Source organism: Rhizobium azibense, assembly GCF_004342325.1.
Classification (GTDB): Bacteria; Pseudomonadota; Alphaproteobacteria; order Rhizobiales; family Rhizobiaceae; genus Rhizobium; species Rhizobium etli_B.
In genome coordinates this window covers 1-41,266 of record NZ_SMBJ01000021.1, presented here as the reverse complement: position 1 = coordinate 41,266, position 41,266 = coordinate 1, and the positions used below count along the sequence as shown (strand labels likewise).

Sequence of the window (41,266 nt, the reverse complement as noted above, 5' to 3'; positions counted from 1 at the left end):
GCCGCTCTTTCCAGCATGCGCGAGCACGTTCCTCATGAAGTGAACCCGGCACCTTTGCCAAGTGGCATTGAGAACCTTGGAAACGGCAGCCTTGAGACCTTCGTGCGCATCAGAGACAACCAACTTCACCCCGCGTAGACCGCGGCGCGTTAGCCTGCGCAGGAATTCCGTCCAGATCGGTTCGGCCTCCGAGGTGCCAACTTCCATACCCAGGACCTCGCGCCGACCGTCGTTATTGACGCCGACCGCGATAATGACGGCGACTGAGACGATGCGGCCGCCACGCCGGACCTTGAGATAGGTCGCATCCACCACAGGTCGTCGACAGAACGAGTCGAGATTCCCTGGATATACGCTTCCTGGATAACGGCCGTCAGAGCTTTCTCTGCCATGCGGCGCGGTTCAAGGAAGCTCGGAAAGTAGCTGCCTTTGCGCAGCTTCGGAATGCGAAGCTCGACGGTGCCAGCCCGCGTCTCCCAATCGCGGTCACGGTAGCCATTGCGTTGAGTGAGCCGCATGGGGTTCTTCACACCGAAGTCAGCACCCGTAGCCGAGCCGACCTCCAACTCCATCAGCCGCTCGGCGGCAAAGCCAATCATCTCACGCAACAAATCTGCATCGGCACTCTTCTCAACAAGCGAACGCACGTTCATCATGTCATTGGTCATCGGTGATCTTTCCGTCAGGTTGGTCTTGAACAACCCGACCCTAGCGGAAAACACTGATGGCCGCCCGCAAAGCCGATCACCCGCTACAGCGCAACGAGAAGCGCGCGGGCGCTCGGCTTTACTCCCTACCGTCACCTACGCCACGTACTGGGACACGATCGGTAAATGGCCAACGCGGTTGCTTTGTGATCAGCCGTTATCTTCGACGAACCGAATAGCGTCTTGCAAGAAGCTCCGGAAATAGTCAGGATTTTCGCACATCGGAAAGTGCCCAAGCCCCTCCATAACGACATGACGGCTGCCAGGAATGAGGGCCGCTAGCGCTGCTCCGTCTGCAGGCGTCGCAGAGTAGTCATAGGTCCCGGAGAGAAGAACGGTCGGTGTTCGCTTGGCATCAATCTTCGGACCGACGACGGCACCGTCGAACTCGTCGCTGTAGAACGAAAGATCGCCGGGATAAACTCCAGGAGCACCCTGCGAGTAGATCCAACTGGCGCGGCGTCGCTCTTCTTGCGGGCTGAGCGGGCTCATGATTCCGCGGACATAGGCTGAGTTATGAAGCGACCCATGAACGTTGACGTTGTGTTGAAAGGGGTTGCGACGGCCCTTTGACTTCAACGGCGGCTCGACCGCAATTACACCCATTAGACGTTCCGGTCGCTCCGCCGCCAGCACCATGCACATCGCCGCGCCCATAGATCCTCCAACGACGATAGCTCTGTCTCCGACGAGCTGGTCGAGTATCGCCGTGCACCAGGTCAGGTAGAGATCCGTTGTGAGTTGATAGGGCGAGCCGTCCCAAGTTAAAGGAGGCATCGAACGTCCGTGAAACGGCAGATCAACTGAGATCAATCGGTTCGTACGCGCAAACCCAGTGTCGGAGAGTTGCGGTAGAAACTGACGGCCGTCTGCGCCAGCCGTATGGAGGAAAAGGATAGGAGTTCCTGCACCGGCTTCCTCGTAAAAGATATCGTGTTCTACGCCGCCGACCTCTACCCGCTTATAGCGTCCGGTGACCTGTTCAATATTTCGATCGATCTTCGGCGCAACTAGGGGCGGAGACGCTACGACGATTTCGAACAGTCGCTCCAGAGCGGGACGCGCTTGAGCGATTGCTACGGGCGAACCAGATAACGTGAACTCAGGGTTAGCGAGTTGAAAGGCGGTGAACGAATGGTAGGTTGCCGGCGGCGGCACCTGCATAACCTTTTCCCAAGCTCCTTCTGGGGCACTCAGTATGACGTCAGCATTTTCGTCCGCGCCGTCCAGTGCGACTATCCCGCCTCCCACAGCAAGTGATGACTTTTCTGGTCCAACTTGCAACGAGATCCGTGTTGTAAGACCTGGGGTCAGTCGCGGTAGCTCCGGATCTTCGATCGCCAGGGTTACGCGTTTAATCAGCTCGGCATGGGCGCCCATACGTCCTCCCTAACAAAATGATGTTGTTGGGAAGCCGCACTTCCTGTGTCTCACCTCCCATAAGAGAGGTAAGCAGATTTTCAGACAATCTGTCAACCTTAGCCGTCGCCTGAACTTCGTTTTGTGGAACTACTCGGAGGTTTCGACGGGGTTCTTGCTCAAGTAGTCCAACGCCACCTTAGCCGCGATTTCGATATGGCGCTTGCAAAGCGCGGCTGCCCTGTCGCCATCACGCAACGCAATAGCGGCCGCAATCTCTCTTATTTCGAAAACGCTGTTCTGCAGCCGCCCTGGCTGGGTCATCGATGTCATCCGCAACAATGTGACCCGGTTGTGCAACGACGTGAGCATTTGCTTCACAAACACGTTCTTGCTGCCGGTCATCAAACAATCGTAAAAAGCGGTCTTGGCTTCGATGATCCGCGTTCCGGAACCGCTCTTGGCTGCGGCTTCGAACGCTTCCACGGTCTCGAGGAGAGCAACGATCTCTTCATTCGAACCGTTCTCGGCGAACTCCTGGCCGGCAAAGCTTTCAAGCAGCGCGCGTACACTATAAAGCTGCCTAGCCTCCTCGTAGCTGATAGTGCTGACAACCGGCCCCCGATGCGGATAGCTAGTAATAAGCCCTTCAGCTTCTAACTGGCGTAGCGCCTCGCGAACTGAAGTTCGGCCAACCCCGATAAGTTCGCACAACTCGCGCTCCACCAGCCGCTGCCCGGGCTTGAAACGGCCACTTGAAATAGCCTGCCGGAGCTTATCCTCAACAAGGATTCGAAGAGAGGCGTTTTGACGTCTAATCTGGAGGTCGATCGTTCCCATTCACAACAAACCTTCGATGAAATTTCTAGTGACGCACAGAATCAATATACTGCCGGAGCGTTTCGTAGGACAACCCGATTGTCTGCAAACAGCAAAAAATTTCAATCGGTTTATTGTGGGTCACAGGAGAACTCTAGCGAACTGGAGGTCTGGCGCAAGGGGAGAAAATTTCTGTAGCACCTCAGGGTCATGACCCGGAATGATGAGTCCGTTTGCTCCGGCAAGGACGCGGAGCTTGTTGTAACCCTCGATGACCTCTAGGTAATCTGCAAACAGGGGAAACGCGCCGTCATTTTCAAGATAGTGCTGGAAATGAAGCGCGTCGGAAGCGATAACCAGCAAAGCGCCGCCTGTTGCCACCGTAACAACTTGCAAACCTTTCGAGTGACCGCCAACCAGATGCACCCTGCATCCAGGAACAATTTCCCCATCCCCATCATGGAACCGTACCCGTGACTGAAAAACGAGCCGGACCGCGTCGACGACACCTTCTGTAGCAAAAGGCCGACGCATTCGCTCATGGCACATACACCGCCCCGTTCCATACGCCATCTCCCGATCCTGAATGTGAAAAGTGGCGTTAGGAAAGGCCGGGAGGTTTCCGGCGTGATCGTAGTGCAGGTGTGTCACAACGACATCAGTAATTTCGCTGGATTTGATGCCAAGGCTGCTCAGTGCTGCCACCGGATGGATCAAGAGGGTCCGCCCTCTGGCCGCGCCCTCTCCGGCTTCGAAACCAGTGTCAACAAGAATTAATCGGTCCTCGAGACGGATCAGCCACACGAAGTAGTCGATTTGTGATGGACGATCATGAATGTCATTCGTCTCTAGTATCAGGTCACTTACTGGTCTTTGCGCGGTGCCGTAATGGATGGCGAGCACTGTCCACTCGTTCAAGAGAATTCTCCCCGCCATCAGTCCATCAAGACTAGGTGTCGATTGATCTCGGCCCTGTCAAGACGGTCGAAAACCTCATTGATCTCATCAAGGGGGCCAGTGCTCGACAGCAATTTGTCCACTGGCAGCTTACCTTTGAGGTAAAGGTCGATATAGCGGGGTATGTCGCGCGATGGCACGCAGGAACCCATATAGCTGCCCTTGATCGTTCTCTCCTCTCCGACCAACGGCAAGGGCGAAACCTCGAAACGGGAATTTGCGCTGGCCAGTCCGGCCGTAGCGGTCATCCCTCCGCGCCGGGTAATCTCATATGCAAGCTCGAATGCCTTTTTGGATCCAGCCATCTCTATCGCGTAGTCTACCCCGCCGCTTGTCGCGCCTTTTACTTGGGCAACAATATTCGGCGAGGTGGCCAAAAAAGTCTTCGTCGCTCCCAGCTCCTTGGCAAGATCCAGCTTCGCTTGGATTAGGTCGATCGCCACGATATCGCTTGCACCGCTCGCAACAGCGCCAAGTATCGCCGAAAGGCCTACGCCGCCGAGCCCGATTACCGCCACACTACGGCCTGGGCGGACCCCACACGTGTTCATCACAGCTCCAACGCCGGTCATAACGGCACAGCCGAAGAGAGCAGCTGTCGCCAAATCGATATCTTTGGTCACTTTGACTACCGAGCTCGCCGACACGACAGCATATTCGGAAAACGCAGAAACGCCGCTATGGTGGTTAATTTCGTATCCTCTCAAACGGATGTGCTTGCCGCCGGATAGAAGCGTTCCTGCAGCATTGGCCTGGTAGCCCGGTTCGCAGAGGCTGGCGCGGCCTTCAGCGCAATATGAGCAATGGCCACAAACCGGCAGAAATGACATGACTACATGGTCACCAACCTCAACCTTCTCGACACTCGGTCCGATTGCTGCGACGACGCCAGATGCCTCATGGCCTAGAGCGACTGGAAGCGGACGCGGTCTGTCCCCATTGATTGCGGACAGGTCAGAGTGGCAGACACCGGCAGCCTTGATCTTGACCAACACCTCCATGGGGCCAGGCGGCGTCAGTTCCACAAGCTCAATCTTAAGAGGTTTCGAATTTGAATAGGGCTTCGGCAGACCCGACTCCCTGAGGATTACCGAACGCATCTGCATCTTTGAAATTCCTTATCGATGTGCAAGCAACTGCATTGGAGAGGGGATATAGCGGAATCCGTCTCCGTTTCGCACCACATGCCCGGCACCTGGCCATGCGAAGTGATAGGACATTACCGCAATGCGATCTGTCGCCAGCATATCAAGCACGCGCGTGCGGGATCTAGCTGACAGCTTCGGGTCCGTGTCGTATCGGAATTCCATCATCGGCCTCTCCATCAACAGGATATGATGGTGCGTAAGGTCGCCGAGAAAACAGAGGCGATCGTTTCCCGACTGCAGCATAAAACAATGATGACCGAGCGTGTGGCCGGGGGCCGAAATCGCGTGAACGCCCGGCAAGAACTCCTCGCCGTCTTTGAAAAAGAAGGTCCGATCCTTGTGGGGAAGCAGGTTTCGCCGAGCGTTATCGATTTGAAATTGAAATGAAGAATCGATCGACGACCCGTCCGTCCAGTCCGTGAAGTCTCGCTCACTGATGAAGATGTCGGCGTTCGGGAAATTTAACCTTCCATTGGCATCGCACAGACCGCCGATATGATCGATATGGGCGTGCGACAGAACCACCGCATCGATCTCCGTCGGATCTCGACCTGCCTCTCTCAGGCTGGCTAGGAGTCGACCTGTGGTGGGCCCGAAAGCTTTGGAAGACCCCATCCCGGTATCAAATAGAATTGTTCTTCCATTTATCTCAACAAGCGGCACGTTTTGCTCGAGTACAACTTTGTTCGTTGGCAGGAAATTGTCCTCTAGCATCAGGCTGACCGTGCGTGGCTCTACCCCCAAGAAGTTCAGGCGAGGATCTCCTAGCTCTAACGGCCCGTCGGACAGTACCGTGATTTTTCCATCGCCAAATTCGAACGGATAAAAATACGGAAGCTTGGCCAGGTGATGCATACTAAGAGACACTGATTTTCCTCCCATCAGGTGCTTGGCGACATTTTTGGCAGATTGTATGATAATCTGTCAAATATTTTTGAAGAAAGCCATATCGAGAGCGACTGCCTTGCTTTAGGAGCCGGTGTACCGCGTTTTCCCCGGCCTACCGAATGCCGCGCAGTAGGAGCAGAGCATTCGAGAATGCGGCTCGCGGGGCCGCACAACGCATGGTCGTTGACCCAGCGTTGCCCCCTGTTCCGCGAAAAACCGCAGACATTCAGAGATTGACGAGGCTCAAGTTGAGTTGTCTCACAGCGCGCACCGCATCACCGTCCATCAGACAGGTGACATTTTCCCTTATTCGCGCTCATCATCGCGAAGCGGCGTAACGATCTGAAACGAAGCCGGTGGCGGACGCGCGCACCCAAAGAGCGATCAATTCCATCTTCGGCAGGGCCTTGCTGTAAAAGAAGCCTTGCGCCGAACCGCATCCGTTCGCTGCGAGAAATGCTGCCTGCTCGGCGGTCTCAACACCTTCCGCCACCACGTCCTGCCCAAGACATTGTGCAATGGACAGAATCGCTTTGACCAATTCTTCGTTCCTTTTGTCCGAGCTATTTATGAATGACCGATCGATCTTCAGCGTGTCGATCGGGAAGCGGGCTAGATAGTTGAGCGCCGAGTAACCGGTGCCAAAATCATCGATAGCAATCGAAAATCCCATTTGACGCAGCTTAAGAAGCGTCTGCAGGGTCTCGCCCTTCCGATCGAGAAGCAGACTCTCCGTGATTTCGATTTCGATCCATTCCGCGCGGCAACCGGTTTCACCGAGGATTGCAGCGATCTCGTTTACCAACCGTGAGCATTGGAATTGCTTACCCGAAAGGTTGACTGCAATCTTGTGCAGGTGGTGGCAATCGGCGTTCAGCTCCTTCGCCGTCTTGCACGCTTCACGCAGCACCCATCGCCCGAGTTCAACGATCAGCCCGGTATCCTCAGCGACCGGAATGAATCGAACCGGCGGAATCATGCCCATCTCGGGATGAGGCCATCTCAACAACGCTTCCGATCCTATCATTACGCCGCTGTCCAGAAGCACCTTGGGCTGGTAGTGCAGCTCCAATTCTTCGCGCTCGATAGCGCGGCGCAATTCAGATTCCAACTGCATCCGCTCCTCCACGCCCACAGTCAAATCCTTCGAATAAAAGCGAAAACTGTTTCTCCCCGAGCGTTTGGCAAGATACATCGCAGAGTCGGCGTATTTCACCAGATCGTTGACATCTGTGCTGTCGTCGGGCGAGATCGCGATGCCTACACTGCATGACACGTAGACTTCCTTGCCATCCAATAGGAAAGATTCCTTGAATCTCTCGAGGATCGAGCACGCAACCCAATCGAGATCGTCGGTTGTCTGGATTTCCGGCAACAGAATCGCGAACTCGTCGCCGCCGAGACGCGCAACCGTGTCGAGATCGCGGACAGATTTCTTAAGCCGGGTAGCGACCTGGCAGAGTAGTTGATCACCCACAGGGTGACCCATCGTATCGTTCACGACTTTGAAATGGTCGATGTCAATCAGCATTACCCCTGTCCGCCGACGTTGAGACGACGCGTCACTGACGACCTTTTGCAATCGCTCGTTAAACAGCAAGCGGTTCGGCAAAGAAGTCACCGGATCGTAAAAGGCCATTTGCCTGATTTTTTCCCGCGAGGCGTTCAGTTCCGTGACATCGCGAGAGACCCCGAGGACTCCTGTAACCTCTCCCCCGGCGCCGAGGACCGCAAGTTTACGTGTTTCGAGAAGAATGGACTGACCGTTCTCCGGGGAAACCACCCAATTCTCGTCGATAAGTATGCCACCGGCTTCGATCGTGGCCTCATCAGATTTTCCGGAAATGTGAGCTCTCTCAGCCCCGAACAATTCAAGGTCCGTTTTTCCAACGACCTCCGCCTCCGATTTCCCGGTCAGCCGCTCAAATGCATGATTGCACAACAGGTGTACGCCATCGACATTCTTTACCCAAACCATGTCAGGAATGGTTTGCAGCACACTTAGCAATTGCGTCCGCACGGAGTTGATGGCGTCTTCCGCCTGCCTTCGTTCCGTGACATCACGCGAAAATGCCAGGAGCGTGGTGGCGGCGTCAGGATCGGCGCTTGGTCGTCTAGCCACCGACAACTCGAACCATCGGGTCTCGCCGTTTGGCAAGGATACGCTAATGCATCGACCGTAGGCAACTCCTTCACTGCTTGCAGTTCGAAGCGCCTCCATTGCAATAGCCGCTTGATCAGGCGCAAGAACTTGGTCGACCGTCCTACCCAGTAGCATTTCCCGCTGCTGGGCTAGTAGTTCGGGATTTCTGGTCCAGACCTGAAGATATCGCCCATCCTCGTCGACCTCAAACAGAACGTCTGGAATAGCGGTGACGATCCCTTGGGCTAGTTCGAGAGCGTTTTTGAGTTCCTGCTCCGCCAACTTGTGTTCGGTTATGTCGATGATAACGCCAATCAGACCCGCGGGCTCGTCGTCGTGACCTCTGAAAACTGCCTTGTTGCAGACAACATCCAGGATGGCGCCGTTTGCGAGAGCGATCTTACGCTCGGAGACTTGGGCTCCACCCCTTTCAAGAAGGCCTTTCTCTTCAATAGAATAAATTTCCGCCAGTTGCGTTGAACTGAGATCAAAATCTGTATTCCCGATGATCTCGTCGCGCGAGCGACCGAGGAGATCTTCGAAAACCTTGTTGCAACCGACATAGCGACCGTGCAGATCTTTGAAGAAAATTGGGAGGGGCAACACGCCGATCAATGCTTCAAGCAGCGCTCCTCGGTCGGCTGAGGTATCATGATGCAGCGCTTCGTCTCTCCGGCGATTGCGCCTTTTCTGAAAAAAGGAGCGTTGCCAAAGCGGTTGTAAAGTCGAATTCATCGTGAAGCTCCTTACCGAGGGCCAAGACAGATGCATCATCCATCCGATCAGGAATTCCGGGAACGCCACCCAAATCATTCGAGCAACAAATTGATGCAGATATGTCAGTAAGGCGTCGAACCGCGCGTCGGCCTGAGCCGGATAGTGCGGTCGGAAATGAACTTTGCTTTCACATTCGAAGCAACAACCTTCGCGGCAGCACGTAGATCGAAAGGCGCAATGAGTATGTTGTCCCGTTTGGCGAGAGGAGGGCCGGAGGAAGAATGCTACCGCGGAGCAAATATGTTCGTTGGAACCGGATCGCTTGTCTCATGTCTCCTGAGGCGACCCGGGCATTTCCCAATTTGAACTGTCATTCCTTAGCGCAGCCTACCTTGCACGAGAGCCGATCATGAAGGCACCGCATTCCACACAGACCCCGCATGCGATCTTCAATCGGCCGGCTTCCAGGAGAGCGGATCCGCTGGGTTATCGAAATATTTAGCAGCAGCGCTGGCAGACCACCAAGCTGTATTCTTCGGCTCGATCCAATCCTCAGAGTTAGGATCGCAATCAGCTGGCAAAACCGCCATTACATCCTCTATGGTACTGGGAATTGCTGGCCGCAGGATTGTCTGAATTTTGGGGCCCTGTCCCTCAAGAGTTCGCATCATTACGTCCCATACGAAACCCGCCTCAGAGCGCGGCGGCCAGAAATGAAAACTCTTGCTTACGAAGTCGGGGTTCCGTCGCCAGTAACAGGCTGCCGAAGCTTCGCCCCCTAGAACGATTGGGATCATGTCGCGCCCGGACTGGCGCACCGCGTTGATAACACCATTCTCAGCTCCCGACTGAACGATAATACCATCAATTCGACCGGGATTCGCTGCAAGGAATTTTTGCACCTCGGCCTGCGCGACCTTGTCTGTCCACTTCCCGTCGACATGACCTACGATCTTTATCTCGGGATAATACTCCAGAGCCTTCTTTGCGCCGACGTCAAAGCTGTCCGAGGAGGCAAAGCCGGAGATCCCCGAAACGAGAAGCACATTGCCACTTCCTTCGATTTCTTCAGCGAGCCACTTCGCCGCCTCAAACCCGCCTTGCATGTTGTTCTCAGTTGCGTTGACGGCGAACGGCGATGTTACGTAACCAGAGTACGAGAACACAGGCACTCCTTTTGAATACGCATACTCTATCGTAGGATTAAGCGCCGTGAGGTTCGAACAGCAGATAATAATTGCATCAACGCCGTCGTCTACCATCTGCCGCATCTGCCTGATCTGGACAGCGTCTTCAAGATTTGACTGGGTGACGATGAACTCGGAGACCAGCCCCGCTTTCTTGAAAGCTGGAACAATCTTGTTTGTGAACTCATCAAGAATACTCGCACGCCAAGAATTGTCAGCATATGTCGATGCGTACCCAATTTTCCACGGCGGTGCTCGCTGTGCCTTAAACGTGCGGAAGACAGATTCACCTGTAGGCAACTTTGGATCGAGCAACTCGTAGGTTTTTCGTTCCTCCCGCGGCAATTCCGTAAGGCCACCGGCGGCCGCTACAGAAGGGATCACCAAGCCGGTGATTAGAATAATGGCTCTTGTAATTTCACGTATGCGCACGGATTTGATACCTCTCGTGTCTCTGAGCATTGCAAAGCAGTTGATCTCTTGAAGGTTGATCGGCTCTAGGTGGGTTTTTTACAGTCAGACGGGCGGCGAAAGGGAGACCAAGAGCCTAAGGCCGGATTTCGCTTCCGTAAGCGGATTTCCCTTCAGTAGAACGCCGCTATCACAGTGGCCATCCGACGCGTGGCAGTCTCGTTCGATGCGTAGCTTACGCCACTAACCTAACCCGACGCGTCGACTTATCTTCGGTCAATTTGAATGAAGCGAGCCGCTCGCTGAGTTCGTTAGTCTGATCCGAGAGAGTCTTTGCCGCGGCATTTGTCTGCTCGGCCATGGCAGCGTTTTGTTGTGTTCCCTGGTCAAGTACATTGACGTTATTGTTGATCTCGGCGAGGGACGCCGCTTGCTCGCGGCTCGAATTGACGATTTGATCAATCCGATCGGAAATCTTCAAGATCGACGCCGTTATGTTGTGTAACGCCTCACCTGCTTTCCCCACGTAATCTGAGCCGATCGCCACCTCCGAAGAGGATTCCGAAATCAGGTGGCGAATCTCGCGGGCTGCAGCTGATGATTTCTGGGCAAGTTCGCGCACTTCCTGGGCTACGACTGCAAAACCCTTTCCGGCATCTCCAGCACGAGCCGCCTCGACACCAGCATTTAGTGCCAAAAGATTTGTCTGGAACGCAATCGTATCGATCAAACCAATGATTTGGCCGATCTTGTGGGACGCGTCTTCTATTCTGCCCATTGCGTTGATCGCATCGGTCACAATGGTTGCCGCACCCTCGGCGTGTTCTTTAACAACGGACACGAAAGCCTGGGTTTCATAGGCATTCTCGGATGATTTTCTGACCGTGACCGTCACCTGTTCGACGGCGGCCGCAGCCTCCTCCAGTGAGGCGGCTTGCAATTCAGTTCGCCGCGACAGATCATCTGAGGCTTTGAAAAGCTCGCTGGTTCCCCATTGAATTTGATTGGTATTCTCGTCGATATGAGACACTGTCTCTCTCAGGATCGAAAGCGAGTGATTGAAATCGCGCCTCAGCGGCTCAAGATTGGGATGGAATTGGCGGTCAATTTCTTGAGAGATGTCGCCACGCGCCAATCGAGATAACGCCTCTCCTAGAATGGTGACGGCAGTTGCGACCTCCTCCTCCATCTGAGCGCGTTCGCGTTCACGATCCATCCGCTCCTGTTCAACGGTTTTCCTATCGGCTTCCGTTCGTGTCTCGATGTCCATCTTCGAGACAGCATTTTCACGGAAAACCTCGAGTGCGCGAGCCATTTCACCTATTTCGTCTCTCCGGTCACGTCCGACAATCTGCGATCGAAGATCGCCCTTTGCCAGCTCTTGCATGCGCTTCGCGATCCGTTCGATCGGGGCGCGAAGTGTCGCCATCAGGCCGGCGCCAGCCGCCAAGGCTACCAAGACGCCGGACACTGTGGCGATAGTTGACAGCAAGCGGGCAAGATTGCTTTCATTGCGAGCATCGTTTTCCTGAGTTGCTGCAAAGGTTACGAGGTTTTTCCAGATCTCCTGGCCGGTTTTGTCCGCCTCAGAATATTGCGCTTGGCGGGCTTCCGCTATCTTGACCAGCTTCTCTGTGTTCTCTTGGATAGAATCCACCTGGGCGAATAGATCTTCCTGCATTTTATCGAAGCCAGATATCGAGCTGGCAACGCCTCCAACTGCCACGGTGTCACGCGCCAATTTTGTAAGTTGCTCAACGAGGCGCTGCTGATTCTCTGCGTTGGCTGTACGGAACAGGTTATTGATTTCGATTTCGATCGAATCGGCGTCCTGGCCGATCGTTGTCGCCGTCGCAACAAGCATTTCGGAATCCGTCAACGCTTTATCCAACGCCCGGATCGCATTTGTTCCTTCAATCATGTGCTGGATCGCATCCACTCGCAGGTTCGTCGCAAAGCTCTGTAGGTCAGAGCCGGCAAGCCGTGTGGAAGGGTCGACAAATTCGGGGTTGGCGATTAGCTTGGCGATAGTCCTCTCAATTTTAGTAACGGCCTGCTCGTCAGCAGTCGAGACTACCCGCTTAACTGTTTTTAGCGACTTTTTGATCACAAGCCCTTGCTGGGCGACAGTCGGAGGCTGCTTCGCTCCGTCCGGCAAGCTCACCAAGTCTTCCGCCATGTGTTGCATAACTGATGCCGTATCGAGTGAGCGGGTAGCCTCCCGGAGCATGGTTTTCCCGGAGTTCTCCTGATTGCGTACTTGTGAGCGCACATCAACCGCAGCCAATTTAAGGGCGCCTCCGACCTCCTTGATCTTCGACAAGTTGGAAACAATGTCGCTGCGAACGGATTCCTCGTCATTATGCAAAGACCACATGCGGCCGATGCTGCCCGAGATAACGGACATTGCCGATACACTGTTTTCGAGCGCACCAGTTTCGCTCCCGCTACCTGCCGCCGCTTCCTGGAGCGACTGCATGGTTGCGCTCTGCCCGTTTAAACTTGTCAGCGCCTCATCTCGGTACTCCGTTGAGCTTTGCGCCAAAAAGCGGTTCATACTTTCCGCGACACTTCGAAACCCGCTCAAGGTCTGAAGAACCTCATTTGAAAGCCGAAGACGAGACTGAAGCAAGCCAGTTGCTTTTAAGCCGACCCCACCAACTGCCGCCAATATCAGGATCAAGGGTACAAGTACCAATAACACCTTTGCTCTTATGGTAAAGGTGGACAACAGGCGATCGACGAACATACTTACCTCCAAAGGGCTCAAACGGTGCTGGGGCCTCGCTTTTGGAATAGTAATGTTTGAGCCTGAACGAACATGGATAAGAGTTTCACTAAAACAATCGAAACTTTTTTACGTGTTGTTAGGATTTGACCTCTTGCCCATTGCGTCTTTCGAGAAACTTAACGGAAGGTTAATACCTGCAGATTTGCCGGATCAGAACGTGGGAGTGGATCTATCTGCACCGAGGATCGATCTCCAGCACGTTCCCTGTCAGCTTTCCGGACAGTTCCGAATTCGCCAGGAATTGCACGGCGTGGATCACTGTTCGAAGCACGTCATTTTCGCTTGAAGACGTAGAGTTCACATCGCTGGCGTGTACAGCATTTATCCTCAGCCCGGAACCGAAATATTGCCTAGCAATTGCGGAGGTAGTAGTGCGCAACGCCGCTTGAAGGACGGCTTCTGCTTCCAGCGAGGTCGTCTCTTCGAACCATGCGACGTCCACTACGGCAAGCTCCGCGCCCTGAAGTCGAGAGCTAAAGGCACCTGTAACTCTGATTAGATTGGATACGGCATCAAGCCCCAGATTCGCGCTGGATAGCGATCCCGTTACAGTTTGGGTTGTTTCATTTCTGCGGAAAACTATGTTCACCAGAACGTCGACCCGTCTCCAGCGCAAATACACCTGGTCAGCCATTGAGTTGACGTAAACGTCTCTGTTCGGGTTGACTTTGACCGGTAAAAAATTGTTTCCCTGGCCTTCAGCCAGGGAGGCGAAGTCGGCGGGATTGGCGTCGCCTACGGCGACCCGATAGCCTTTTTCTATAAATGAGCGCGCCAAACAAAGACCAACAGGATTTGACGCGCCTATCAAGACACAGACTTTTTCCCCAGGAGAAATGTTGGCGTCACTGTCACGTTCAACCAGTACCTCGGTCGATGGAGTATGACACGCCTTGTGAGTCAGAGACGCTTGTATCACGCGCCGGTCGCCGCTTCCGGCAGATTAAGAAGGTCGACAATTTGTGCATTTTTGGCCAAGTTTAGCACTTATAACTCCCGGTCCGTCGCTGCGTCTCCCGCGAACAAGCAATGCGCGGGCGATATAGTAAAATTTTTGTCCGACAATCTGTCAATTCCTTTTTGCGATTTTCGGCGGACACAGGTCGAGACCGGCGTCATTTTGAGGCCTCATGCACGCAATGCCGTAAGCATCGGTATTCCGACACCCGGTTGAGTTTGATGTGGTCTTTCCTGTTAGTCTTCTCTCGCCGCCACGTTCCGATTTGATCGCGCTTTTCGCGTTCGCGCGGCACAGACAACAGCACGCCTATGGCAGCACAAGCTGTTTGACCATCATCAGGTTTCGTCCTTAAGCTCTTCTTTTGCCCAATCAGACGCCCGGAGTCCGTACCCGCTAAGAAGAGCGCAAAGTCAACTCAATGCGACGAGGCGCGGCTTACGCATTGATATTTGCCGCGACCGCCTCGCTTAGTAGGCCAAAAGAACTCGTCGACGTCTTTGCGTCTCCGAGTGTTGAGCCTGGAGCGTGCCTCTCTTATACGTCATAACCGAAGTATGCTGATGCGCAGGATAAGAGGACCAGCGTGTGGCGAAATCGTGGGGCCATCCTACAGCACAATCATTTTTCTCCGTGTCGACTCAACGGCCTCCAAGGTCGGTTGGCGTAGGTTCTCTCCCACTCATAGCACTCCCACCCTTCCCGTGACGGGCTGCGATCGAAAGCAGCCCGTCACCCCTCGCCTTGGGAGGCATCTTTAGATTGATTTGCCGTGCGGGAACTCCACTAGAACCGTGGCAGATTTCCCTGATGCTGCCTTGCCTTTGATCAGGAATAGCATTAACGTATATCAGACAATCTGTCAATCTGTTCGAGGCTTGTGGAAGCCAGTCATCGCATCATTAGAGGCTTCCCAACTGCAGCGCTGAAAAACTAGGAGGCCATCTCGAGCGGGAGAACGTGGATGTCGGTGCTGGTGATGATCCGCCATGACGAAAGCCTAGGGAATGAGAGATTCAACCGGCCTCCACAAAGGTCCGAATCGGTCATGTACGCGATCAAAATCGCTCGCACGCCATCCGGTCTCGAGCTTTGAAGGTTTGGAAAACTAGTCCCGGCATGTGCGAGTTGGTGTTCATAGATAGGTTTATATTGGATGACCGAAAGTTTGTTCAGCAAGCCCGATGAAGGGACCTTAGTGAAAGACAACTTTATCGAGGGCTCCGATCCCGAACGTCTTTTGCCTTTGATATCATCGCCCCTGGCGTCCTCTGACCTTGCTCAACACGACAGTAGATCGCTTAACTCTCGCTGCAGTCGAATTTCCCTTGATGGTTTTGGCGTTGCGGATGCCCATCATGAAGGGGCGTTCTCGGTCATGATAGATTCCCCAGTTGACGTCGTAACGGTCTTCCTGCCGGCGTCCGGGAATGCAGTCTTTCATTGGTCTGGGCAACAGGTAGAGTCGCCGCATGTTGCAAATGCTCCGCTGAATGCCCGACAAGATGGCATAAGATCTCAACTGTCATTGACGATCGATACGCAATCCTTGCGTGACAAGCTTTCTCGCATGCTCGATCGGACGATCAGCGGAAATCTGCAAATTCAGCCGACCCTTGATCTTGCATCGAGCGCGGGAACGCTCATGCGAGAACTAGCCCTGTCTGCCCATCGCGGCCTCAGTGCCGGGGGGGCTCTGCGACAATGCCCGTCGGCCTATAGCTCGCTCCTCGACGCGATAGAGTACCTTTTGATCGAAAGCTGTATGCATCGCTATACCGATGAACTTCGTCGTCCGTCTCCGTCTCCCACGCCTCGCCACGTGAAACGGGCAATGGAGTTTATGGAAGAGCATATGGCTCAACCCATTTCCCTTAACGATATCGCCGCTGCGGCCAAGGTCAGCGTGCGGACTTTGCAGCACGGCTTCCGACAATTTCGTAATACCAGCCCCACAATGCACCTCCGAGACTTGCGTATGTGCGCAGCTCGACAGGAACTGCTGCAAAACGGCGCTAAAATCAGCGTTTCGGAAATAGCGCTTAAGTGGGGCTTCACACACCTCGGCCGTTTTGCTGCAGAGTACAAGAGACGTTACGGCGAACTGCCATCTAAAACAGTGCATATGATGGCCTCTCCGCCCGAAAGCTGACCCGGAAATAGCCCTTCGCGATGGCGCTGTGGTTCGCAGCGCTCCACCGGGCTATACCATCGCTGCGCCCTTAATTTTTCGGTCTGTCGCCACAGACGGTCAGCAGCCGAGCGTACAGTGCTTCAAGGTGATTGGTGATTTGGATCATTTGCAGCCGCTCTTGCTCCAGGCGCTGCGACTGTGCATCTTCGTGGCTTTCTAAGTGGGTATCTGTCTTAGCCTGTTGCCCGAAATTGATTGCGATAACTTTGGACATCTTCGAACTCTCGTTGAATTTCGTTAATACTCCGCGTCTTGAAGGAAGACAGTCGCGGAAGGTGAAAAAGCAAAAGTCTGCTAGGCAGCTGCGATGCGTCCTGATTGGTGCCAAACCTTTGCTCAAAACTAAGGGAGCATTCCATCCCTTGTTCAAGCGGAGTGATTCCGTAGCTGAAGGTTGGGTCGAAGTCGCGCCTAAGTCCGAACCGGTTGGATCCGATCGCCGTTGATCGATAGAATGCCAGAGACCTGATCGACGACCGGGCCGATGATACCATCTGCTACCTCAACGACGACAATGGCGCTGTGGCTAGACCGATGGGATTGGTTATCTCGGCAGCAAGCTCTATCACCGGAATGACAGAACCGGCAGATCCCTGAACCGAGAACATGCGTTAGGGGCAGCGGCGTCGCCTCTGCTAACCCCCGGATTTCCGGGATCAACGTCGTCTTCATGCAGAACTGCTGGCTGCCAGATGGAAACCGATAATATCCTGCGGTGAATTATGACATGATTCATTAAAACTCTTCCCATTCCTTAGTCGCGACAGCGGCTGTAGTACGTCCGCCGAAGGCGCCGGCAAGCTTCTGGGAGAGGGCACGCGCTGGCGAGGCGGCCGGCTTACCGTTCTGGTGGGCAACACGCCGTACAAAAGTCGAACCGTCGAGCCTGAAGCGCGCAATAAGCCGCGCCAGATTGGAAGCCTCATCCGCCAACCGGTTGGTGGCCGCCGTCGATTCTTCCACCATCGCCGCATTCTGCTGGGTCGTCTGATCCATCTGGTTGACCGCAGTGCTGACTTCCGCCAGCCCGGTCGATTGCTCTCGTGCCGCCGTCGAGATCGTATGAACGTGCTCGTTCACCTTGATCACGTGGCCTCGGATTAGACCAAGGGCATCGCCTGTGGCCGTTACCAGCCTGACCCCAGTTTTGACCTCGTCGCCGGACCGGTTGATCAGCGCCTTGATATCCTTGGCGGCAGTGGCGGAGCGCTGTGCCAGTTCACGCACCTCCTGAGCCACAACGGCGAAACCCTTTCCAGCGTCACCCGCACGCGCCGCCTCGACGCCGGCGTTAAGGGCCAAAAGATTGGTCTGGAAGGCGATCTCGTCAATGACGTTAATGATCTGGCCGATTTCATCCGAGGCCTGCTCGATGCGGCCCATGGCGGCGACCGCGTCTTTGACAACCGCGCTCGACTGCTCGGTGCTTCTGCGTGCCTCATCGACCATATGGCTGGCTTCCGTGGCTCTTTCTGTCGAGCTTTTTACCGCCACCGTGATTTCCTCAAGCGCCGAAGAGGTCTCCTCCAGGGCCGCGGCTTGCTGTTCCGTGCGCTTTGAAAGGTCGCCTGAGGCGATGCGCATCTCGCCGGCTCCGCCGTTGATCGTGTCGACGGCGGAGCGAACCTCGCCTAATACGGATCGAAGGGCTGCCATGGTGGCGTTGACATTACTCTTCAGTTCACCAAAGGCTCCCTGAAACTCGCCGCACATGTTTTCCGTCAGATCCCCATCGGCAAGCGCTGAGATAACTCGGCGAGTTTCGGCGATGCCCCGGTCAACAGAGGTGACCAGCTCATTGACGCTTCCTGCAAAACGGTCGAGAGCCGCATCGCCGTATTTCTTGGTGATGCGATGGGTGAAGTCACCGGCTACGGCGGCTGACACCACCTCGGCAATGCTCGACTGCAAGTCGGCGCTCTTGGCCTGCAACGCGGCCTCCTGCGCGTTCAGATCGCGGGCCTTGATGCTGTTTTGCTTGAATACCTCAACGGCTCTCGACATCTTGCCGATTTCGTCGGCGCGCATTGCGAAAGGAACCTCAGTGTCGAGATTACCATCTGCCAGTACGCCCATCGTGGTAGTCAACCGCGAGATCGGATCGGTAATCTTCCGGATGCAGTAAAGCAGGGCTATAATGCCCGTCGTAGTTGCCAGCGCCATGGCAAGAATGGTGACCAAAACCGTCGATGAAACGGCGCCCATCGTGTTTCCGACGGCCGCGACTCCACCACGCTTGTTAACTGCGACATCCTGGTCAAGGAGCGCTCCGCTATCATTATACAGTTTCGTCGTGGCGTCACTCGTTAGAAGAGCAAATGCTTCATCCTTCTTGCCTGCCTGCATTAGTTTAACAATCCGCTCGCCATCCTCCTGATATTGCGTCCACAAAGCGGAGAACGCGTCATAGGCCTGACGCTCCTCGCCGGATGTCACCATCGGCTCATATTCACCACGGGCATTCGCGAGATCCTCCATCTTCTGGCGGAAGGTGGTGATATTATGCGCAAGGCTCGTCGAATCTGATGAGTTTGTCACCAGCCTGAACTGCAGGATGCGGTAGTCCCCGGTGATCGTATTGATCCGATTTATCACATCGATCGATGGCAGCCAGTTGCTGGCAACTTCGGATATATTGCTCCTAATGGACAGCAGCTTGACGATACTCACGATGCCCTGGCCCGCCGCGAGAAGAGAGAGCAGAACAAATATCAAAGATAAAGCGAGTCTAATGGACTTGGGCATAAAGGCAAACCTTTTAGGTGAGGTGGACGATCGACTTGTCTACTCAAATCTTCCAATTGCCGTTTCATTCATTCGAACGGCAGATCAATCTTGTGGGTCTGTGACATAGCTGAGAATACCTATTGGTTGCGTTGGTTAATGAAGCCTTTCCTGCCCGTCTCGAATGCAAAAAGACGACGTTTTAAGGATAGTCAGGCGTCCAATGGATCGTCCGCGCTTACAAGGAGGATGCAGCCGGCAAAATTTCATTTGGCGCCGTTCGAAGAGCATCATCGTTTTCAGCAACCGAGTTTCGCCCCGCCACGAGCGACCTAGAGCAAGTCCTGCGATCGATGAATCGATTGTGATGTGACGGCGTCCATCGAAGCTGATTCAACTCCACAGAGAAGAGGTGGATGATGGGACAGGCCCTGAGCGATGATCTTCGAATACGGGTTTTGAAAGCGTCTGCGGCGGGCATGTCGGCTCGACAGGCTGCGGCTCGTTTCGGAGTTGGGATTTCGACGGCGATCCGCTGGATTGCAAGAGCGAAAGAGGGTGAGCTGACTGCTCGGCCACAGGGCTGGAGACGACCTTCGGCAGTGGATGCACACGAGGAATTCGTTGTCGCGTTGATCAACGAGCGTAGGGATGTGACGCTCGATGAGATGGTTGAGCGCTTGTCCGTCGAGCGGCAGGTGAAGATCAGCCGCAGCGCACTTGGCGCTTGGCTTCGAAGCCGTGGGTGGACCTTTAAAAAGGACCGCACACGCACTGGAGCAGGACCGACCGGACGTCCTGAAGCGCCGGCGCGCCTGGTTCGATGGTCAATTGGACCTCGATCCGGAGAAACTGATCTTCATCGACGAAAGTGTGCTGCAGAGGCACGGAAGGAGTTCAGTGTGAGCTAACCCCGTAACGTGAAGCTGCGTGAATGATGGAGGATGGCCCTCCGGGATCGGCTTTCAGGAGCGGGTCTCAAACCAGTCCGAGCTGCTGCGGTAAAGAGCCGTGGTGGTGAGCGCCGGATGAAAAGTTCGGACGAGATCCGAGCAGGTGCGTGTCCGAAGACGAACGAAAGTGAACCCTCCGAAGACGCGCCGTTATGAATATAAGCGTCGTCGAAACCAGGACTGTTTCGTCATCCTGGGACAAGTCCGCCGGGTGCCTGATGATTGGGCGGGCGGCGACCGGCGTAGAGGGGGCGTGAGTTGGACACAGGCTTTCACCCGGAACTGCAGGAACCAGGCTCCTGATGCCAAGGGAGAAGCCCAAGCGGAGAAACCGTAAGGCGAGAGTACCGATGCAGGAGACTGGGGCGGACCGATCCGTATGAGCGTTGAGGGCCCTGTAATGGGGCCGGAGCAAAGGGATCGGATCAGGTGGTCGTATTGTTTGGAACAACTGGAAACAGGACTTCGATAGGTACGACAGACAAGCCGTTTCGGATTGAGAAGCGGCAAGTGTACGAAGCTTACAAAGCGGTCAAAGCCAACCGTGGTGCAGCCGGGTGGACGGTGAGACCCTGGAGATGTTTGACAAAGACCTTGCGAGAAATCTCTACAAGATCTGGAATCGGCGGTCAGTGATCGGATCGCGCAGATGGTGGTCAAGCAGATGATTGATCCGGAATCCGACATCAAAGCTGTTCGACAATCTTCCGCATGATCTCTTGCTGAAGACGGTCAGAAAAGACGTTAAATGCAACTGGGCTCTGCTCTACATCGAAAGATGGTTGACCGCGCCTATGGAAAAGAACGGAGAAGTCATTGAGCGGATGCGTGGTACCCCGCAAGGGGGCGTGGTCAGCCCGATCCTATCGAATCTCTTCCTGCATTACGCGTTTGACGTCTGGATGACCCGGACGCATCCGGATCTACCATAAAGGCCTGGCGCCGGCGAAGATCGGCGGCTACGTCAAACCGACACTGAGGGTGCGGCCGCCGACAACTACACCTTGACGCGTCGCTGGTTGACGCGAATGGCTTTCGCTTGACCCTCCACGCTGGCACGTGCAGCATCGTCGGCCTGATCGATTTCAGGACGAACGCGTGCATCGATCGGGTGGTGATCATGCTCCTGCTCAGGACTCCGATACGTTGAAACGACAACGCCACGGTGCAACAGCTCGTTCATGTCGTGTTACCTCTTCGAAGGCTACAAGCTATCTGGGAAAGACTTACCTTGTAGGGCATTGGCGGAAGGATCGACAATCGAAAAGACAGGCAGAAATCTCGTCTGCAAGGCCGGCCCCAGAAGGGGTCGGAAGGGAAGATCCGTAGGACAGCTCCCGCGAAACCTCTAGAAAAGTCCAGCCTTTTGAGACCTCGCAACCGGCGGAGAGGATGTTGCTGTCCTGCCTCTATTCAACAGACCTCTCCCCCTTTAAGTTCAGTCGGCGAGCGACCCTTGGGCGATCGCTATGCGCCGATCCCGCCCATGCAGACGTATTTCATGGATAAGAAGTCATCCATTCCGTACTTTGAGCCCTCTCGGCCGAAGCCGGATTGCTTGACGCCGCCGAATGGCGCTAATTCGGTGGAAATCAGACCCGTGTTCACGCCAACCATGCCGTATTCCAGCGCCTCTGTGACCTTCCAAACGTTCCTGAGGTCGTTGGCGAAAAAGTAGGCTGCCAAGCCGAATTCCGTATCGTTCGCGAGTTCGATGACTTCCTCGACAGTATCGAACTTGAACACCGGAGCCAGAGGCGCGAAGGTTTCCTCACGCGCAACCTTCATATCCTTTGTGGCACCCGAGAGAAGCGTTGGTTGGACGAACGTGCCTCCGCGAGCATCGCGGTCACCACCAACCACGACAGTCGCACCCTTGGTCACAGCGTCATCGATATGACCATAGAGCTTTGCTACCGCTTCATCGTTGATCAACGGGCCGATCGTCGCCCCGCTCTCAAACCCGTCAAGAACCTGCAAGGCACTCACGCGCATTGCCAGCTTCTCGACGAACCTGTCATGGATCCCGCTCTGTACGTAAATACGGTTCGCGCACACGCAGGTTTGACCCGCGTTACGAAACTTAGAAAGCATAGCCCCCTCGACCGCCTGGTCGAGATCTGCATCGTCGAAAACGATAAACGGCGCATTGCCGCCGAGTTCCAGGCTCAGCTTCATGATCTTCTGGGCGCCTTGCGCCATCAAGATACGGCCAACTTCGGTCGAACCGGTGAAGGTCAGTTTCTTGACGACCGGGTTGGAGCAGACCTCCTCGCCAAACATTCTTGCATTATCCGTCGGGAGGACGCTGAACAAGCCATCGGGTATTCCGGCACGCTCCGCGAGGATCGCCAATGCAAGCGCCGATAACGGAGTCTCGGCAGCAGGCTTGAATACGATCGCGCAGCCGGACGCGAGCGCCGGCGCGATCTTGCGGCACACCATCGCCGACGGAAAGTTCCAAGGAGCGATGGCGGCCACAACGCCAACCGGCTGCTTGATGACAAGCAGTCGCTTGTCGGCCTGGTGACCTGGAATGGTGTCACCATAGACACGCTTGGCTTCCTCACCGAACCATTCGATGTAGGAAGCGCCGTAAGCAATCTCGCCACGCGCTTCCGCCAGTGGCTTGCCCATTTCCGATGTCAGAATTACGGCCAGGTCTTCAGCGTTAGCTACCACCTCTTCGTAGAACTTCCGCATGATCAGCGAGCGTTCCTTCGCCGAAACCCTAGCCCACTTCTTCTGTGCAGCCTTTGCAGCATCGATAGAGGCTCGCACTTCAGCAAGGCCAGCGCTAGGCAAAGAGGCAAGGACGTCCATCGTGGAGGGGTTTAGCACGTTGATGCGTGTGCCGTTTACCCCTTCGCTCGACCACTTTCCTCCAACCAGCATCTGCTCGCGAACGAGAGTCTGGTCCTTCAAACGGCCTAGCAGGGTGCTGGAGATTGCCATGGATCTTCCTTTCTATGCATTGATCATATCTGATTTCGAATGTGTGGTGACCGTGCGTATATCGCGACCATCGGAACGATGAGCAGACCGACGACAGCCTGCTGCGCCGGAAAGTTCAGTCCGAGGCCAACTAGAAGCGAGGTCAGTACAGTCAGGACAAGAACACCGAGCACTGTCGCGCCATAGCCGCCCGCCCCACCAAGAAGCGACGTCCCTCCAATCACCACCGCTGCTACGGTGGTGAAAAGATAAGGGTCGCCCACGCCGACGAAGCCACCACCGGAAAACCCTAGTAGCAGCATGCCCGTGATTGCAGACATGGCACCGCTGACGCTATGGATGACGGTCCAGACCTTGAATTCGGAGATTCCGAGGCGGGCGGCCGCCGTCCGGCTTCCGCCGACGGCGTAAATGCTGCGGCCAAACCAGGTGTTGTACATGAACCATCCAAGCGCGATGGCGACGATAGCCCAGATCACGATGACCGGAGGCAGCGACAGGCCGAAAAACTTTCCGTTGAACGCCGAAATGTTCCTCAGCCATTCGGGTACCGGAGCAAACACTGTACCACCAAACGCCGAGCCGAGTGAGGTGTAGATCTGGACCGCACCGACGGCCGCGAAGCCAACTCCGAGCGACATGATCAGCGCTTGCCCTTGGAGACGGAAGCTCAGGGCGCCATTGGCGGCCCCGACAAGCGCACCGAGGAGCATGACAACCAGCATCGCGAGGGGAGCGGGAATACCTGCGACCATAAGGCTGGGAAGGAGGATGTTCGCGCCTCCAATAATATATGGTATCGAAAGATCGAGCGCACCGACCAGAGCGCACAGGGTCTGGCCAATGGAGGCAAGCCCCAGAAACGCTGCGAGAAGAAGGATTGAACGCGCGTTTTGGGATGATACGAAGCCGGGGACCAGCAATGCACCGAGTGCTAAGAGAGAGGCCAGAAGAACAAAGCCAATGACGATGCTCCGATGAGCCTTGAGCGGGTTAGACTTCTGAGCCGATTTGATTTCGGAATTCATAACTGTCGCGACCATTATCTTGCTCCTTACACAACCGCGCGGCGACTGATGACAAAGACGTTCACGAGAAGTGATCCGACGAGGATTAAGCCGAATGCCATCTGGGTAACGAACCCCGAAACCGTGCCGAAGTTGAAGGTGGAGAGGAGATAGGAGATGAGGAACATGTTGATCGCGCCAAGCGTAGATCCAAGTGCTCCACCACGACCACCGGAGAGGCTCGCACCTCCGAGAACCAGGGCCGTAACAGCCTGAAGGGTGTAGGTGCTGCCCTGCGTCGGATCACCAGAGGAGATCAGCGCCGTGTAGCTGAGGGCGGCAAGTCCAGCGAATGCTCCACCAACAACGTGGGCGATGATGCGGACTGCGTCCACTCGAACGCCGCTCGTATACGCCATGCGCTCATCCGCACCCGTCATGCGAAGGTTGCGGTAAAACATAGTCCCCCTGAGAAGGAGCCATAATGCATACGCTGCAACCAGCAACAGCAAAACAGGTGACATGATGTCGGTCCCCGCCCCCCAGCTAAGCATCCAGTCGGGCGCGACTCCACCCGGTCGGGACATCACCATCAGGTTCAACCCGGAGAGGACAAGAAAACCCGACAGCGTAACGATTATCGGAGCGACACGCACATAAATGATAACCAGCGCCTGGAGTAGCTGGAATGCCGCTCCCAGGCCGACTGCCCATACTATCACTGCGATAGGGTTGGTAATTCCGTTACCCACAAGCCAGGTAATAAGGGTAACGTTGATGAACCCCATCAAGGGGCCAACTGAAAGGTCCACTGCTCCACGACCCGCCATGACAATGGGGGTGAGGGCAAGCGCCGTTAGAATCAAGGGCGTGGCGACAAGGATTGCACCTGCGAGGCCGTTGTTCGTGAATAGCCCGTGTCCGCGTAGGGCAACGGCGACCAAAAGGACAATGAATAGGCCGGCCGGCACGAAGAGGGAACGGTCCTGGGTGATTTGACGGAATGCGATTCCAGACATCATGCAGTCCTTTCCAGATCGAACTCGATGGAGGCGTTTGGCGATTTTCCAAACATTGCGGCCAAGATTGGCTCTTCCGCTATGTCCTCGCCTGCTAGCGACCGGAAAAGCCTTCCAGCAAAGAAGACGTCGACGCGGTCCGCAAAGCCGATGAACTCTTCGATTTCGCTTGATAGATAAATCACGCTGCCACCCTTCTCCGTGAACAGGCGCAGTTCGCGGTAGAGATCGCGCTTCGTTCCGAGGTCGACACCGCGAGCGGGATCGTTAAGGACGATGACGGACGGTTCGTTTGCAAAGGCACGGCCGATCAAAACTTTTTGCTGATTTCCGCCCGACAGTGAGGTGATCTTGTTCGCCGGACTTCCAATCTTAATCCGGAGCCGATCCACCTCGCGTTTGAACATGGGTTTGAGGCCGGCCTTATTGATTATACCAAGAGGACCGAGGTTCTTTCGATAGACGCCGATGGCAAGATTTTCGAAGATGCTCTGCTGAGGGAAGATACCTTCACGCTTGCGGTCGCCGGAAATATACGAGATTCCTGCTTTGGTAGCGTCTTCGAGCGATGCGACCTTTTTCATTCTCTCGGTGCTGGATGACCAGACTTGGACATTACCACCAAAAGGCTGGATGATACCCGCAACGGCGCGTACGAAAGCGTCCTGCCCCTGCCCGTCGAGTCCTGCAACACCGATGATCGCTCCTTTCGGTAGATCGAAATCGAAGGGCGCTGCCGCGCTGTGAGTAACGAGGTCTCTTACCGCTACCACGGCCGGCGCGGCGGCGCCTACTTGCTTTGATTCGTACGCCTTCGCGTCGCTTGCGTTTCGGTCCGCGGGCGTCATCATTGAAAGCAGGTTCTCTTCAGTTATTTCATGCTTCTCGAGCGTACCAATGGTGACGCCGTCGCGAAGGATCGTGGCTCGATCGGCGATGCGGACAAGTTCAGCGATCCGATGCGTTACGATCAGCACGGTCGCACCTTCCCTACGGAGACGATCAATTTCCTCGTGGAGGCGGATCGTGGAATCGAGGTCTAATGCCGCAGACGATTCATCGAGGATGAGGACCTTCGGCCTGCGCAAGACCGCTCGCGCAATAACTATCCATTGCTTGACGCTCAGAGGCAATGCCCCAACGTTCTGATCGAGATCCACGGGCTTGCCGACGAGGCGTTTCAGGATCTCCTCAGCCTCGGTACGCCGACCACTGCCGCCCTGCGAGCGGAAGATGCCGTCGCGCCCGACATACAGGTTTTCCAATACACTGGCCTCGTCGGCCACCAGCACTTCCTGGAAGATCGTTGTCAGCCCGATGCGCTTGGCGTCAGTCGGAGTCGAAATCTCTTCTCCAAGGACCGAAACGCTCCCGGAATCTGGGTGCAACACTCCAGACATGATCTTCGCCATCGTGCTTTTGCCACTTCCATTCTCTCCGACGATGGCGTGCACTTCTCCGGCCCGGGCTTCAAAATCACACTTCTTTAAGGCCTTAGTCTCGCCGAAAGACTTGGCAACATTGATCAACTTGATCGTAGTTTGGTTTTGCATCGGAGATCCTCTAATCCCAACGGCCGCGCGAGGCGGTCCTCCCACAAGAGAAACTTCTGTCCGGTGGCAAGACCCACCGGGCAGAACAGTTTCACTTCGACACAGGCTTCCAGGGATTAGCCGGGCGTTCGAAGTAGTCTGCAGCAATCGCAGCAGGAAACCACCCGTCCGCCTTGGGCTCCACGAAGTCTGTCGAGTTCAAGTCGCAATCTTCTGGTATTGCCGCGCGGACTTCATCGATGGTGTAAGGCAAGACGGGTCGAAGGAAGGACTGAACCTTAGGGCCTTGTCCCTCCAATGTGCGGAGCATGATCTCCCACATCTGTTGCATCTCGCGACGCGGCGGCCAAATATGGAAACTCCTGTCCACAAACTCGGGGTTCTTGCGCCAGTAGCACGCGGCGGAAGCTTCCCCCCCGAGAGTAATCGGGATCATGTCTCGACCTGACTGCAGCATTGCGTTGAGAACGCCGTTCTCTTGGGCCCCCTGCGTGAGGATCCCATCAATCTTCGTCGGGTTCGTCGCAAGAAACTTCTGAACTTCGACCTGGGCCACCTGGTCGGTCCACTTCCCTGCAACTTCACCGACGATCTTTATGTCGGGGTACTTAGCAAGTGCTTCCTTAGCCGCTTTGTCAAAGCTGTCCGAAGAAGCGAAACCGGGAATACCAGAAACGAGAAGGATATTGCCCTTCTTTCCTATTTTTTCCGCCAGCCACGTCGCCATCTCGGCACCGCCCTGCGCGTGATTGGCCGCGCCATTGATGGCGTATGGCGACGTCACGTAGCCCGAAAATGAGAACACCGGCACACCGGCTTTGTAGGCATATTCGATCGTCTGATTAAGAGCCGTGACGTTCGAGCAGCAGATGATGATTGCATCGACGCCTTCGTCCACCATTTGACGCATCTGCTGGATCTGAACGGCGTCTTTAAGATCCGACTGGGTGACCACGACATCAGACACCAGGCCCGCAGCCTTTGATCGCGGTAAAAGATCGCTCATGACCGCATCGAGAGCTGCGGCTCGCCAGGTGTTGCCAGCGTAGCTGCTTGCATAGCCGATCTTCCACGGAGGACCCTTTTTGGGCTTGAAGTCTTTGTAGGCGCTCGCCCCCAATGGAATCTGCGGATCTACAGTTTCATAGATCTTCTTTTCTGTAGCCGGTAGCTGATCGACACCATCCGCGTAAGCGGTTGTCGCCAGGGCGCTAACCGAGATCAGCGCCCCAAGTGTGACATTCAGAATGCACCTCATTGAAGTTCTCCTCCCGAGAAAAGGATCAGGCAACCTTAGACCGGGCTGCTGATGACTGTTGGATCTCCTCAAGAATCGGCAACAGATACTTCCGGAACTCGCTATAGTCCTCAGTAACGGGAAAATGTCCGAGCTTTTCCATTGTCCAAAACTTGGAGCCTTTGACCAGGTCTGCAGCAATCTTGGTATCGGCCGGGGACGTGTTTGGATCGTATTCGCCCGTGAGGAAGTATAGCATACATTTCGACGTATCGATTTTGCTGGCTTCTTCTGGCGACACATCGTGGTCGTAGTAGTAGTAATAAAGATCACCCGCGAAGATTCCCGGTCCACCGCAGCTGTATTCCCACTGGATTTCACGGACATTCGCTTCTGGCGAGTACGGTGAGATATTCAGCATCATCGCCGCACCGATGGAGGTGCGATTGACGTTTGGATTGTCGAACTCCCTGCGGATGCCAGCCATACCGACGTCGACGTACTCCGCCGCCGAGCGCAACGCACCTTCGACCGAGATCGTGGCGCGGAAGTTGTCCGGATAGTTCGATGCCAGGTCGATCGCGAGATGGCCGCCCATGGAGCTGCCCAAATAAACGGGGCGGTCTAGGTCGAGCGCTTTTGAGAGTTCGAGCTGGAAGTCCATCATGAACTTCTTGGTCATGTTGTATTCCTTCTCCCACCAGCGAACGCCGTAGGGGGGAAGGGACTTGCCGTGATACGGCAGATCGAACGCGATGACGCGAAAATTTTTCGTCACGTCGGAATCGCAAAGCATATGACGGTATTGGCGACCGTCGGACCCTGCCGTATGACCGACGAGAAGCGGAATCCCCTGGCCCGCTTCTTCGTAATAGACGCGGTACTCGATACCTTCTACGGTGAGATAGAGATAACGGCCGATAATGGGGTCAAACTTGGTCATGCTGCTGCTCCTTCAGAACGGGCATTGCGCATCAGGGTGGTCATGCGGTTGAGAGCAGGCAGATACGCGAAGGTTTCGTTGTTACTGCTAAGGTAGAGGCCATGCTTGATGTTTGATGACTGCAAGCACTGATAAAACGGCAAGGGTTTGTGCTGAAGCAGCGCCTCCCACTGTGAACCGGTCCCGCGTATGACGATAGTGCACTTGTCGTCGTCGTATTCGGCCTCTTCCACCTTTAGCAACGTACCGTCCTCGAAATGAAGCGCTACACTGCGGGTAGGGAAATCGCATTTTAATATACCGTTAAGATAACGAGTTTCGCGCTTGAACTCGAAATCCTCCCGCACGAATTCTATGAATTTCTTGAGATCTATCGCCATTTTAGGCTCCTCCCTTGTTGATAAGCGCTGAGAACTCCGCGCATGTTGTACATGCCCCCTCACGGGACAGCACATTCTCAAATGCCCATTTCGGTGAATACTTCCTGGGCATGCCTGAAACTGTCGATGCCTGCTGGCACACCAACGTAGATAGCCACCTGAAGGAAGATCTCCTGGATCTCCTGTTTCGTAACACCGTTGTTGATGGCGCCGCGGATGTGGCCTCTGAGCTCGTGCGGTCGGTTTAAAACCGCTATCATTCCAAGGTTGAGGATCGATCGAGCGCGACGGTCGAGGCCAGGTCGGTTCCAGATATTGTCCCAACAATACTCGGTGACGAGTTCCTGCATCGGCCAGGTGAAGTCGGTCGCCTTTCCGAGGGCCGCATCAACGTAAGCGTCCCCCATCACCTGCCGACGAGTAGCAAGTCCGCGCTTGAACTGCTCCGATGGAGCTGTTCGCTCGCCGGCCTTAGACCCCTTATCTTTCCTGTCCAAAGTGGCCATTGGGTTTCGCTCCCTTCATCATATTTGACAGATTATCAGACAATTTTCAACTGTCAGTTTGGCGTAGTTTTTCGCGGTCAGGCCTGATCTTTCACGAACTGCGCAATTTTCGTATGGTCGACATCGGGGCCTAAAGCATGCCGAGCAGCATCCCAGGCATCAGCGGTACCGGCCAATGTCGGCAGCTGGAGATTGAGCGCCTTCGACAAGTCCGCTGCAATCCTAATGTCTTTCGCCATAAGCCCCAAAGCAAAACCAGAGCCAAAAGTCTCCGAGAGGATGAACTGCTTCATCTTCACTTCTGTTGCGTTGTTCTTGCCAGACGACGAGTTGAGAATATCGACGATCGTTCTAGGATCGAGACCAAACGTTCGGCCAAGAAGAACGCCTTCGATAGCTGCCAGAACCCCGGCTCCCGATACGAAATTGTTGATGGCTTTCATGGCGTGCCCTGAGCCGATCGGGCCTGTCCTAAAAATCTGGCCGCCCATGGCGCACAGGATGGGATCAGCTTGATCGATATCGTCAGAAGCACCGCCTGCCATGATAGTAAGAGAGCCTTCGACGGCTCGCTTCACTCCGCCTGACACGGGAGCATCGACCAGCCGCAAGCCCTTCTGATGCAAGCGTTCTGCGAGCTCACGAGTATCATTGGGCGCCGATGAGCTCATGTCGATGACAAGCGCGTCAGCACTCAGGGATTGCCAGGCCCCATCCTTGAAGAGCGCGTCTTGAACAACCTTGCCGTTGGGAAGCATGGTAACCGCAACATCGGCCCCATTGAATGCTTCCGCTACCGTCTCTGCCGGAACGCCGCCGACGGCCGCGAACCTTTCCCTAGCCTCGGCCGATAGATCAAAGCCAGTGACTTCGAATTGAGCCGACAACAGATGTTGTGCCATCGGCCCGCCCATTGCGCCGAGACCAATAAAGGCGACGCGCAGATTTTTTCGTGGTGACAACGTCCCGCTCCCGAATGTGAGGCAAGCACAATCAGCTACCTCCGTTAGTGAGGAGTAGTTAACGACCTATCAGACAATCTGTCAATCGGAAAATTCATGCTTGGGCCGGCCCTCCCTCGCTACGACGCCAATTTTGCCGTCGCTTCTTCAATCACCTCACTTAAAATGACCGTGCAAGCAGCACCCATCTTATCGTCCGATGGACACCAGAGAGGTTGTTGCGTTGTCAAAAGCACCGTGCCCTGAAGGATTTAATTACACCCGGCCACCTCCAGCATCAGACAATCTGTCAATTTTCAGAAAATCTTATGGCATCAGCCTGAGGTGTTGTTGCGCAGGTACTCGAGTGCGACTTTCGCAGCCATATCAATGTGGTGCTTACAAGCGGCCGCAGCCCTGGGTCCGTTGCGATTTTGGATCGCTTCGGCAATCTCTTTGATTTCTGCAATGCTATGTTTGAGGCGCCCCGGTTGTGTCATCGAAGTCATGCGCAGAAGATTGATCCGGTTGTGCAGCGATGTTAGCATTTGCCTGACGAAGACGTTTTTGCTGCCATCCATCAAGCAGTCATAGAAGGCGTTTTTGGCAGCGATGAGCCTGTGTCCCACGCCGCTTTCCGCCGACGCTTCGAATTCTCTAACGGCATCTTGCAAAGTGGCAATATCTTCCGCCGTTCCATTTTCGGCGAACTGCTGACCAGCAAACCCCTCGAGCAGCGCGCGGACGGTGTAGAGCTGAGCGGCCTCCTCATAGGTTATGATACTGACAACTGGACCCTTGTGGGGGAAGCTTGTGATCAATCCCTCTGCCTCAAGCTGCCGAAGCGCTTCACGGACGGACGTGCGACCCACGCCGATCATTTCGCAAAGCTCGCGCTCGACGAGCCTTTGCCCCGGCTTGAACTTGCCCGTCGCAATAGCCTGTCTGAGCCTTTCTTCGACTTGCACTCGAAGAGAGGCATTTTGCCGAGCGACCTGCAGCTCCACATCTACCATGATCAATGTCCTACGTAGCACTAATGAATTTGAGCTAAATATATGGCTGCTTCGCGGGGAACTTTCAATCAGATTGTCTGATGAGCGGTCATTAGCAACTATTCTAGAGGATTGAGCCCGCTGTGTAGAGGTCGGCTTCCCGATCCATGAGGAACCGATCGGTTGGCGCGCCATAAGTGGAAATTCTAGTCCAAATGGCCTAGTTCAATTGGTGTCCTGATGGCCGACAATGTCCGCCCGCCGATTTCTCAAAACCAGCCACGGTTGCGACCCTGATCGACGAGGTGTCCACGGTCACCGACACCACCGCATCTTCCAGGAGCACCCGTTCGACTAAGGGCCGGGTGCAGCTTGGCAATCGGCAAAAGCCGCATCAGCAGACGATAGTGGTTCCGATCGCGCTTCCAGTCCGGAGGCGGCATCGATCTTGAGCACCTCAAGATCCGCCATCTTTCTTCGCCTGCCAGCCTGGCTCGTACTTGCGCTATCGCTCCCGCGATTCCCATTCTAACCACTTTTCTCTCTGACCATCTCTCTTGAAAAATTGTAACCTTCGTGCTACATATCTAGTGCAATCTGTAGTGCGAAGGTGACAAATTCCGACACCTCACAACGCTCCGGCCGCTGTGCGGCGCGCGCTGCGCAAACTGGGCGCAGACATCCACGACGCACGTCGACGTCGCCGCCTGCCTATGGCGGTAGTAGCCGAACGTGCCTTCACCTCACGCTCAACGCTTCAAAAGATCGAGGCCGGCGACACCAATGTCAGCATCGGCATCTATGCAGGCGTCCTCCAGGCACTCGGCCTGCTAGATGGGCTGAGCCAAGTCGCCGACATCCGTAACGACAGCGTCGGCCAGTCTCTGGCCAATGCAGAGTTGCCCAAGCACGCTCACCCAAGGCGATCACCGGGATCGTCACGCGATGGCTGATTTCGAAGTTCATCTCGACCTTCACGGCCGCACACGTCCCATCTGGCCCGGAGCAATCGCGCCCGTGGTGCCGAAACAATCGTGTTTGAGTATGATCGTGCCTGGCTCGAGGACCCCGGCCGCTTCTCGCTGCAGCCCGCTCTAGCTCTGAGCTGGGGAGAAAAATCACGGCTTTCTGTGGCTCAATAAAGCCAGCTGGTCGTTGTCCCCTGCCTATGACCTCAATCCAGTGCCTACGGATGTCAAGGCGCGCGCGCTGACGACAAACATTGATCTTGATGAAGGCACCTGCTCCCTTGACCTGCTGGAAGAAGCTGCAGGGCTCTACGCCCTAACGCTCGCCGAGGCTCGCGCGATCATTAAGGAAGTCGCGACACCGCAAGGTGGCGCGAGACCGCCAAGGCGGTCGGTGCGCGGTCAGCCGAGATCAACCGTATGGCCAGTGCGTTCGATCACGATGATTTGCAGCGAGCGCCAGCCCTATGACGAGAGCCTTCCTCCACAGTTTCAATCCGCCCTCTGCCGGCCCGATCACTGAACCGGATTACGGCATCGTTGCGTTGTAAAGGACGGATGTCCAATGGCAATTTTCCGATCTGCGGTCCTGGCTGAATTTGCGATGGAATTGTTTCAAGCGCCTCCGTGACCAACGAGCGAAAACCAATAATTATGTGATTCGGTGAGATCGAGACGCTACTCTACGAACAAACTATGTCACTGCCAGCGGATCCTCAATCACATCGACGATCGATGGCTGGCCAAGCACGTCCGCGAAGCGCTGTAGCATGGCAACAGTACTCGATGACATCTCCGCCCTGGAGCCCGGGATATAGCAAGCGGCTGCATAAGCGAGTTGCCGTTGCCTCGGTTCCGTTAGCAACAGCGGCAGCGTCTCCATTGCTTGCTCCGGCTCAAAGGTGACGATAGCCGTCTGCACGCGAGTGATTTCGGCCAAATGATCAGCGCTTAGTGAGCGGAAGGGCTCGTCCTCGGTCAGCACCCGTGACCAGCGCGCCAGGCGGTCGCGTCGGATCCCGCCACGATCGCTCACCAGGAGTACGACCATACGGATGATGGCATCGGCGAGTCCGCCGATCGCGATCCTCCTGAGCGCATTGGCGATGTCCGGCTGCCATCTCATATCGTCAAGTGTCGTCCCTTTGCGGTATGCTTCGTGGGGATTGTCAAAATATCGCTGCCAAGGGTTGTTCCAGATCATGTGAAACGCGAGCTCATAACCCATGTCGCGCCAGTCGCGCATGACCACGATCGCCTGTTCGACAGCCTTGAAATAGAGCGCTTCCGCAGCCAGGAAAGGATTTTCCGCTGCTGCGTTCGCCCGGGAGTTCCGTACCTGCTCTGAAATTGACTTATAGCCAACCATGATCGGATTCTGAGAAGACAGCAGCGATCGCTCCAGCCGCTTTGGATGGAACATTCGGCTGGCGTCTGCTGAGATGTCTGTGACCGCGGCCTGCACAAAGGGGCGGGCAACTGTGTGATAGATCTGCGCTTGCAGTTCAGAGACGCGGGCGACGGCAGCGAAGGGACCTCCATCGTCATGGCCATCGTTAAACTCACGGATATTCTCGAAGGTGCGCTCGATCAGTTCAACACTATAGCTCTTGTGTCCAGCATCTTCTTGAATGTCCGTGATGCGCATCTCGTAAAGGCCAGGCAACAACGCCTCAATTGCCTCGAGCGTGCTTGCAACCTCATTGTATTCTTTGTTGATTACTCTCGAGGAAACGAATGTACCGAGGTGACCGACGTCGTTGTGTACCATATAAATAATGTGCTGGCCGAGAAGGCGGATTTCCTCCTCGTTGTCATAGATTTCGGGGATCCAATTCAGCGCCTGCTGCGGCGGCGTTACATTGTCGCCATGACTGGCAAATATGATAATAGGCGCCCTGATCTTCTTAAGGTCGAAATGCCGCCGGTCCGGCTCCCCATACGCCTTGTTGTGCGCCAGTCGATTACCAACAAAGAGGTGCTCAACTATCCAGCGGATCTCGTCTCCCCGCATCAGGCAGAAGCCGCCCCACCACTTCTCAGCCTTAAGGAAGGCTTCGCTCGCCGCATCCACATCTCGGAACAGTTCGACATACTTCATGAATAACTGGCGCTCGGGATTGAGCGTTTAGAAATTCTGTACGAGATGGGCGCCGTCGAAGATGCCTCCGCCCAGATCTGACAAAAACATGGTTATCCAAGCTCCCCCGAAGAGGCCCGCCATGTAGCGGAGGGTATTTTCACCGATATTTCCCGAGGTAGGTGTCACCGGCGATCCGTTGAGGATGATCGGGCCAGCTAAGTCGAGATTTGTCGCAACCATCAGAAGGGTAGCCCAGCCAGCTTGGCAGTTGCCGACTACGACTGGAAGGCGGGCAAGCGGATGCAGGCGCATGACCTCACGAACAAAGGCCGCTTCCGCATACGTGACATTAGAGAGATACTGCCCCCCCCTCTGGCTCTCGGCGGAAGGACACCAAATAAACCGGGTGACCTTCCCGGAACGCTACGCCGACCTGGCTGTCTTCTTTGTGGCCACCGACGCCGGGACTATGTCCGGCGCGCGGGCAAATGATTATGAAGGGGCGCTTCGTGTCATCGACGTTAACACCTTGGGGCGGGATCATTCGAAGTAACACGTAATTGGATTTCAAGGGCAGATCGTTTCCATCCATAACTGTCTCGTAGTCGCAGAAGAAAACCGGCGGACAGCCTGCCGCTTCATGTTCGAGGAAGATGTCGCCGCGCTGTCGGAGAAGATCCATGCACAATATGGCGCGCTCACTAGCGTCGCGCAGGTATTCCGCCCAAGCGTAGCCCAAATTCCCATTGCCGTGCACCTCGCGTAGACTCTCGGCAAGACGTTCGGCCTCAGTAAAGAGCTTTCCCTGGCGGGTAGAGTGGCTGTCGCACATGACTTGCACGCGGCGCAATAAGGCAACCTGCAGAATTTTAGCGGTTTCAGCGCCCGCTTCCGCCAAGCGTTGGAACATCGGGAATAGACTTTGGGTCACTTGGCTCTCCAGTTCCGTGGATGGCGCTTCAATCCACCGGAGCGGGTTTAGAGATGTAAGAATATCCGCCATCGTTTCAACTCCTCTATGGTTATGATCCCGTACGCATACATACGTGCCAGATCGATCGTGCTTCCGTCTGGCGAGGTGCTCGGTAGGCAATGCCGACGCCTAGGAAAGCAGTTTGACGACTTCCGACCCCAACGAGTTACCGCCGCATTCATCCCCTGCAATGTCTATGCCAAGCACTGGGTCAGCCAGCTACGCCGGGAGAGGGGCAGCAAGCTCGTCGCCAGGGAATGCCACACAAAGTCTTCATTCAGCCTGGATCAGCAGTTTCTCCCAGCTCGTTGGAGACTATCGGAGGACAGGAGGTGATGGATTCGCCTGCGGTGTGGGATCCCACCAACTAGGATGTTTCAGCGGCCGTCCGCGTGGCTTTGGTTGGGGCTAAGGCTGGTGGTGGCATGGTTTATAGACGATGCCTTCTGTCTGACGCTCACCGATGACGGCAGTCTTCATCCGGTCGCAAAGCACTCCCGCGGAGCGCCGCCGAGAGCCTCGAAGGCCGCGATGTGGAAACGCAGGCCGGTCATCTCATGCATGACGAAGCGTGCCCAGATGGGACGGCTATGACCCGGCACTATCGTGAACTGCCAGATGATCCTCGGCGCCAGTTAAAGTGCCGATCGCGTGACACCGCCATTTTCGCTGGCGTTAGTGTTGGTCAGGTTTACAGCAGATCACCGATAACAGTGGACAGGTTAAACGGAACGATTCCGATCTCACCACGCGGCATCCTGTCGAGCAAGTCGACCGTGCGGGCAAAGGTTTCGACTTGCTGAAAGGCGTAATCAGGGTCGAGCCGGTCCAAGCCTCCGCCCGGCAAGACCTGGCAAAGATAGTCCGGTATCGGACAGCTTGATATCGTCGGAATTCCTGATGCGTATAATGGCTGTCCTTCGCCCAACATCACCTGCGCCGCCGCTGGGGCGACTATCAGCGCGCGTACCTTTTTGCGCCCGCGTGCGGCAGCGATGTACACGCCACTCATCGACTTATTACTGGTATAGATCAAATCGAGTTCCGGCTTCCCGGTGGGCGCGGGGTGCCCTTTTGCAAAGTCATCTCGCCACTCGGTACATCCAAGATGCTCAATCGTAGCTCCTGCAACGGCTTTAGCATGGCCGGGTTTGCCGTCCCACAATTCTGGATGCATTTCGAGCCAGGTCGCCGTCGCCTGATTCCCGTGGCGGCCGAACTGGGCAAGCTGGAAATGACCCGTGACGAGTACGAAGACGAGGCTTCGGTTGCGGGCAGATTTCGGTAGCGAGGAGAAATAATGCGCCAGAGCGAGTACCCCAGCACCGCCGTTCTCTTCGCACGCATTAGGTCCATCGGTGTGGGTGTTGATGATGATTGTCTCAAGCAGGTTGCAGCCCGGCAAAACCGCATAAATCGTATCGGTCGCAACGTCTTCCAACGTGCCATCCAAGGTCAGGCGACCGCTCAAACCGTGCTTGATCGCGGCTTTGATCCGCTCTCCTTCAGATTGCGCCACCCATATTGCAGGTAAGCCCCAATACGGTGTGGTGAATGGCAGCACCTGCCCCTTCAACTGCACTTCCGAGACGCCTTCGAAAATGCAAACGACGGCTAAAACCCCTGCTTCACGCGCCTTGTCGATCGGTACGCCAAGCAAACCGGTGATAAGCGGCGTGGTTACGGCTTTGGGAAAGTCTATGCCTTCCGGCAGGCTGCCGCGTCGATTGGTCACCAGTTCGAGGAATGCCGCCAGATCCCGACGCTTTACCGTCACCACCGCAATTTTGCCGCGGGCTTTCTCAAACGCCTGAACCCGACCGTTGAAAAGAACCATCTTACCCGAGATACCGCCGGGAGGTGTAAGCCCGGAATACGGGAACGGCGCCGCTACCTCAATTACTTCACCATTTGACAGTTTGAACGCGGTGGTTCGTGGCATCCACCGGCGCATCGTGAGTTGATCGCGCTTCACCTCAAGGCCCATCCCTCTCAACTCACCAGCAAGATAATCGATTGCCCGTGCTTGCGCCGGGCTGCCGGTCAATCGGGGGCCGAAACTGTTGAGCCTTTTGATCCAACTCCAAAGTTTCCGCTGATCAGGGAGTGCGGGGATGGACGGCTTTCGCTGCTCACTGAATCCGGTGCTGGGAAAAGCCGGGAATACGATCCCGGCGAGAAGAGCAGTGAGCCCAACAGTCGAAAAATCTCTTCGTTTCAAGACTAACCTCCGCGCCTCTCTATCACGATACCTATGGCCGCACGCCGCCCGTGTCCTTGCAAATCCAGTGCCATTAAAAGCACACGTCTAATCTTCAGTTTTGAATTGAACGCGCAGTCTGAATCGGTTTTGGACCGCGTGCGAAGTCAATGCAGCTTTCGGACAGACTCCGCGCAAGCATCTGAAGTGGTTGAAGAGTCACTTTACTGATCTAGGAACGCGTCGTTGGTTCAATGCCTTTAAGAGCGACTTTATCTTGAGCCTAGTCTCGGGTCGGCCAAAAACCTTTGCCTGCTTGCAGACGACCATCAGTCGCCGAATGCAGCGGCAAGACTGTAAACTGTTGACCACGATAGGCGCTGCGCGTTGGACCTTTGTCACAACAACCTATCAAAACCCTCTATTTTATCCGGCGGACTTTCATTGCCGCCAAGGTTCTGGAGCTAGCGGCAAATCAGCCCCGACTGCCAATCTATTCGATGCTTGCGTCGCTGATAGTGATGCTGGCGCCCGAACCGCCGCCTGTTTGAGGCTCCAGCCGGATAATGACGGTCTGTGGCTGACGGCAAGACGGGTCATCGGGCAAGGGAAACCCAAATCGTTGAGGCTTTGCCCCGTCCAATACCGAAAACGCCTTGTTCGGAAAAATACCAAACCTACCAATTTCGCGAACGTTACTGCCGCAGTCAAGCGAAACGACCGTCGTCACTGGTCCTGAAGTCGACGGTTCATAACCAGTGACAGTAAGGACGACCCGCGCACTGGTATCAGCCGATGAGTGGACTGCTCTGCTCGATATGGTTATCGTCGCGGGCTTACTGGTCGTTGCCCGCATGTCGCTCTCGTTAGCTTGAACCGGGCTGACGATGCGCAGCATCGATAATGCCGCCGCACGAATAGCGATAAGCACCCAACGATGATAGCGCATCGATGTCTCCACAACCCAGCCAGTCCGGATGTTAGGCGGACACTATGGCTATTTCTAGCTTTGCGGGCTCTACGGCGCCGGGTTTGCCCGCTCCCGATCCGACAGGAATGAGCTGCAGGTCGATGGCCTCGCCATCCGTCTGCCCCCTTCCGCCGTAAACCCGCTGGATCGCGTCCGTCAGATCGAGGACGAAGGATGGTTTGCGATGATGGTCGCCGTCATGACCGAGAACGGCGAAAGAACCGACGTAATGGGGATCGGTGACGGGCGTATCGGCCTTAAGGTCGTTCTTGCCGAGAAACACCCGAACGCTGGTCGTGCTGGCACTGGTGATCTCGACATCGCGCAGGAATGCCAGCACACGAGGAGCGGAGGCCGCCTGCTCCTGTGCCGCGCCGAAATCCATTGTATCCATGCCGGATGGCAGAGGCGGTTGGCGGACGATCTCCTGCAATGCGCCCGCCGGGATCTTGATCGGCAGCGAAAGCGGCACGTTTTCCGTTGCCGCCTTGCTGTTGTCCGTGGAGGTGGTCGTCACGCCGGCGACTGCAGCATCGGTCGCCGTCGCCGCGATCACGGACGTGAGTTTATCGTTCAGGGCCAGCGTTTTGGCGCTCGCCGCCGCGACCTTGAAGTAGGTCCGGAAACCATAATTGTATCCGAGTTCCTCTGGAACATAAAGGTCAGAGACCTTCGGGGACCAGAAGTTGCCGTCGACATCGTAAAAATTGTCGGTGAACGGCATGTCGGCCCAGAGCCGATCCGTGCTGTTGGCGTTGCGCAAATTCCACGTCGCCCAGATGCGGTCGATGTTGCAATGATGCATGAAGAAGATCGGATCGCGGGGCGACGACATTTCCGGCATCCAGCCACCGATATTGTTGTGCACCTGATTGTGCGGTGTGTATTCCAGCGTCCCCTGCGTGCCGCTGCTGGTGGTGACCCAGGAAGGATCGAGTGAGTTCTGTCCCTGGGGGCGGGTGGTGCCGAAGACCTCGTATGGCTTCGCCGTTAGGATGGTGTTGAGAACCTGTGGCCCAACTATATTGTCCGGCATCGGCTGCGTGATTGGCCAGGTGCGCGACGAAACATAAAGTGGATTGTCCTTGCCGTCGGGCGTCTTTTGCATTGTGAACACTTCGGGCAGGTACGGATTGTCGGTCCAGTCCCAGAACGGCATAGCGAAATCGTTGTTCTTGGTCACGTGCCGAACGATGCGCTCGTACATAGCCGTATAGGCCCTGTGCCACGGCAGGAAATACCAGTTGCCATGCGGGCAGTATTTGACGACGTCACCGCTGCCGTGAATTTTCGAGAGGTTGACCCAGTTGAATTTGTCGCTGGCGGGAAGGGCGTTGAGAAGGCGCACTGCGTCGCGATAGGTCTCGATGATCGGGTCGTTCCAGGCCAAGCCCTGCAGTGAGCGCCGCCAAGGGATTGACGGTATCTGCGCGAAGGCTTTTGTCCCCGGTAGGCCGCTGGCGAGCAGGCCTGCTGCAATGACGCCACCCTGAACGATGACATGTCTGCGTGTGATGCTCATCTTACTCTCCCTTGGATTTGAATTGTCCTTCGCCAAGATTAATGCCGCTTTTAGGACGGTTCCGCGCCGTCTGGGCGCGGGAGCAGTGGGCAATTCGCACCACCATAGAGCTTGCGTTGGCTCTTTCTGAGTTTCGGTGAATCGGCGGCACGAGAAATGAAGCAAGCGACGTGCCACTCGAAAATGCAGCGTAAAATGCGAGCTAAAAACGCTACTACCGATCGTCTTCCTGCATTCCAGTTGGAATCCAGATTCCGGAAAACTTAGTATCGCATTCCATGATCGTTCGAGCGACGGCTTGCCGACCAGCCACGGCAAGCACGTTCGGTTGCGAAAACCTCAAATGATCAAGCTGAAACAGTTGTTCAGACCGGTGAGAGGGCCCAAGATGCTGAAAACGCCCTGTGCGACGATAGAGAAGCACGCATCTCGAACAGGCTTTCGCTATCGGACCCCCAGCAATGACGGAGCCGTAGCCCGCTCGCTCTCAAATTCAAAACTGCGAAGCAGGCACCACTCCGTGGCTTGACGGGTGCGTAGAGCAGAGCGGGACAAACCGATTGTCGTGATCTCGACAAATGCGACAAAGGGCGGCGGCTGTCCGACATTTGCGAGAATAGCGGCGGGATCTCCGCGCGGGAACAACGGGCTCACCAAGTGATCCCACTTTCAGTCCCATTGTGCCCACTCATTCGGGCTTACTGTCGGACCCTATCGAGACCTCGCCGCAGCTGCGAAGCCCCACTCATATCCGTTTGAATTTGGCATCAAGGCTTGACGCTTGCCGTCCACACGGGGCAATTCGGGCAGTGTATTAGCCTGCTGTCCCGCTCGTTTCCTGACCCGACATCACAGCGGGGCAGGCCGATTTGGGGATCATCGCTCATTTGGGCCATGGTCTCAAGCGTCATATACCTGGCGCGTTGAACGGCCCATTCATCATTCTGTTCGAGCAGCAATGCACCGACGAGACGGACGATGGCTTCGTCGTTCGGAAAGATGCCGACGACCTCGGTGCGTCGCTTGATTTCGCCGTTGAGACGCTCAATTGGATTCGT

Annotated in this window: 28 protein-coding genes and 7 pseudogenes; 5 read left to right on the top strand and 30 right to left on the bottom strand. The window is 55.5% G+C overall.

Annotated features, from left to right (window positions below):
• The 10 genes and pseudogenes from EV130_RS30985 to EV130_RS30930 form a co-directional block, all read right to left on the bottom strand.
• Positions 1-668, bottom strand: a pseudogene (locus EV130_RS30985) (transposase); the annotation flags it as partial.
• Positions 669-857: 189 nt separating this feature from the next.
• Positions 858-2,087, bottom strand: a complete 1,230-nt coding sequence (locus EV130_RS30975) for an alpha/beta fold hydrolase (protein ID WP_004673293.1) — start codon at positions 2,085-2,087, stop codon at positions 858-860.
• Positions 2,088-2,216: 129 nt separating this feature from the next.
• On the bottom strand, positions 2,217-2,906 hold the full coding sequence (locus tag EV130_RS30970) for a GntR family transcriptional regulator (RefSeq protein ID WP_004673291.1): 690 nt from the start codon (positions 2,904-2,906) through the stop codon (positions 2,217-2,219).
• Between the two features lie 120 nt (positions 2,907-3,026).
• Positions 3,027-3,821, bottom strand: a complete 795-nt coding sequence (locus EV130_RS30965) for an N-acyl homoserine lactonase family protein (RefSeq protein ID WP_018247149.1) — start codon at positions 3,819-3,821, stop codon at positions 3,027-3,029.
• Positions 3,821-4,948: a zinc-dependent alcohol dehydrogenase family protein gene (locus EV130_RS30960; RefSeq protein WP_004673287.1), complete on the bottom strand. Its 1,128-nt coding sequence runs from the start codon at positions 4,946-4,948 to the stop codon at positions 3,821-3,823. The genes EV130_RS30965 and EV130_RS30960 overlap by 1 nt, the downstream gene beginning before the upstream one ends.
• A gap of 12 nt (positions 4,949-4,960) precedes the next feature.
• Positions 4,961-5,845: an MBL fold metallo-hydrolase gene (locus tag EV130_RS30955; RefSeq protein WP_011053353.1), complete on the bottom strand. Its 885-nt coding sequence runs from the start codon at positions 5,843-5,845 to the stop codon at positions 4,961-4,963.
• Between the two features lie 352 nt (positions 5,846-6,197).
• The gene (locus tag EV130_RS30945) at positions 6,198-8,756 is read right to left on the bottom strand and encodes a sensor domain-containing protein (protein ID WP_004673285.1); all 2,559 of its coding nucleotides are present in this window, start codon (positions 8,754-8,756) and stop codon (positions 6,198-6,200) included.
• A gap of 431 nt (positions 8,757-9,187) precedes the next feature.
• A complete protein-coding gene (locus EV130_RS30940; RefSeq protein ID WP_018247148.1) occupies positions 9,188-10,387 on the bottom strand; it encodes an ABC transporter substrate-binding protein in 1,200 nt (399 codons plus the stop codon).
• A gap of 184 nt (positions 10,388-10,571) precedes the next feature.
• Entirely contained in the window at positions 10,572-13,085 is a 2,514-nt protein-coding gene (locus EV130_RS30935) for a methyl-accepting chemotaxis protein (protein WP_008534365.1), read from the bottom strand.
• A gap of 211 nt (positions 13,086-13,296) precedes the next feature.
• Entirely contained in the window at positions 13,297-14,046 is a 750-nt protein-coding gene (locus EV130_RS30930) for an SDR family oxidoreductase (RefSeq protein WP_011053351.1), read from the bottom strand.
• Between the two features lie 1,195 nt (positions 14,047-15,241).
• Between EV130_RS30930 and EV130_RS30925 the strand changes: the two genes are divergently transcribed.
• The gene (locus tag EV130_RS30925) at positions 15,242-16,237 is read left to right on the top strand and encodes an AraC family transcriptional regulator (protein WP_004673281.1); all 996 of its coding nucleotides are present in this window, start codon (positions 15,242-15,244) and stop codon (positions 16,235-16,237) included.
• Between the two features lie 70 nt (positions 16,238-16,307).
• Here EV130_RS30925 and EV130_RS30920 read toward each other — a convergent pair whose 3' ends face one another.
• Both EV130_RS30920 and EV130_RS30910 read right to left on the bottom strand, forming a co-directional pair.
• Positions 16,308-16,493: a hypothetical protein gene (locus EV130_RS30920; RefSeq protein WP_004673279.1), complete on the bottom strand. Its 186-nt coding sequence runs from the start codon at positions 16,491-16,493 to the stop codon at positions 16,308-16,310.
• A gap of 521 nt (positions 16,494-17,014) precedes the next feature.
• Entirely contained in the window at positions 17,015-19,024 is a 2,010-nt protein-coding gene (locus EV130_RS30910; protein ID WP_004673275.1) for a HAMP domain-containing methyl-accepting chemotaxis protein, read from the bottom strand.
• Between the two features lie 398 nt (positions 19,025-19,422).
• Here EV130_RS30910 and EV130_RS30905 point away from each other — a divergent pair.
• Positions 19,423-19,882 (top strand): annotated as a pseudogene (locus tag EV130_RS30905) (helix-turn-helix domain-containing protein); the annotation flags it as partial.
• A 512-nt stretch (positions 19,883-20,394) separates the two neighbouring features.
• Positions 20,395-20,885 (top strand): annotated as a pseudogene (locus tag EV130_RS34335) (reverse transcriptase domain-containing protein); the annotation flags it as partial.
• A gap of 68 nt (positions 20,886-20,953) precedes the next feature.
• Here EV130_RS34335 and EV130_RS30890 read toward each other — a convergent pair.
• The 11 genes from EV130_RS30890 to EV130_RS30840 form a co-directional block, all read right to left on the bottom strand.
• Positions 20,954-21,139, bottom strand: a complete 186-nt coding sequence (locus EV130_RS30890) for a hypothetical protein (RefSeq protein ID WP_004668636.1) — start codon at positions 21,137-21,139, stop codon at positions 20,954-20,956.
• Positions 21,140-21,423: 284 nt separating this feature from the next.
• Positions 21,424-22,911: an NAD-dependent succinate-semialdehyde dehydrogenase gene (locus EV130_RS30885; RefSeq protein WP_004668634.1), complete on the bottom strand. Its 1,488-nt coding sequence runs from the start codon at positions 22,909-22,911 to the stop codon at positions 21,424-21,426.
• Positions 22,912-22,934: 23 nt separating this feature from the next.
• A complete protein-coding gene (locus tag EV130_RS30880; protein WP_004668632.1) occupies positions 22,935-23,954 on the bottom strand; it encodes an ABC transporter permease in 1,020 nt (339 codons plus the stop codon).
• An 11-nt stretch (positions 23,955-23,965) separates the two neighbouring features.
• Positions 23,966-24,940 (bottom strand): ABC transporter permease, encoded by a 975-nt coding sequence (locus tag EV130_RS30875; RefSeq protein WP_008534336.1) that lies wholly within the window; start codon positions 24,938-24,940, stop codon positions 23,966-23,968.
• Positions 24,937-26,490 (bottom strand): sugar ABC transporter ATP-binding protein, encoded by a 1,554-nt coding sequence (locus EV130_RS30870; protein WP_004668627.1) that lies wholly within the window; start codon positions 26,488-26,490, stop codon positions 24,937-24,939. Before EV130_RS30870 ends, EV130_RS30875 begins: the two co-directional genes overlap by 4 nt.
• A gap of 91 nt (positions 26,491-26,581) precedes the next feature.
• Positions 26,582-27,748, bottom strand: a complete 1,167-nt coding sequence (locus tag EV130_RS30865) for an ABC transporter substrate-binding protein (protein WP_004668626.1) — start codon at positions 27,746-27,748, stop codon at positions 26,582-26,584.
• A 25-nt stretch (positions 27,749-27,773) separates the two neighbouring features.
• Positions 27,774-28,670 carry an alpha/beta fold hydrolase gene (locus tag EV130_RS30860; RefSeq protein WP_004668623.1) on the bottom strand — a complete coding sequence of 299 codons (897 nt, stop codon included), beginning with the start codon at positions 28,668-28,670 and terminating at the stop codon, positions 27,774-27,776.
• Entirely contained in the window at positions 28,667-29,050 is a 384-nt protein-coding gene (locus tag EV130_RS30855; protein WP_004668622.1) for a hypothetical protein, read from the bottom strand. Before EV130_RS30855 ends, EV130_RS30860 begins: the two co-directional genes overlap by 4 nt.
• Positions 29,051-29,127: 77 nt before the next feature.
• Positions 29,128-29,556: a carboxymuconolactone decarboxylase family protein gene (locus EV130_RS30850; protein ID WP_004668619.1), complete on the bottom strand. Its 429-nt coding sequence runs from the start codon at positions 29,554-29,556 to the stop codon at positions 29,128-29,130.
• A 77-nt stretch (positions 29,557-29,633) separates the two neighbouring features.
• The gene (locus EV130_RS30845; RefSeq protein ID WP_004668614.1) at positions 29,634-30,518 is read right to left on the bottom strand and encodes an NAD(P)-dependent oxidoreductase; all 885 of its coding nucleotides are present in this window, start codon (positions 30,516-30,518) and stop codon (positions 29,634-29,636) included.
• Positions 30,519-30,832: 314 nt separating this feature from the next.
• The gene (locus tag EV130_RS30840) at positions 30,833-31,513 is read right to left on the bottom strand and encodes a GntR family transcriptional regulator (protein WP_004668612.1); all 681 of its coding nucleotides are present in this window, start codon (positions 31,511-31,513) and stop codon (positions 30,833-30,835) included.
• 596 nt (positions 31,514-32,109) lie between these two features.
• Here EV130_RS30840 and EV130_RS30835 point away from each other — a divergent pair.
• Both EV130_RS30835 and EV130_RS34110 read left to right on the top strand, forming a co-directional pair.
• Entirely contained in the window at positions 32,110-32,445 is a 336-nt protein-coding gene (locus tag EV130_RS30835) for a helix-turn-helix domain-containing protein (RefSeq protein WP_026188835.1), read from the top strand.
• 160 nt (positions 32,446-32,605) lie between these two features.
• Positions 32,606-32,931 (top strand): annotated as a pseudogene (locus EV130_RS34110) (HipA domain-containing protein); the annotation flags it as partial.
• 223 nt (positions 32,932-33,154) lie between these two features.
• On the opposite strand, the pseudogene EV130_RS30825 reads toward EV130_RS34110, so the two are convergent.
• The 7 genes and pseudogenes from EV130_RS30825 to EV130_RS30800 form a co-directional block, all read right to left on the bottom strand.
• Positions 33,155-34,855 (bottom strand): annotated as a pseudogene (locus EV130_RS30825) (DUF3141 domain-containing protein).
• A gap of 37 nt (positions 34,856-34,892) precedes the next feature.
• Entirely contained in the window at positions 34,893-35,546 is a 654-nt protein-coding gene (locus tag EV130_RS33915; protein WP_004668605.1) for a DUF3141 domain-containing protein, read from the bottom strand.
• Positions 35,547-35,948: 402 nt separating this feature from the next.
• Positions 35,949-36,142 (bottom strand): annotated as a pseudogene (locus EV130_RS30820) (IS21 family transposase); the annotation flags it as partial.
• A gap of 65 nt (positions 36,143-36,207) precedes the next feature.
• A complete protein-coding gene (locus tag EV130_RS30815; protein ID WP_004668604.1) occupies positions 36,208-37,737 on the bottom strand; it encodes a zinc-binding metallopeptidase family protein in 1,530 nt (509 codons plus the stop codon).
• A 472-nt stretch (positions 37,738-38,209) separates the two neighbouring features.
• Positions 38,210-38,665, bottom strand: a complete 456-nt coding sequence (locus tag EV130_RS30810; protein ID WP_004668602.1) for a hypothetical protein — start codon at positions 38,663-38,665, stop codon at positions 38,210-38,212.
• Positions 38,666-38,696: 31 nt separating this feature from the next.
• On the bottom strand, positions 38,697-40,208 hold the full coding sequence (locus EV130_RS30805) for a tyrosinase family protein (protein ID WP_004668600.1): 1,512 nt from the start codon (positions 40,206-40,208) through the stop codon (positions 38,697-38,699).
• A gap of 857 nt (positions 40,209-41,065) precedes the next feature.
• Positions 41,066-41,266: pseudogene (locus tag EV130_RS30800) on the bottom strand (transposase); the annotation flags it as partial.

Coding starts and splice junctions, on each gene's coding strand:
- EV130_RS30935 (WP_008534365.1), bottom strand. CDS start 13,085: ATGTTCGTCGATCGCCTGTTGTCCACCTTTACCATAAGAGCAAAGGTG.
- EV130_RS30965 (WP_018247149.1), bottom strand. CDS start 3,821: ATGGCGGGGAGAATTCTCTTGAACGAGTGGACAGTGCTCGCCATCCAT.
- EV130_RS30960 (WP_004673287.1), bottom strand. CDS start 4,948: ATGCAGATGCGTTCGGTAATCCTCAGGGAGTCGGGTCTGCCGAAGCCC.
- EV130_RS30890 (WP_004668636.1), bottom strand. CDS start 21,139: ATGAACGAGCTGTTGCACCGTGGCGTTGTCGTTTCAACGTATCGGAGT.
- EV130_RS33915 (WP_004668605.1), bottom strand. CDS start 35,546: ATGGCGGATATTCTTACATCTCTAAACCCGCTCCGGTGGATTGAAGCG.
- EV130_RS30870 (WP_004668627.1), bottom strand. CDS start 26,490: ATGCAAAACCAAACTACGATCAAGTTGATCAATGTTGCCAAGTCTTTC.
- EV130_RS30945 (WP_004673285.1), bottom strand. CDS start 8,756: ATGAATTCGACTTTACAACCGCTTTGGCAACGCTCCTTTTTTCAGAAA.
- EV130_RS30925 (WP_004673281.1), top strand. CDS start 15,242: ATGACCGAAAGTTTGTTCAGCAAGCCCGATGAAGGGACCTTAGTGAAA.
- EV130_RS30910 (WP_004673275.1), bottom strand. CDS start 19,024: ATGCCCAAGTCCATTAGACTCGCTTTATCTTTGATATTTGTTCTGCTC.
- EV130_RS30860 (WP_004668623.1), bottom strand. CDS start 28,670: ATGACCAAGTTTGACCCCATTATCGGCCGTTATCTCTATCTCACCGTA.
- EV130_RS30810 (WP_004668602.1), bottom strand. CDS start 38,665: ATGCGCTATCATCGTTGGGTGCTTATCGCTATTCGTGCGGCGGCATTA.
- EV130_RS30955 (WP_011053353.1), bottom strand. CDS start 5,845: ATGCATCACCTGGCCAAGCTTCCGTATTTTTATCCGTTCGAATTTGGC.
- EV130_RS30855 (WP_004668622.1), bottom strand. CDS start 29,050: ATGGCGATAGATCTCAAGAAATTCATAGAATTCGTGCGGGAGGATTTC.
- EV130_RS30850 (WP_004668619.1), bottom strand. CDS start 29,556: ATGGCCACTTTGGACAGGAAAGATAAGGGGTCTAAGGCCGGCGAGCGA.
- EV130_RS30920 (WP_004673279.1), bottom strand. CDS start 16,493: ATGTCCAAAGTTATCGCAATCAATTTCGGGCAACAGGCTAAGACAGAT.
- EV130_RS30970 (WP_004673291.1), bottom strand. CDS start 2,906: ATGGGAACGATCGACCTCCAGATTAGACGTCAAAACGCCTCTCTTCGA.
- EV130_RS30865 (WP_004668626.1), bottom strand. CDS start 27,748: ATGAGGTGCATTCTGAATGTCACACTTGGGGCGCTGATCTCGGTTAGC.
- EV130_RS30940 (WP_018247148.1), bottom strand. CDS start 10,387: ATGCTCAGAGACACGAGAGGTATCAAATCCGTGCGCATACGTGAAATT.
- EV130_RS30875 (WP_008534336.1), bottom strand. CDS start 24,940: ATGATGTCTGGAATCGCATTCCGTCAAATCACCCAGGACCGTTCCCTC.
- EV130_RS30805 (WP_004668600.1), bottom strand. CDS start 40,208: ATGAGCATCACACGCAGACATGTCATCGTTCAGGGTGGCGTCATTGCA.
- EV130_RS30840 (WP_004668612.1), bottom strand. CDS start 31,513: ATGGTAGATGTGGAGCTGCAGGTCGCTCGGCAAAATGCCTCTCTTCGA.
- EV130_RS30880 (WP_004668632.1), bottom strand. CDS start 23,954: ATGGTCGCGACAGTTATGAATTCCGAAATCAAATCGGCTCAGAAGTCT.
- EV130_RS30885 (WP_004668634.1), bottom strand. CDS start 22,911: ATGGCAATCTCCAGCACCCTGCTAGGCCGTTTGAAGGACCAGACTCTC.
- EV130_RS30975 (WP_004673293.1), bottom strand. CDS start 2,087: ATGGGCGCCCATGCCGAGCTGATTAAACGCGTAACCCTGGCGATCGAA.